The following is a 57671-nucleotide window of genomic DNA, read 5'->3' on the forward strand; positions in this document are numbered from 1 at the left end:
CTCCGGTTGCTCGCCGAGGACCTGCTGGACGAACTGGCCGACCTGCCCAGCAGGTTGACGGACCAGGAACCCACCGACCTGGCACGCATCAGATCCCTCTGCCCCAACTGGCCCACCCCACAAGCCACTTCCCCGCCCCTCTCGCCCCGCTCTCCCCGCCCGGCCCGCTTCCAGGCCGCCTGGCTGGGCCGCGCCGTCGGCTGCCTCCTCGGCAAACCGGTCGAGAAGCTCCCCCTCGACGCCATCCGCCAACTCGCCCGCGCCACCGGCAACTGGCCCCTGAACTCCTACTTCACCGCCCGGGGCGTCCCCGCCGAACTCCTCGCCGCCCACCCCTGGAACCGCCGCTCCGCCCCCACCTCCCTCGCCGAGAACATCGACGGCATGCCCGAGGACGACGACCTCAACTACCCCCTGTTGAACCTCCTGTTGCTACAGCGCCACGGCAAGGACTTCACCACCGCCGACGTGGCGAAGCTCTGGCTGGACGAACTCCCCGCAGGCCGCACCTTCACCGCCGAACGCATCGCCTACCGCAACCTCCTCACCGGCCTGGAACCCCCGCGAACGGCCCGCCACCGCAACCCGTTCCGCGAATGGATCGGCGCCCTGATCCGCGCCGACGTACACGGCTGGACCAACCCCGGAAACCCCGGCGCGGCAGCCGAACAGGCCCACCGCGACGCCACGTTGACCCACACCGCGAACGGCGTCTACGCGGCGATGTTCACGGCGGCCACCATCGCCACCGCGACCACCGGCACCCACGACATCCACACCTGCCTGCGCACCGGCCTAACGGTCGTACCGCCCGACTCCCGCCTGGCCAAAGCGATTCACCACGCCCTCCAACTGGCCCGGAAACACCGGGACTTCGACGAGGTCGTGGACGAACTCCACGCCACCTACTCCCCCACCCACCACTGGGTCCACGCGATCCCCAACACCGCCCTGATCGCCGCCGCCCTCACCCACGCGGACGGCGACTTCACCGGCTCCATCTGCCGTGCGGTGTCCGGGGGTTGGGACACCGACTCCAACGGCGCGACGGTCGGCAGCATCGCCGCCCTTCTCTCGGACACCCCGCTCCCCGACCGCTGGACGACCCCGCTCAAGAACCGACTCGCCACCTCCGTAGGCGACTTCAACGGCATCGGCTTCGACACCCTCGCCCGGCTCACCCATCAGGAGACCGCCCGCCCATGACCCACATCGCCGTGCTCGGCAGCACGAACATGGACCTCGTCGCCTACGTGGCGAAGGCCCCGCAGCGCGGAGAGACCGTGACGGGACGGGAGTTCCGCACGATCCCCGGCGGCAAGGGCGCCAACCAGGCGATCGCCGCGGCCCACGCGGGCGCGACGGACGTCACGATCGTCGGCGCGGTCGGCAACGACGCCTACGGTGCCCAACTCCGCGCCACCTTCGAACACTCCGGTGTCGACACCGACCATCTGCGCACCGTCGAGGGCCCGTCCGGCACCGCGCACATCGTCGTGGACGACGAGGGCGGCAACGCGATCGTCGTCATCCCCGCCGCCAACGGCACCGTCGACCACCTCGCCCCCGGCGACGAGGCCACGATCGCCACGGCCGACGCCCTGCTCCTCCAGCTGGAGATCCCCCTCGCCGCGGTGACCGCGGGCGCGGAGGCGGCCCGCCGCCACGGCGTCCGGACGATCCTCACGCCTTCGCCCGCCCAGCCACTGCCCGCCGAACTCCTCGCCGCCGTAGACCTGTTGGTCCCCAACGAGCACGAGGCCACCGCCCTCACCGGCCGCACCGACCCGCGCGAGGCGGCGGCGGCCCTGCTCGACCAGGTGCCCGAGGTGATCGTCACCCTGGGCGCTGCGGGCAGCCTCTACGCGGCCCGGGGCGCCGAACCGTTCACCGTGCCCGCGCCTCAAGTGACCGCGGTGGACTCGACCGGCGCGGGCGACACCTTCGTCGGCGCGCTGGCCGTGGCGCTCGCCGAGGGCCGCCCGATGCGGGACGCGCTGGCCTGGGCGGCAGCGGCTGCGGCCCTGTCCGTGCAGCGGCCGGGCGCGACGGCGTCGATGCCGTACCGCGCGGAGATCGAGAAGCAGTACGCCTCATGACCGACACGACGACCACAACTCCCCTGTCAGGGCTGCGCGTTCTCGACCTCGCGACGCTCTTCGCCGGCCCCCTCGCCGCCACCATGCTCGGCGACTTCGGCGCCGAGGTCATCAAGGTCGAGCACCCGGCCAAGCCCGACCCCTCCCGAGGCCACGGCCCGTCGAAGGACGGCATCGGCCTGTGGTGGAAGCTGCTCGGCCGCAACAAGCGCGCGATCACCCTCGACCTGTCGAAGCCGGGCGGGCGCGACATCCTCCTCCGGCTCGCCGCGACCGCCGACGTGATCATCGAGAACTTCCGCCCCGGCACCCTGGAGAAATGGGACCTCGGCTGGGCCGAACTCTCCGCCGCCAACCCGAAGTTGGTGCTCGCCCGGGTCACCGCCTTCGGCCAGTTCGGGCCCTACGCGCACCGCCCCGGCTTCGGCACCCTCGCCGAGGCGATGAGCGGTTTCGCCGCGATCACCGGCGAACCGGACGCGCCCCCGACGCTCCCGCCGTTCGGCCTCGCCGACTCGATCGCGGGCCTGGCGACGGCGTACGCGGTGATGACGGCGCTGGCCGCCCGCGACCGCACGGGCGAGGGCCAGGTCGTCGACATGGCGATCATCGAACCGATCCTCACCGCGCTGGGCCCGCAACCCCTCTGGTACGACCAGCTCGGCCACGTCCAGCCGCGCACCGGCAACCGCTCGCAGAACAACGCCCCGCGCAACACCTACCGTACGGCGGACGGCAGTTGGGTCGCCGTCTCCACCTCGGCCCAGTCGATCGCCGAGCGCGTGATGCGCCTGGTCGGCCGCCCGGAACTGATCGACGAGCCCTGGTTCGCGACGGGCGCGGAACGGGCCCAACACGCCGATGTCCTGGACGCGGCGGTCGGCGACTGGATCGCGCGGCGCACCCGCACCGAGGTCCTGGCCGCGTTCGAAAAGGCGGAGGCGGCGGTCGCCCCCATCCAGGACGTACGGGACGTGATGACGGACCCGCAGTACCAGGCCCTCGGCACGATCACCACCGTCGACGACCCCGAACTCGGCCCCCTCCGCATGCAGAACGTCCTCTTCCGCCTCTCCGCCACCCCCGGCGCGATCCGCTGGACCGGCCGCCCCCACGGCGCCGACACGGACACGGTCCTGACCGAACTCGGCCTGAGCGAAACCGAGTTGACCGCTCTCCGCCAGGCGGGCGCCCTGTGACCCCGCACCCCCTGACCTGGCTCTACGTCCCAGGCGACCGCCCCCCGGTCGTCGCCAAGGCCCTCGCCGCCGGCGCGGACGTGGTCGTCGTGGACCTGGAGGACGCGGTAGCCCCGGACCGCAAGGCCTACGCCCGCGCGGCCACGGCGGAGCTTCTCTCAGAACCCCAACTCAACGTCCACGTCCGCGTGAACGCCCTGGACACCCCCTGGGCGGCCGACGATCTCCGCACGCTCGCACCCCTCCCGGGCGTGTCCGGCCTACGGCTCCCGAAGGTCACGGCCGCCGAGGACGTCGTAGCCGTAGCGGAAAAGACCCGCGAACTCCCCCTGTACGCCCTCCTGGAGACGGCCCTCGGCATCGAGCGGGCCTTCTCCATCGCCGCCGCGCACTCCTCCGTGCACGGCATCGCGCTCGGCGAGGCGGATCTACGGGCCGACCTGGGCGTACGCGACGACGCGGGCCTGGACTGGTCCCGCTCCCGGGTGATTGTCGCCGCCCGGGCCGCGGGTCTGGCCCCGCCGCCCCAGTCCGTCCACCCGGACATCCGCGACCTGGAGGGCCTGGCGGCCTCCTGCGCACACGGACGGGCCCTCGGCTTCCTGGGCCGCGCGGCGATCCACCCCCGTCAACTCCCGGTCATCGAGAGCGCGTTCCTCCCGACGGACGAGGAGATCGAACAGGCCGAGACGATCGTCAAGGCGGCCATGCGGGAGGAGGGCGCCCAGGCCCTGCCCGACGGACGGTTCATCGACGCGGCGGTGGTCGCGGCGGCGCAGCGAACGCTCACGTTGGCGCGCCGCACCTGAGCACGATGAGGGCGCCCCGTGAAACACGGGGCGCCCTCATCGTCGTAGAACCGGCCGTCAGCCCTTCTTGGCCGACTCGGCCTCGTCTTTCTTCATGTCCACTTCGGTCTCTACGTCCGCTTCCTTGGCGTCCGCGTCTTCCTTCGGCTCGTCTTCCGAGGTCGCCGCGCTGTCGTCGCTGTCGGTGTCACCGCCGGAGGCCTCCGCGTCCGTCTCCGTGTCCGGCTCGACGATCTCCTCGCGGCCCGGGCGCTTCTTCGCCGAGATCACGAAGTACGTCACCGCGAGCAGGAAGACGATCATCGCGGTCCAGTCGTTCAACCGCAGGCCGAGGATGTGGTGGGCGTCGTCGACGCGCATGTACTCGATCCAGCCGCGGCCCACGCAGTAGGCGGCGACGTAGAGCGCGAACGCCCGGCCGTGGCCCAGCTTGAAGCGGCGGTCGGCCCAGATGACGAGGAAGGCGACGCCGACGCACCACAGGGACTCGTACAGGAAGGTCGGCTGGTAGTAGCCCGGGACGCGGCCGTCCGTCGAGGACGTGATGTGCAGTGCCCAGGGGAGGTGCGTCTCGCGGCCGTACAGCTCCTGGTTGAACCAGTTGCCCCAGCGGCCGATGGCCTGGGCCAGGGCGATGCCGGGGGCGAGGGCGTCGGCCCAGGCGGGCAGCGGGATGCCACGGCGGCGGCAGCCGATCCACGCACCCACCGCGCCGAGCGCGATCGCGCCCCAGATGCCGAGGCCGCCCTGCCACACCTTGAAGGCGTCCACCCAGTCGCGGCCCTCGCTGAAGTACAGCTCGTAGTCCGTGATCACGTGGTAGAGGCGACCGCCGACGAGGCCGAACGGCACGGCCCAGACAGCGATGTCGGCCACCGTCCCGACCTTGCCGCCGCGGGCGACCCAGCGTTTGTTGCCGAGCCAGACGGCGACGAAGACGCCGATGATGATGCAGAACGCGTAACCGCGCAGCGGAATGGGGCCGAGGTGGATGACCCCGCGCGACGGGCTGGGAATGTAGGCAAGTTCCATGGCAGGGTCGACGCTACCGTGCCGGACCGCGACCGCGGCAAGCGGCCCGGCTACGGCTCCATAACGGGCCGGTATGAAAACCGGCCCGCCCGCTTACCCCTCGCTACCCCTTGTTCGCCGCCTGGACCAGCTGCTTCAGCTTCGCCGGGGTCATCGTCTGGTCCGCGTAGATGTTCTTGCCGTCGAAGAGGACGGTCGGGGTGCCGGTGAATCCGCCGGCCTGGAACGCGGCGGCCGACTTCGTGACCCAGCTGTCGTGCGTACCGCTGTTGACGCACTTCTGGAAGGCGGGCGTGTCGAGGCCCTTCACCTTGCCCGCCAGCTCGATCAGCTTGGCGTTGCCGGCGTACGCGTCGTCCGTCTCCTTGGGCTGGTTCTCGTACAGCACGTCGTGGAAGTCGCGGAACTTTCCGGCGTCCTGGGCGCAGGCCGCCGCGTTGGCCGCGCGCTTGGAGCCGGTGCCGCCGAGGTTGCCGTCGATGATCGTGACCAGGTGGTACTGCACCTTGAGCTGCCCGGAGTCCGTCAGCTCGTGGAGTGTGGAGCGGTACGCCGTCTCGAAGGCCTGGCAGGCCGGGCAGCGGAAGTCCTCCCACACCGTGAGCGTCGGCTTGGCGGTGTCCTTGCCGACCTGGATCGCCAGGCTGTCCTTGCCGGTCGCCCCGGAGGGTGCCACGACCGGGCCCGCCTTACTGCTGCCGCTGTCGTCCTTGCCGTGGTTCGCGGCGAGGACGCCGACCACCGATGCAAGACCCAGCACGCAGACGACGCTCGCGGCCACGATCAGCGTGCGCCGCCGCCTCTCCGCGGTCTTCTGCTTCTCACGCTCGACCGCCAGCCGCTCGCGGGCGGTGCGCTTTCCGTCACGGTTCTTCTCGCTCACACCCGCAGAACGAACCGGGGAGGCGCAGCGCGCCTCCCCGGTCCCAGGTCCACCCATACGAGGGACGGTTGTTCCTTTACGCCGATGCGCTATGCCTGTCCGCGCACGCCCTTGGCCAGTTCACCGGCGAGCACGCGGACCGCCTCGACGCCGGCCGCGTCGTCCGGCGCGTCCAGCATCCCCTTGACGAAGGCCGAGCCGACGATCACGCCGTCCGCGAAGCGGGCCACCTCGGCGGCCTGCTGGGCGTTCGAGACGCCGAGTCCAACGCACACGGGCGTGTCGGTGGTGGCCCGGGTGCGCTCGACGAGGTCCTGCGCCTGCGCGCCCACGGACGCGCGGGTGCCGGTGACGCCCATGAGCGAGGCGGCGTAGACGAAGCCGGTGCCGACCTTGGTGATCTCGGCGAGGCGGGCGTCCTTGCTGCTCGGCGCGACCACGAAGACCGTGGCGAGCCCGTGCTTCTCGGCGTGCTCCCTCCACAGCCCCGCCTCCTGCACGGGCAGGTCGGGCAGGATGCACCCGGCGCCGCCCGCCTCGGCCAGCTCGGCGGTGAAACGCTCGACTCCGTAGCGGTCGATCGGGTTCCAGTACGTCATGACGAGTACGGGCTTGCCGGTCGCCGCGTGGGCCTCGCGGACCGTGCGCATGACGTCCGCGATCTTGACGCCGCCGCGCAGGGCGATGTCGTCCGCGGTCTGGATGACGGGGCCGTCGAGGACGGGGTCGCTGTGCGGAAGGCCCACCTCGACGATGTCCGCGCCGCCGTCGAAGGCCGCCTTGATCGCCTCGATACCGCCGTCCACGGTCGGGAACCCGGCCGGGAGATAGGCGATGAGCGCGGCCCGTCCCTCGGCCTTCGCGGCGGCGAGGGTGTCGCTCAACAGCCGGATGTTGCCGCTCACTTGGCGTCCCCCTCGATCTCCGCGACGTCGGCCGCGTTCGCCGCGACTTCGGCATCGGTCTCGTACAGGCCGAAGTACCGCGCGGCCGTGTCCATGTCCTTGTCGCCGCGCCCGGACAGGTTGACGACGATCAGCCCGTCCTTGCCCAGCTCCCTGCCGACCTCCAGCGCGCCCGCCAAGGCGTGGGCGCTCTCAATCGCCGGGATGATGCCCTCGGTGCGCGACAGCAGGCGCAGGGCCTGCATGGCGGCGTCGTCGGTGATCGCGCGGTACTCGCCGCGCCCGCTGTCCTTGAGGTAGGAGTGCTCGGGGCCGATGCCCGGGTAGTCCAGTCCGGCCGAGATCGAGTACGGCTCGGTGATCTGGCCCTCCTCGTCCTGGAGGACGTAGGACCGCGAACCGTGCAGGATCCCCGGCTCACCGGCGGTCAGCGTGGCCGCGTGCTCGCCGGTCTCGACGCCGTGCCCGGCGGGCTCGCAGCCGATGAGGCGTACGTCCGCGTCCGGGATGAAGGCGTGGAAGAGGCCGATGGCGTTCGAACCGCCGCCGACGCACGCGATCGCCGCGTCGGGGAGGCGCCCGGCGCGCTCCAGGATCTGGCGCCGGGCCTCGACACCAATGACCCGGTGGAAGTCGCGGACCATGGCCGGGAAGGGGTGCGGGCCGGCGACCGTACCGAAGAGGTAGTGCGTGCGGTCGACGTTGGCGACCCAGTCGCGGAACGCCTCGTTGATCGCGTCCTTGAGGGTGCGGCTGCCGGACTTCACGGCGATGACCTCGGCGCCGAGCATGCGCATCCGGGCCACGTTCAGCGCCTGGCGCCGGGTGTCGATCTCGCCCATGTAGATGGTGCATTCGAGACCGAACAGCGCGCACGCGGTGGCGGTCGCGACACCGTGCTGGCCGGCGCCGGTCTCCGCGATGACCCTGGTCTTGCCCATGCGCTTGGTGAGCAGGGCCTGGCCGAGGACGTTGTTGATCTTGTGCGAACCGGTGTGGTTCAGGTCCTCGCGCTTGAGGAAGATCCTCGCGCCACCCGCGTGCTCCGCGAAGCGGGGCACCTCGGTGAACGCGCTCGGCCTGCCGGTGTAGTTGAGGAGGAGGTCGTCCAGCTCGCGGGCGAACTCGGGGTCGTGCTTGGCCTTGTCGTACTCGACGGCCACCTCGTCCACGGCGGCGACGAGGGCCTCCGGGATGAACTTGCCGCCGAAGGCGCCGAAGTAGCCCTCGGCGCTGGGGATCTGGCCGTCGGGGTCTGGGATGAAGAACTCGCTGGGCATGCGGAAACCTCACGGTGAGTGTTTGTGGAGACACTAAGCGCCGTGGGGCGGGGGGTTGTTAGTTGGCTGCGGGCCGGCCGTGGCTGGTCGCGCCCGCGCGGCGGTAGCCGCAAATCAAATACAGCCCCGCGCCCCTGAAGGGGCGCCATCGCATGCCGTTTACCTGTCCAGGCTCGTCCCCGATGACGTAACGCACTCGCCGACCGTGAACCCGCCTCGCGGGCGCGCGGCAACCACGGGGCCGGCAGCCGCGCGCCAGGCGGGCGTACCGGTCCGTGGGTGTCAGTGAGAGCGTCATCGGAGGAGACCCTACCGGCCGATCAGCCGCGGCCGTGGCGGAGTGCGGGGTGCTCCCCCGCCGCCACCAGATCCGACACCGCCGATTTCGGGTCGCGGCCGGTGACCAGGGACTCGCCCACCAGGACCGCGTCGGCGCCCGCGTTGGCGTAGGCGATGAGGTCGTGGGGGCCGCGGACTCCGGACTCGGCGATCTTGACGATGTGGGCCGGGATCTCGGGGGCGACGCGCTCGAAGGTGCCGCGGTCGACCTCAAGGGTCTTGAGGTTGCGGGCGTTGACGCCGATGATCTTCGCGCCGGCGTCGACCGCTCGGTCGACCTCGTCCTCGTCGTGGACCTCGACGATCGGCGTGAGGCCGATCGACTCGGCGCGCTCGATGAGGGACTCCAGGGCCGGCTGGTCCAGGGCCGCGACGATCAGCAGGGCGAGGTCGGCGCCGTAGGCCCGGGCCTCCCAGAGCTGGTACGACGTGACGATGAAGTCCTTGCGGAGGACCGGGATGTCCACCCGCGCGCGGACGGCCTCCAGGTCGGCGAGGGAGCCGCCGAAGCGGCGCTGTTCGGTGAGGACGGAGATGACGGCGGCGCCGCCCGCCTCGTAGTCGGCGGCGAGGCCCGCCGGGTCGGCGATCGCGGCCAGCGCGCCCTTGGAGGGGCTGGAGCGCTTGACCTCGCAGATGACCTTGACGCCGTCACCGCGCAGGGCGGCGACACCGTCCTTGGCCGCGGGAGCCTTCGCCGCGCGCTCCTTGAGTTCGTCGAGGCTGACGCGCGCCTGCCGTTCCGCCAGGTCCGCACGGACTCCGTCGATGATCTCGTCGAGCACACTCACGCGAGCGGCCCCCTTCCGGACGGTGGAAAAGCCATGGTCACATCTACCTCGATGGTATCCGGAGGAAGGCGTAGCCCTCGCATCCGGTTGACGCCGGTCCCACTACCTGGACATGTGTCGGTTGATCAAGGGTGTAGCCAGCCACCGAACGGCAGGTTCCGGACAACCGTGAAGACCAGCACCAACGCGCCCAGACCCCACAGCTGGACCCTGCCGAGTTCGATCCGCGCGGGCCGGCCGCGCGCCGCACGGACCACCCAGACGGTCCATACGACCATGAAGGCCAGATAGCCCACTACGGCGATCGCGTTGTCCTGGAGCGCCGCCAGGAAGTCCCCGTGGATGAACTCGTGCGCGCTGCGCAGGCCGCCGCAGCCGGGGCAGTACAGGCCGGTGAAGCGGTACAGGGGGCAGACGGGGTAGTGGCCTGGCTGGTTCGGGTCGACCGTGCCGACGTAGGCGAAGGCTCCGGCGACGGTCGCGAGGACGGCGGCGGGCACGGCGACGCGGTTCAGTACGGAGGCGGTATCCGGGGCGGTACCGGGGGCGTGCGTCTTCGGCATGCGCTGGCTGTCGGCGTTCACGTCTCGCATTGTGCCCCCTGGCCCTTTCGTGCGGCACGCGCGCGTGAGGGGCGGTTCCCGGTGCTCCCGGGACCGCCCCTCCACGAAGTGGTGGCTGACAGCTACTGCCTACGGCTCAGCTGTCGGCGTGCGCCGTCTTGCCGAGCAGCTCGGTCAGGTCCTGGGGACGGTCCTTGGGCATGCCCATTCCCATCGCGCTCATGACCCAGCCGACGATGCCGCCGATGACCGCGATCGCCATACCGGCCCAGAAGCCGATCGGCTGTGCCATGACCATGAAGGCGCCGCCGACCAGGAATCCGATGAAGATGATGGTGGTACCGGTCCAGGCGGCCAAAGTGTGACCGTGGCTGTTGCCCGCCATGACGTGCTCCTCGTTGCTGTGTACGTGTGTGAGCAGACGCTCACGCTTCATTGTTCCGCACGCGCGCGGGTGCGGTGCTTCGGGGTGGGTGCACGCGCGCGTCGGCGGATCTCGGGAAAGGGCTATGCCCCGGTGGGGTCCTCACCGCGGTCCAGGGCTTTCCAGATGTCCTCGGGGCGGTCGGGGTCCACCACAGGAGCCCGCCGGGGGCGCGGCGTGCCGTTGCGTTCGTAGCGGCCCGACATCGCGGGCCAGCGGCGGCCGTAGAGAAGGGCGAGCAGGCCGGCCAGCAGGATCAGGCCGCCGCCGACCGCGGCGACGTAGGGCCAGGCGGTGTGGTCGAAGGCGTGGACGACGGACGAGGTGTCGCCGGAGGCCTGCGCGGCCTTGTCGTCGAGCGCGGAGCTGTCGGTGGCGCCGAGGAGGGCCGCGGCGACGATGCCCGCGCCGGAGAGCGCGAGAAGGGCGGAGACCGCGAAGCGGCCCGCCCTGCGGACGGCGAAGACGGCGACGAGCGCGGCGAGGCCCACTATGGCGAGCGCCGCGGGCACGCCCGTGACGTCGCTGCCCTTGGCGGACAGCGGGAACGCGTCGCCGGCCACCGTCGCGGTCCCCATCGACCAGCGCTGACGGGTGGCCAGCAGCGCCACGGCCGCGCCGAGCGCACCGCTCAGCAGGGCCACGGCAAGGCTGCGGCGGCCGGCGCGCGCGGCGGGGCCTTCGCCTTCGGAACGGGGGTGAGGAACAGCAGCAGTCACGTGCTCCACTATCGCTCGAACCCCGGGCGAACCGTCACCCGGGGTTCATATGACCCTCGTCCTATTGCCCGAGCCGGTTCGCCGTGTGCACGGCGCGGAGGACCGCCGCCGCCTTGTTGCGGCACTCCTGGTCCTCCATCTCGGGGTCCGAGTCGGCGACGATGCCGGCGCCCGCCTGGACGTAGGCGGTGCCGTCGCGGAGCAGGGCCGTACGGATGGCGATGGCGGTGTCGGAGTCGCCCGCGAAGTCGAGGTAGCCGACGCAGCCGCCGTACAACCCCCTTCTGGACGGCTCCAGTTCGTCGATGATCTGCATCGCGCGGGGCTTGGGCGCGCCCGAGAGGGTGCCGGCCGGGAAGCAGGCCGTGAGGACGTCGAAGGCGGTACGGCCGGGCGCCACGCGGCCGGTCACCGTCGAGACGATGTGCATCACGTGGGAGTACCGCTCGACGGACATGAAGTCGACGACCTCGACCGAGCCGGGCTCGCAGACCCTGCCCAAATCGTTACGCCCGAGGTCGACCAGCATGAGGTGTTCGGCGCGCTCCTTGGGGTCGGCGAGGAGTTCGTCGGCGAGGGCCTGGTCCTCCTGCGGGGTCGCGCCGCGGTGCCGGGTGCCGGCGATCGGGTGGACCATCGCGCGGCCGTCCTCGACCTTGACGAGGGCCTCCGGGGAGGAGCCGACGACGTCGAAGCCGTCGAAGCGGAACAGGTACATGTACGGCGACGGGTTGGTCGCCCGCAGCACCCGGTACACGTCCAACGCGCTTGCCGTGCACGGTGTTTCGAAGCGCTGGGAGGGGACGACCTGGAAGGCCTCGCCCGCGCGGATGCGCTCCTTGATGTCCTCGACGGCCACCTTGAAGTCGGGGCCGCCCCACAATGCGGTGTACTCGGGCAGCTCGGAGGGCGGGAGCTGGGCGGGCGGCTGGGCCACCGCGCGGGAGAGGTCCGCCTCCATGGCGTCGAGGCGGGCGATCGCGTCCGCGTAGGCCTCGTCGACGCCGGTGTCGAGGTCGTTGTGGTTGATCGCGTTGGCGATCAGCAGGACCGAGCCCTCCCAGTGGTCCATCACGGCGAGGTCGCTGGTGAGGAGCATGGTCAGCTCGGGGAGCTTGAGGTCGTCGCGCTCGCCGGGGCCGATCTTCTCCAGGCGGCGGACGATGTCGTAGCCGAGATAGCCGACCATGCCGCCGGTGAAGGGCGGCAGGCCCTCCTGGTGGGGCGTGTGCAGGGTCTCGATGGTCGCGCGCAGGGCGGCGAGCGGGTCGCCGTCGGCCGGGACGCCCACGGGCGGGGTGCCGAGCCAGTGGGCCTGCCCGTCGCGCGCGGTGAGCGTAGCCGCGCTGCGGACGCCGACGAACGAGTACCGGGACCAGGAGCGGCCGTTCTCCGCGGACTCCAGGAGGAAGGTGCCGGGGCGCTCCGCGGCCAGTTTGCGATAGAGGGCGACCGGGGTGTCACCGTCGGCGAGGAGCTTGCGGGTGACCGGGATGACGCGACGGTCGGTGGCCAGCTTGCGGAACGTCTCAAGGTCCATGGCGGCTGACCCTACTTTTCCACGGGGGCGGCACTGGAATCAGCGCCGTCCTTGAGGAGCACGTCCGCGTCGAAGCAGGTGCGGGCGCCGGTGTGGCAGGCGGCACCGACCTGGTCGACCTTCACGAGGACCGTGTCGGCGTCACAGTCCAGGGCGACGGACTTGACGTGCTGGAAGTGGCCGGAGGTGTCGCCCTTCACCCAGTACTCGCGGCGGCTGCGGGACCAGTACGTGCAGCGGCCCGTCGTCAGGGTGCGGTGCAGCGCCTCGTCGTCCATCCAGCCGAGCATGAGCACCTCACCGGTGTCGTACTGCTGGGCGATCGCGGGGACGAGCCCGTCGGCGCTGCGCTTGAGGCGGGCGGCGATCTCGGGATCGAGGCTGCTGGGCTGGGGCTTGCTGGTCATGGGGCCATTGTGCCGCGCCGCACTGACAGTCCTGGCCGGGCGTCCACTGTGCGGACCCTCCCGGCGGTCGTAGGCTGACGGCATGTCGACCTTCGCCAAGCGTGAACGACTTCTTCTCGCCGATCTCCTGGAGACCGCGGGCCCGGACGCCCCGACTCTCTGCGAGGGGTGGCAAACCCGTGACCTCGCCGCGCACGTGGTGGTGCGCGAGCGCCGCGCCGACGCCGCCGGCGGCATCATGATCAAGCAGCTCGCGCCGCGACTGGAGCGGGTGATGACGGAGTTCGCGGCGAAGCCGTACGAGGAGCTGATCCAGCTCATCCGTACGGGCCCGCCGCGCTTCTCGCCGTTCCAGCTCAAGCAGCTCGACGAGGCGTCCAACACGGTCGAGTTCTACGTCCACACGGAGGACGTACGGCGGGCACAGCCGGAGTGGACGCCGCGCGAGCTGGACCCGGTGTTCCAGGACGCCCTGTGGGCGCGGCTGGAGCGCATGGCCCGGCTGATGGGCCGCGGCGCGCCGACCGGGCTGGTGCTGCGCCGGCCCGACGGTCAGACGGCGGTCGCCCACAAGGGGGCGCCGGTCGTGACAGTGACCGGTGAGCCCTCGGAGCTGCTGCTGTTCGCGCACGGGCGGCAGAGCGTGGCCAAGGTGGAGCTGGACGGCGACGAGAACGCGATCGCCAAGCTCCAGGAGGCCAAGCAGCTGGGGATCTGAGCCCGCGGTTGTCAACACGGTCAACAGGCCGGGTCATCCGGGCAGTTCGGCCCGCCGCAGGTCGCGGACGCACAGCGCGATGGCCCCGCCAAGACCGCAGACCACCGCGCTGACCACGAACACCGGGCCCGTGTCCCACACGCCGATCGCCGCGGCCGACAGCGGCATGCTCAGCGGGGCGAACCCGAGGCTGACCAGGCCGGAGACGGCGGTGACCCGGCCCAGGTAGGCGGGGTCGGCCTGGGTCTGCAGCAGGGCGCCGCACACGGCTCCACTGAGACCGGCGAGCAGCCCGACGAGCAGCGCGACGCCGACGGCCGCGAGGACGCTCGGGACGAAGGCGAGAGCACCGATGGCGACGGAGCCCGCGACGATCGAGCAGCCGGCCAGCCACCCCGCGTGCGGCAGCCGGCCCCGCACGGTCAGCAGGAGGGCCGCCGCCCCTGCACCGACCCCGAAGCCGGAGAGCACCCAGCCCATGCCCGACGCGCCCCACCCGCGCTCGTCCGCCAGCAGCGTCAGGCCCACGTTGAGCGGGCCCACGAAACCGAGGTCCCCCAGCGCGATGGCCAGCATCAGCGGGGCGAGGACACGGTGGCCCCTGATGTAGCGCAGGCCGGCCCGGAGGTCGTCGACAGGGGATGCCGGGCGGGCGTCGGCTTTGTCAGGGGCGGGGGCGGTGGCGCCACGCGCTTCGGAGTCGGCCGCACTTACGGCACCTACGCCGGGCGCCGGGCCACGACCGCCCGCGGCAGCACCCGCATCGGCGGTGCCACCGAGCGCGTCGGCCTTGTCGTCCCTGGGCAGTTCCCGCATCCGTACGGAGATCAGCAGCGGCACCGACACCGCGATCAGCAGCCCGGCGAACGCGAACGCCGTCGCCGCGCCGCCGATCGCGACACCCAGGCCGCCGAGCGGACCGCCGACGACGTTGGCGAAGCGGATGGCGAGCCCCCGCATGCCCTGCACGCGCGCGAGTTGGTCGCGGCTCGTCACGCGCGCGGGGAGTGCGCCCACGGCCGGCATGAACACGGCGTCGACCGTTCCGAACATCACGGCGAGCAGCGCCAGCGGCCACAGTCCCGGGCTCGTCAGGAACAGCAGCGCGGCCACCGCCAGCACCGCCGCGCAGCGCACCGTGTCGCTCCCGATGACCACCCTGCGCGGCCCGAACCGGTCGGCGATCACTCCCCCGCCCAGCATCAACAGGGCCCGCGGCACGGCACTCACCGCCATCACGGCACCGGCCTGTGCGGGCGAACCCTGCTGTACGGCCGCCCAGGACAGGGCGATGTAGTACACGCTGTCGCCGACCATCGAGGACGTGTAGGCGGCGAGCCAGCGCAGGACGTTGGGGTCGCGGTGGGCGGCGCGGCCGGGGGCGTCGGCGGGGGCTATGAGGGTGCCGGTCACGGGAGGTCTTCCTCTCAGGCACGGAACGGGAAGCCGTACAGGTGGATGGCGACGTTCTCGCGGCCCTGGGTGTCGCCCGCCGTCTCGGCGGCTCGTCCCCTGGCCTGGTACTTGTTGATCAGGGTGTCCAACTCGCCCTGCAGTTCGGCGAGTTCGGACGCGTTCAGACGCGGGAGGTACTCGCCCTCGAAGCCGGCCGAGCGCCACTCGTCGGTCCAGGACTCGGACTCGTCGAGGTGGCGCCGGTAGAGGTCGACGCGCTGCTCCAGCAGGATGCGAGTGAGCGCGCCCTGGGCCGCGAGCTTCTCGGGGGCGTCCTTGACGTCCTCGTGCCGCACGGTCAGCCCCTCCGAGGCCGGCCGCCACCAGCGCTCCCGGCCGTCCTCGCCCTGCCGCTCGGCCTCCTCGATGAGCCCGTGCTCGGCGAGCTTGCGCAGGTGGTAACTGACCAGCGACACGGCCTCGTCGACCTGCTCGGCGAGCTGCGAGGCGGTCGCGGTACGGGCCATGTGCAGCGCCCGGTACAGCTTGATGCGCAGCGGGTGCGCGAACGCCTTGAGCGTCCCCAGATCGGTGATGGCACGGGTCTCTTTCGAGGTCATGCGTCCCACGCTAGATAGGAAAGAAAAGTTGCGCAACATATTTTGCGCAACTTAAATTTTGCATCTCCGCACAAGTAAGCCCCGACCGCCAGGCAGCCGGGGCTTACAGCGTGTCCAAGAAGGTCACCTCACCGGGTGACCCGCTTCCCGCAGCGCCTGCTTGACCTCGCCGATCCGCAGATCACCGAAGTGGAAGACGGAAGCCGCCAGCACCGCGTCCGCCCCCGCCGCCACCGCCGGCGGAAAGTCCGCGAGCTTGCCCGCGCCTCCGGAGGCGATGACCGGCACGGTCACGTGCTTGCGCACCGCCGCGATCATCTCCAGGTCGTAGCCGTCCTTCGTACCGTCCGCGTCCATCGAGTTGAGCAGGATCTCCCCCGCCCCCAACTCGGCCGCCCGGTGCGCCCATTCGACGGCGTCGATGCCGGTGCCCTTGCGGCCGCCGTGGGTGGTGACCTCGAAGGAACCCGACTCCGTACGGCGCGCGTCCACCGACAGCACCAGCACCTGCCGCCCGAACCGCTCCGCGATCTCCCGGATCAGCTCGGGGCGCGTGATCGCCGCCGTGTTGACGCCGACCTTGTCCGCGCCCGCCCGCAGCAGCTTGTCCACGTCCTCGGCCGTGCGGACGCCGCCGCCGACCGTGAGCGGGATGAAGACCTGCTCGGCGGTGCGGCGGACCACGTCGTACGTCGTCTCGCGGTTGCCGGAGGACGCGGTGATGTCCAGGAAGGTCAACTCGTCGGCGCCCTCGGCGTCGTAGACCTTGGCCATCTCGACGGGGTCGCCCGCGTCGCGCAGGTTCTGGAAGTTGACGCCCTTGACGACCCGGCCGTTGTCCACGTCCAGGCAGGGGATGACTCGTACGGCGAGGGTCATGACGAGGCCTCCCCGCCCTGCGCCACCGGATCCCGGAACGCCTCCACCTCGACCTCGACGACCAGGCTCGGGTCGACGAAGCCGGACACGATGATCATGGACGCGGCGGGCCGGATCGCGTCGAAGAGTTCCTTGTGTGCGCGGCCCACGTCCTCGACGTCCCGGGCGTGGGTGATGTACATACGGGTGCGCACCACATCGGCGGGGCCGAGACCCAGTTGCTCCAGCGCCGAGAACGCGACGTTGAACGCGTTGACCGTCTGCTCGTAGGGACCGCCCCCGGCGATCTCGCCGTCCACGATCGACGTGCACCCGGAGACCAGCACCAGGCCGTTGGGCAGCTGCACCGCGCGGGAGTAGCCGAAGGCGTCCTCCCAGGGGGCGCCGGTCGACACGCGTCGTAGTTCGGTCACCGGGCCACCGCCTCCAGAGCCTCTTCCAGGGTGAACGCCTTCGCGTACAGGGCCTTTCCGACGATGGAGCCCTCGACGCCGAGGGGGACCAGCTCGGAGATGGCCCGCAGGTCGTCCAGGGAGGACACGCCTCCGGAGGCCACGACCGGGCGGTCGGTCGCCGCGCAGACGTTGCGCAGCAGCTCCAGGTTGGGGCCCTGGAGGGTGCCGTCCTTGGCGATGTCGGTGACCACGTACCGGGCGCAGCCCTCGGAGTTGAGGCGGTCCAGCGTCTCGTAGAGGTCGCCGCCGTCGCGGGTCCAGCCGCGTCCGCGCAGGGTCGTGCCGCGTACGTCGAGGCCGACCGCGATCTTGTCGCCGTGCTCGGCGATGACCTTGGCGACCCACTCCGGGGTCTCCAGCGCGGCGGTGCCGAGGTTCACCCGGGTGCAGCCGGTGGCGAGGGCGGCGGCGAGGGTGTCGTCGTCGCGGATGCCGCCGGACAGCTCGACCTTGATGTCCATGGCGCCGGCGACCTCGGCGATGAGCTTGCGGTTGTCACCGGTGCCGAAGGCGGCGTCCAGGTCGACGAGGTGCAGCCACTCGGCGCCGGAGCTCTGCCAGGCGAGGGCGGCCTCCAGGGGGGAGCCGTAGGAGGTCTCGGTCCCGGACTCGCCGTGCACGAGGCGGACGGCCTGGCCGTCGCGGACGTCCACGGCGGGGAGGAGTTCGAGCCTTACTGAGGACTGGGAAGACATCAGAGGGTTCCGATCCAGTTGTTCAACAGCTGCGCTCCGGCGTCGCCGGACTTCTCGGGGTGGAACTGCGTGGCCCACAGGGCGCCGTTCTCCACGGCGGCCACGAAGGGCTTGCCGTGCGTCGACCAGGTCACCAGGGGGGCGCGCATCGCCGGGTTCACGACGTCGAGGGACCAGTCGTGGACGGCGTAGGAGTGCACGAAGTAGAAGCGCGCGTCCGCGTCGAGGCCCGCGAAGAGCTGGGAGCCCGCCGGGGTGTCCACGGTGTTCCAGCCCATGTGGGGCACGATCTCGGCCTGGAGCGGCTCGACGGAGCCGGGCCACTCGTCCAGGCCCTCGGTCTCCACGCCGTGCTCGATGCCGCGCGCGAACAGGATCTGCATGCCGACGCAGATGCCCATCACCGGGCGCCCGCCGGCCAGTCGGCGCCCGACGATCCAGTCGCCGCGCGCCTCCTTGAGGCCCTGCATGCAGGCGGCGAAGGCACCGACGCCGGGCACCAGCAGGCCGTCCGCGTTCATGGCCTTGTCGTAGTCACGCGTTATCTCGACCTCGGCACCCGTGCGCGCGAGGGCACGCTCGGCGGAACGGACGTTCCCGAAGCCGTAGTCGAAGACGACGACCTTCTTGGAAGCGTTCTTCGCCGCGCTCAACTCCACACCGCCAACCGCATGACCCCCGCGACCAGACACATCGCGGCGGCGATGGAGACCAGCACGATGAGCTGGCGCGGCATCTTCTGCTTGACGAAGGAGTAGACCCCGCCGAGGAGGAAGAGTCCGACGACGATCAGGAGGCTGGAGAGGCCGGTCACAGCGCGCCCTTCGTGGAGGGGAGGATGCCGGCCGCGCGCGGGTCGCGCTCGGAGGCGTAGCGCAGGGCGCGGGCGAGGGCCTTGAACTGGCACTCCACGATGTGGTGCGCGTTGCGCCCGTACGGCACGTGCACGTGCAGGGCGATCTGGGCCTGGGCGACGAAGGACTCCAGGATGTGCCGGGTCATCGTGGTGTCGTACTCGCCGATCATCGGCGCCATGTTCTCGGGCTCGGTGTGCACGAGGTACGGGCGGCCGGAAAGGTCGACGGTCACCTGGGCCAGGGACTCGTCCAGGGGAACCGTGCAGTTGCCGAAGCGGTAGATCCCCACCTTGTCGCCGAGCGCCTGCTTGAAGGCGGCGCCGAGGGCGAGGGCGGTGTCCTCGATGGTGTGGTGCGAGTCGATGTGCAGATCGCCCTCGGTCTTCACGGTGAGGTCGAACAGACCGTGCCGGCCGAGCTGGTCGAGCATGTGGTCGTAGAAGCCGACTCCTGTCGACACGTCGACCTTGCCGTGCCCGTCGAGATCGATCTCGACGAGGACCGACGTCTCCTTGGTCGTCCGCTCCACCCGTCCTACGCGGTTCATGTGCTCTGCTCCTTCGTCAACTCACGGACCGCGTCGAGGAACGCGTCGTTCTCATCGGGGGTTCCGGCGGAGACCCGCAGCCACCCCGGGATGCCGTTGTCCCGGACCAGGACGCCCTGGTCGAGGATCTTCTGCCAGGCGGTGTGCGAGTCCGCGAACCGCCCGAACTGCACGAAGTTCGCGTCGGACGGGACGACTTCACACCCGAGTGCACGCAACTCGCCCACCAGCCGGTCCCGTTCGGACTTCAGCTGCTCGACATATCCCAGCAGTGTGTCGGTGTGCTCCAGGGCGGCCAGCGCGGTCGCCTGGGTCACGGCCGACAAGTGGTAGGGCAGCCGTACGAGTTGGACGGCGTCGACGACGGCCGGGTGCGCGGCGAGATAGCCGAGGCGCAGGCCCGCCGCGCCGAACGCCTTCGACATCGTCCGCGAGACGACGAGATTCGGCCGACCTTCGAGCAGCGGCAGCAGCGAGTCGCCGTGGCTGAACTCGATGTACGCCTCGTCGACGATCACCATCGACGGCTTGGCGGCCTGCGCGGCCTCGTACAGCGCGAGCACCGTCTCGGGCGGAACGGCGTTGCCCGTGGGGTTGTTGGGGGTCGTGACGAACACGACGTCGGGCTTGTTCTCGGCGATCCAGCGCTCGGAGGCGGCGAGATCGATCGTGAAGTCCTCGTTGCGCGGGCCGGAGATCCAACCGGTCCCCGTGCCCCGCGCGATGAGCGCGTGCATCGAGTACGACGGCTCGAAGCCGATCGCCGTACGGCCGGGTCCGCCGAAGGTCTGGAGCAGTTGCTGGATGACCTCGTTCGAGCCGTTGGCCGCCCACACGTTCTCGACGCCGACCCGGTAACTGCCGGTCTTCGTCAGGTAGTTGGCCAGCTCGGTGCGCAACTCGACCGCGTCCCGGTCCGGGTAGCGGTTGAGGTCGCGGGCGGCCTCGCGGACACGCTCGGCGATCCGGTCGACCAGTGCCTCGGGCAACGGGTAGGGGTTCTCATTGGTGTTCAGCCGTACGGGGACGTCCAACTGGGGCGCGCCGTAAGGGGACTTGCCGCGCAGCTCGTCCCGTACGGGAAGATCGTCGATTCCGAAGCTCACTTGCCGGGCACCTTCCAACCACGCGACATTTGTTCGTCTCCGACAAACCTCGCCTTGACCGCCGCACCGTGCGCGGGCAGGTCCTCCGCCTCCGCCAGCGTCACCACGTGATGCGCTACGTCCGCCAGGGCGTCGCGCGTGTAGTCGACGATGTGGATGCCGCGCAGGAAGGACTGCACGGACAGGCCGGAGGAGTGGCAGGCGCAACCCCCGGTCGGCAGTACGTGGTTGGAGCCGGCCGCGTAGTCGCCCAACGACACAGGCGACCAGGGTCCGACGAAGATCGCGCCCGCGTTCCGCACCCGGTCGGCGACCGCGGCGGCATCCGCGGTCTGGATCTCCAGGTGCTCGGCGCCGTAGGCGTTGACGACCCTGAGCCCCTCGTCGATGCCGTCGACGAGGACGATCGCGGACTGCCGGCCGGCCAGCGCCGGGGCGACCCGGTCCTCGATGTGCTTGGTGGCCGCGACCTGCGGTTCGAGTTCCTTCTCGACGGCGTCCGCGAGCGTCACGGAGTCCGTGACCAGGACGGCGGCGGCGAGCGGGTCGTGCTCGGCCTGGCTGATCAGGTCGGCGGCGACGTGCACCGGGTCGGCGGTGTCGTCGGCGAGGACCGCGATCTCGGTCGGGCCGGCCTCGGTGTCGATGCCGATCTTGCCGGTGAAGTAGCGCTTGGCGGCGGCGACCCAGATGTTGCCGGGCCCGGTGACCATGTTGGCCGGGGCGCAGGACTCGGTGCCGTGGGCGAACATCGCGACGGCCTGGGCACCGCCGACGGCGTAGACCTCGTCGACGCCGAGCAGCGCGCAGGCGGCGAGGATCGTCGGGTGCGGCAGGCCGCCGAAGTCCGCCTGCGGCGGGGAGGCCAGCGCGACGGACTCGACGCCCGCCTCCTGTGCGGGCACCACGTTCATGATCACGGACGACGGGTAGACGGACCGCCCGCCGGGCGCGTAGAGCCCCACCCGGTCGACCGGCACCCACTTCTCGGTGACCGTGCCGCCGGGCACGACCTGGGTGGTGTGGGTCGTACGGCGCTGCTCGCGGTGGACGAGCCGGGCGCGCCGGATGGACTCCTCCAGGGCCGCGCGCACCGCCGGGTCGAGCTGCTCCAGCGCGTCGCTGAGCGCCTGCGCCGGAACCCGTACCGATTCCAGCCGCACGCCGTCGAACTTCTCGGCGAAGTCGATCAGCGCCGCGTCGCCCCGATGATGCACGGCCTCGCAGATCGGCCGCACCTTCTCCAGGGCGGCCGAGACGTCGAAGTCGGCTCGGGGCAGCAGGTCGCGCAGGGCGGGCCCTTCGGGGAGGGCGTCACCGCGCAGATCGATTCGGGAGATCACGAACCAATTCTCGCAGACCGGGATCGGGCCCTGCTCACGCATATCAATGGCTGATACAGAACGTGGCCGGAACCCTGAAGATCCCCCTCACGTCTAGTGTTCCGGGCGTCACGGAGCGGGCATGAACAGCTGTGCGAAACCCGTGAGTAGTTGAGAGGGATGAAAAAGCAGTGACCGAGGGTGTCGGGATCCGCGCGGGGGATGTCCCGGACGATGCGACCGCCGCCGAGGCCGGTATGTGGCAGGCCTTCCGCAACGGCAGCGTGTACGACCTGAGCAGCGGCGACAGTGTGGTCGACGATCCGCACGGCGGACATCCGTGGGGCCCAGAGCGGACCGTGCGGGCCAGGTTCGTGTGCTGGCTGCTCCTCGACGGCCCGCCCGCGCTGTCGGGCCGGGTGGCCTCCCTGAAACTCACCGGCGTGCAGATCAGCGGCGTCCTGGACCTGGCGGGCGGCACCGTCACGCCGTACGTCGAGCTGAAGGGCTGCCGTTTCGAGCGGGAGGTGCTGCTGCCGGAGGCCCGCTTCCAGACCGTGCGGCTGGTGAACTGCTCGGTGCCGCGGCTGGAGGCGGCGCGGGTGCACACGGAGGGTGACCTGCATCTGCCGCGCTGCCGCTTCCACAACGGCGTCCGGCTGACCGACGCGCACATCGGCACCGATCTGCTGCTGAACCAGGCGATCGTCTACCGGGACCGCACCGGCCGTTCGATCGCCGCCGACGGCATGACCGTAGGACAGGACCTGCAGGCCGAACTCCTCGAATCGCACGGTGAGTTGAGCCTGCGCAGCGCCAAGGTGGGCGTCTCGCTGAGCCTGCGCGGCGCCCGGCTGGCGAACCCGTACAGCCGACTCGCCCTGAACGCGCCCCAGTTGACCGTGGGCCGCACCCTGTACCTGACCCCGGCCGGTGTCGGCGGTCCCTGGCTGACCGGCACAACTCCCGCGCGCGGGACCCGCATTCAGCGTTTCGCGTGCCAGGGCGGGGTGCGGCTGGACGACGGGCGGTTCGGGGACGCGGTGGACCTGGAGCGGGCCCGGTTCACGTTCACGGACGACCAGGAGCTGTCGCTGCTGCGGATACAGGCGCCCGAGCTGCGTTTCCTCGGGGAGCGGCCGCAGCGCGGGAAGGTGGTGCTGTCGGGGGCGCGGGTGGTCAACCTGATCGACGCGGCGACCAGTTGGCCGGCTCCGGGCAACCTCCACATGGGCGGCTTCGTGTACGAGAACCTCGTACCGCAGGGCCCGTTCCCGCTGGACGCCCGCCTCGACTGGGTGGCGGCGGCGACCGCCGAGTACGCCCCGGAGCCGTACGAGCGGCTCGCGGCCGTGCTGCGCAACGCCGGTGAGGACGAGGACGCGCGTGAGGTGCTGCTCGCCAAGCAGCGGCGGCGCCGGGAGAGCCTGCCGGTCGCGGCCAAGGTGTGGGGGGTCGTGCAGGACTGGACGGTCGCCTACGGGTACCGGCCGGGCCGGGCCGCCGTATGGATGGCGGTGCTGTGGGCGGCCAGTTCGCTGGCCTTCGCGCACGCCGGCCACGCGCCGGTGAACGCGAACGGGCATCCGCCGTGGAGCCCCGCCCTGCTCGCGCTGGACCTGCTGCTGCCGGTGATCGACCTGGGGCAGGCGGGCCAGTGGCAGCTGCACGGCGGCTGGCAGTGGCTGTCGGTGGCGCTGATCCTGCTGGGGTGGATCCTGGCCACGACGGTCGCGGCGGGCGCCACACGGCTGCTCAGACGCGGCTAGAACCCTTCCTGCGGGGGCCCGCGCACAGCACTCGAACAGTTGAGCAACAGTCACCTTTTACCTGGGCTTGACCGAAGCGCGTACAACTTTCAGTCGGGTGGTCAAACGGTCTGGCGCACTCCGGATCGGCGGTCTTTCAATGGTCGGCACCATGGCTCTGCTGCGCGCGTTCATCCGCACCGCCCGGATGGCAAGGAACACCTCGCGGCTCGCCGCCGGGCTGCCGGCCGACGACGAGGTCCTCCTCGACGCGCCCGACGACCGGCTCGGCCCCGCGCTGGTCGCGGCCGGGCGCGGCGAGTACGGGCCGGCCTCCGAACTGCTGGCCGCCACCCGCGCCGCCGCCGCGTGGGAGGACCGCGACCGCCACACGCGCCGGCTCGCCGCGTTCGCCCGCAGCCGCCCCGAGTGGCTGGACGACTGGTGCGCGGCCGTCCCGCAGGACCCGGACGCGCTCCTCCTCGCGGCCCAGCTGGCGATGGACCGCGGCTGGGAGTCACCGGCCCGCGCCGAACTGCTCCGCGAACTGAGCCCGCTGATCACGGCGGCGGCCGAGGCCGCCCCGCTCGACCCGGTGCCGTGGCGCATCGCGCTGGACCAGGCACGGGGCACGAACGCCGGGCACGCCGAGTTCGAACGGCTGTGGGGCGAGGCGGTCCGCCGCTCCCCGCACCACTACGGCTGCCATGTGGCGGCCCTCCAGTACCTGTCGGCGGCCTGCTGCGCGCAGTGGGGCGACACCCCCCACACCGCCCGCTGCTCCCACCGCGAGTGCTTCGACTTCGCCGAACCGGCCGCCCAGGACGCCCTGCCGGGCTCACTCGTCCAGGCCCTGCCGGTACGCGCGGCCTTCGCCTGCCTGACCGACGGCTGCGCTCCTACGGTGCCCCGCGCCCGCCTGGACTCGGCGGCCGACCTGGCCATCGCCCTCTCGGCCAGGTACGCGGCGGCGGACCCGTGGCCCGCCGAGGTCCGCAACCTCCTCACCTACGTCCTCATCCGCCTCGAACGCTGGACGGACGCGCTGGACCAGCTCCGCCTGATCGGCCCGTACGCCACGTCGTTCCCCTGGGACCGGATCTCGGACGACCCGCTGGGCCAGTTCCTGGAAATCCGGGACGGCGTACGCATGGCGGTGGCCTCGGACGTCCCCCTAGGCGGCCCGGTTCCCCCCGCTCTGCGGGCGATTCCGACGCAGCCGTGGGCCTTCGAGGACGCCGCCGGGTATCCACGGAGTGAGCACGACGGACGTGCCCGCTCCGGGGACCATTAGGCTTTTGCGCCGTGACCACCGTCCGGCTGCCGCTCTTCCCCCTGAACTCGGTTCTGTTCCCGGGGCTCGTGCTTCCTCTGAACATTTTCGAGGAGCGCTATCGCGCCATGATGCGCGATCTGCTCAAGACCCCTGAGGAGGATTCGCGCCGATTCGCCGTCGTGGCCATCCGCGACGGCCACGAGGTGGCATCGACCGCCCCGGGCATGCCCGACCAGACGGCCGTGCCCGAACGCGGCCCCACGGCCGGCTTCGGCCCCGACCCGCTCAAGGCCTTCCACTCCGTGGGCTGCGTCGCCGACGCGGCCACCATCCGCGAGCGCGCCGACGGCACCTTCGAGGTACTGGCGACGGGCACGACCCGCATGCGACTGCTCTCCGTGGACGTCTCGGGCCCGTTCCTGACGGCCGAGCTGGAGGAGCTGCCCGAGGAGAAGGGCGACGAGGCGGGCGCGCTGGCCGAGGGCGTGCTACGCGCGTTCCGTCAGTACCAGAAGCGCCTGGCAGGCGCCCGCGAACGCACCCTGTCGACGGGCGAGGCCGAACTCCCCGACGAGCCGGCCGTCGTCTCCTACCTGGTAGCCGCCGCGATGATGCTCGACACGGCGACGAAACAACGCCTCCTCCAGGCCCCCGACACCGCCTCCCGCCTCCGCGACGAACTGAAACTCCTCCGCTCCGAGACGGCCATCATCCGCAACCTCCCGTCCCTCCCGGCATCGGACCTGACCCGAGGCCCGACAAGCCTGAACTGACCCCGGAAACCGGACAATTCAATGGCGAAGAAGCCAAGACAACAACAGTCGGGCAGCACCCCGGCGACAGTCGCCCTGACAGCCGCAGGGGTGCCGTACGACCTCCACGCCTACGACCACGACCCGTCCCACCCCTCCTACGGCGAGGAGGCGGCCGAGGCGATGGGCGTCTCCCCGGACCGGGTCTTCAAGACCCTGCTGGCTGACGTGGACGGCACGCTGACGGTCGCCGTAGTCCCGGTGGCAGGCCAGCTGGACCTGAAGGCGCTCGCCTCGGCGGTGGGCGGCAAACGCGCGACCATGGCCGACCCGACCCTCGCCGAACGCACCACGGGCTACGTCCGGGGCGGCATCTCCCCCCTGGGCCAACGCAAAAAACTCCGCACGGTCCTGGACGCCTCCGCCACCGCCCACCCCACGATCTGCGTCTCGGCCGGCCGCCGCGGCCTGGAGGTGGAACTCTCCCCCGAGGACCTGAAAACCCTCACGTCCGCGGTACTGGCCCCCATCGGCCGTGCGTAGCCTCTCGACGCCGTGCCCGTCCTCGGTTAAGCACGAGAGGCATGTCGAAGAAAACGCGGAAACGAAAGTGGCGCGTACGGAAACACAGGGCCAATCACGGACGCCGGCCGGCGTAGGGTCCGGTGCCTCTCGGCACAGGCCTGCCGCATCCAGCCCGTCCGGCGTTTGAGGACGAGGCCGTTCAGGCCGATGGGGGTCTGGGGGCGGAGCCCCCAGGGCGGGGCGGAAGGGGCGGCAGCCCCTGGGGACGGGACGGGTAGGGGCGGCGGGGGCGAAATCCCCTAGGCCAGCGGAGCCCCGTACCCATCCGTAGGCCCAACCCCCTGCTGCACATACCCCGGCTCAGGATCCCGGGGCCCGAACAACGCCGTCAGCCCCAGGTGAACGACCAGCGCGGCAACCGGCCAGGCCAGCAACGCCCCCTTCGCCCCCAACTTCAGCGGCGCGGAGAACGTGACCCCCTTGCCCACGGCCTTGGCGTGCGCGAGCACATCCTTGGTGGGCCCGAACCACATCCCCAGCCGCCAGGCGATGAAGGAAGCGAGCAGCCCGCCCAGGGTCAGCGCGGCGACCAGCGGCACTCCCCCACGCCGCCGCAGCAGAAAGACGACCAGCGCGCTCACGACCCCGAAAGCGACCGCGAGCAGAGTGAACGTTCCGTCCACCCCCACGGCCTGCTCGCCCTCGGAGTCCTTGAGGTAGACGACCCAGCTCTTGTCGACCACGTCCCCGACCAACGGAACATGCGGCGCCAGCCACCACCACAACACCCCGAGCAACAGCCCACCGACCGCCGAGGCGACCGTGACGACGACGGCCTCGATCAGCTCGGTCTTGATCCCGGGCCCGTCCTGGCCGTAGGACGCCTCCTGCGGAACGGCGGGCACGGGATACCCGGCACCCGGGTCGCTCGGGGAGTTCGGGTCACCCGGCGGCTGCCACGCATCGTGCGGGGAGGACTGGTCACGCGGCGGCGGAGGCGGAGTCAGCGGTGCGGTCACAGTGCCATCGTGCCAGGCCCGGCTGTGCGGCGCGTCACCGGACGGCAGCCCGGCGGTACGCCCAGGCGGCGACGGCCAGCGAAACGACCCCGACCCCGGCGCATACCGCGAGGTCACCGAGGACGAGCGCCCAGTCCGGATGCGCCCCGAACGTCTGCGCGAACGCCTCCACGCCGTAGGTGGACGGCACCAGGTCCCGCAGGAACCGCACCGCGTCCGGCATCCGATCGGCGGGCAGCACACCCAGCAACAACGCGGCGGACATGCCCAACTGCCCGAGCAGCGTGGCGAGTTCAGGGCGAGGCGCAAGCAGCCCGAGGGCCGCCCCGAGCCCGGCGAGCGCGGCCCCGGCGAGCGGGATCACCGCCGCCAGGATCCAGATGTTCCCCATCGGCAGCCCGAACAGCACGCACCCGAAGACAGCGGTGAGCGCGGTCCCGGGCACGGTGAAGGAGGCGTACGCCCCCGCCGCGCCCAGCACCACGGCCGCGGGCGGCACCGGCAGGGTGGCGTAGTGGTCGAGCCCGCCGCTGCCGCGCAGCTGCCCGAAGTACTGCGCGAGCAGGTTGAGCCCGACGTAGGCGACGACGAGCACGGACGAGCCGGCGACGACGAACTGGGCGTCGTGGCTCCCGCCGTCGACGACCCCGCGCATCATGATCAGGATGCCGACCGACTGGAAGGTCGCCACGAACAGCAGCGGGATCCGCGCGACCCGCGCCCGGGACAGCTGGGCCCGGTACACGGCGGCCATGGAGGGCCACAGCCGGGCCTTCGGCCCCAGCTCGGCCGCGCCCGAGGCGGTGGCCTCCGGCACGGCCAGGGGGCCACTCGGCAGAACATCGGCGGATACGACACTCACGTCGCGCTGCTCCTCTCGACGCCGGAAGCCGTTCTGTCCCATAGGGATACAAGGGACACAACGGCAGTCGCCCTGTCCCATACGGATACGACGGCCCGTGTACTCATGCCTTCACCAGCCCCTGCGCGATTCCGCCCAGTGCCAGATACACGTCCTCCAGGCTGGGCGTGGCCAGGGTGAAGTCGTCCAGGGCGGCGAACGCGGCCCCGCCGGTCACCGTGGCGACGGCCACCCGGGCCTCCTCCGGGGCCAGCCGCAGCGTCCACCGGCGGCCGGACTCTACGGCCCGGTCCCGCAGCGCGGCGACCTCCGGGACGTCCAGCGGCGGCTTCTCCCGCCACACCAGCTCGACCCGCACCTCGCCCGCGACCTGTTCCTTGAGCCCGGCGGGGGTGTCGCAGGCGATGACCTTGCCCTGGTCGAGGACGGCGACCCGGTCGAGGACGGTCTCGGCCTCGATGACGTTGTGGGTGACGAGCAGCACGGTGGTCCCGCGCTCGGCCCGGCGCCGGTCGACGGCGGACCACACGGCCCTGCGCGCCACCGGATCCATCCCGGTGGTCGGCTCGTCGAGCACCAGCAGCGACCGCTCCCCGACCAGCGCGGCGGCCACACACGCCAGCCGCCGCTGCCCACCGGACAGCTTCTTCAACGGCCGCCCGGCAATGGCCGTAAGCCCCAACTCGTCCAGTACGGCGTCCCGCTCGGCCCGTGCCTCGCGCAGGTCCAGGCCGCGCAGCCGGGCGGTGGTCTCGGCGGCGAGCGACACGGTGAGTTCGTCGAGCGCGGAGGACTCCTGGCCGAGGTAGGCGAGGATCCGCGCGGCCCGCTCCGGGTGGCGCACGATGTCGTGGCCGAGGATCTCGACGCTGCCGGCGTCGGGCCGCATGAGCCCGGTCAGCTGGCGTACGAGGGTGGACTTGCCGGCGCCGTTCGGCCCGAGGAGTCCGAAGATCTCGCCCCGGCGGATGTCGAGGGTCACGTCGTCGGTGGCCCGCACCTCGGGGGTTCCCGGCGCACCGCGTCGGCCGCGCACCGCCGGATAGGTCTTGCTGAGCCCGCGCACCGCGCACACGACATCATCACCGTGTCGAAGTGCCACTCCCGCGCGCGTACTCACGGGACGAGACTACGGGGTCCGGGAGCCCCGCCCGTTCGCGGGTCGGTCGAGAACGGCACAATCGCCGGTAAAGCCGTCCCGCCGCGAGGCCGCCCGGCCACCGGACCGGCCGGCTCCGCTCACTCTCCGGCAGAGGCGTGCTCGGCCGCCGTCCGTACGTCGATCTCGCGCCAGAAACCGGCCCGGATCGCGTACCGGTCGTGCTCGTCGATCTGGTCGTCCTTGTGCGCGAGGAGGCCGAACCGGGCGGCGTAGCGCAGCAGTTCGCCGTCGATGCGGTGCGGGACGCGCGGGTACATCCCGGACAGTTTCTGCAGGTGGGTGCCGTGGTCGCCGAGGCGGCCCATCCAGCGGCGGGCGAAGACCTGGCCCACCTCGTAGGGGTCGCCGCCGACCGTGGTGATGTCCTCCTCGCGGTCGGCCCAGCGCTGCTCGGCGGTGGTCAGCTGCGCCAGCGTCGGCATCGAGGCGACCTCGGGCGGCTCGGCGGCGCCGCCCGGCCGGTCGACCCACCCTTTGTCGGAGGACCAGCGCAGGGTCGCGCTCGCGGGCTGCTGCGCGGGCGCGGCGGCACCCGGGGCCTTCAGGCTCGCCAGGTCCTTCGGGGTGGGCACGCCCTTGTGCGCGGGCACCCGCTCCTGCGAACCGTTCTCCGAGCCGGCCTCGGCGGTCGCGTGCTCGCCCTCCTCCGGGGCCCGCTCGCGCGCCGCTCTCGGCGCGGATTCCGGCAGCGGCGCGGACAGGATCGCGGCGATCTCCGGCCGCGGCACGGGCGGCGGCGCGCACACCCCGCCGAGATCCTTCGCCCGTACGGCCTTGGTGATCCAGGTCCGGTCCAGCACCCGCCGCTCGTCGGCCTCGGCGACCAGGTCCTCGGACTGGTTGTAGTCCCCGTCCGCGGCCTGCACGGCCCAGAGGTGTACGGCGACGCCGTGCTCCTTGGCGGCCATCATGCCCGGCAGCAGGTCGCCGTCACCGGTGACGAGCACGACGTCGGAGCAGGCGCGGTTGCGGGCCAGCTCGGTCAGCTCGGCATGCATGGCGGCGTCGACGCCCTTCTGCGCCCAGCGGCCGTCGCTGCGGGTCAGGGCGCCGAGGCGGACGGTCACGCGGGGCATCACGCGCAGCCTGCGGTGCTCGGGCTGCGGGACGCGGTCGGGGGCGCCGTCGAACCAGTAGATGCGCAGCAGGGGTCGTTCCGTGTCGGACTCGGCTCGCTCGCGCAAACCCTGGATGAGGGCGGCGTGATCGACGGTGATCCTGGAACGCGAGGGCTCTCCGGCGAGGAGACTTGCTGCGGCCCCCAGCAGATACCCGGCGTCCACCAGGACGATGCAGCGGTCCACGCGACTCACCCTCTTCCCGGTCGGTTTGCTTCGGGCTTGCTTCGAGTCTGCCCGACCGCGCAGGGCTTAACGGCCCGAACTCGATCTTCGGCGTGGCGTTTGCGGACTCGACTCCTCTACCAACCCTGTCACAGACCGTAATTATCCGAAATGCGATCTCTATCAGCCTATGTGAATCTGATCCCGATCCTGGCCCCGAGATCCCTTCAGGAGGTAGATCACCATGGCCAAGAACAGGAAGAACAACCGCGATCAGCAGAAGTCCTCGGCACCCGAGCGCGGTTCGGAGGAGACCAGGTCGTCCTCAGCACAGGACCAGGCCGAACAGCGCATAACCCAGGCGACTCCGAGCGACATGGCCCGCAAGGGCCGGGAGAAGCGCTTCGGCCACAACTGATCTCCGTATACAGGGTTGTCGAGATCCAGGCATACACCGAGGGGCGCGTCCGTTGGCGGACGCGCCCCTCGGTCGTGCGGTCGCTCAGCCGGCCAGGCAGGCCGCGCCGAGCAGCACCTTCAAGTCGCCGAACAGCGCCGGGTCGGGCTTCACCCGGTGCTTGTCCAGGCGCAGGATCGTGGTCTTGGTCGGGCCCTGGAGCTTGATGCGGACCTCGCTGTCGCCCCGGTGGTGGCTGAGGATCTCGCCGAGCCTGCTGATCATCGGCGGCGTGACCCTGGTGGCCGGGATGGTGAGGATCACGGGCGCGTTGGTGCCCACGTTCGACACGTCCGGGACCTGCATCTCCATCGCGACCAGGCGCGGCACGTCCTCGCGCTTGTCGAGGCGGCCCTTGACGAACACGATGGTGTCCTCGACGAGTTGGGTCGACACCAGCTGGTAGGACGCCGGGAAGAACATGCACTCGATGGAGCCCGCGAGGTCCTCGACGGTGGCGATCGCCCAGGCGTTGCCCTGCTTGGTCATCTTGCGCTGGAGGCCCGAGATGATGCCGCCGATGGTGACGACCGCGCCGTCCGAGTGCTCACCTCCGGTGAGCTGGGCGATGCCCGCGTCGGCCTTGTCGGACAACACGTGCTCCAGGCCGAAGAGCGGGTGGTCGGAGACGTACAGACCGAGCATCTCCCGCTCCTGCGCGAGGAGATACGTCTTCTCCCACTCGTCGGTGGTGAACTCCACGTCGAGTCCGAAGCCGGGCTCGCTGGTGTCCTCCTCGCCCATGCCGCCGAAGAGGTCGAACTGCCCCTCGGCCTCCTTGCGCTTGACCGCCACCACGTTGTCGATCATCGGCTCGAAGTGCGCGGTGAGGCCCTTGCGGGTGTGCCCCAGGGTGTCGAACGCACCGGCCTTGATGAGGGATTCGGTGGTCCGCTTGTTGCAGGCGGCGGCCTCGACCTTGTCCAGGTAGTCGGGGAAGGAGCCGTACTTCCCCTTCGCCTTGCGGGACCTGATGATCGAGTCGACCACGTTCGTGCCGACGTTGCGCACGGCCTCCAGGCCGAAGAGGATCACGTCGTCGCCCTGGGCGGCGAAGTTGTGCACCGACTCGTTGACGTTCGGCGGGAGCACCTTGATCTTCATGCGGCGGCACTCGTTCAGGTAGATCGCGGACTTGTCCTTGTCGTCCTTGACCGAGGTGAGCAGCGCCGCCATGTACTCGGCCGGGTAGTTGGCCTTCAGGTAGGCGGTCCAGTACGAGACCAGGCCGTACGCGGCGGAGTGCGCCTTGTTGAAGGCGTAGCCGGCGAAGGGGACCAGGACGTCCCACAGGCCCTGGATCGCCTCGTCGCTGTAGCCGTTCTTCTGGGCGCCGGCCTGGAAGATGGTGAAGTTCTTCGCCAGTTCGTCGGCCTTCTTCTTGCCCATCACGCGGCGCAGGATGTCGGCCTCGCCGAGCGAGTAACCGGCGACGATCTGGGCGGCCTTCTGCACCTGCTCCTGGTACACGATCAGGCCGTAGGTCACCGCGAGGACCTCCTCAAGGGGCTCCTCCAGCTCCTTGTGGATCGGCGTGATCTCCTGCCGCTTGTTCTTGCGCTCGGCGTAGTTGATGTGCGAGTTCATGCCCATCGGGCCGGGCCGGTACAGGGCCGAGACGGCGGAGATGTCCTCGAAGTTGTCGGGCTGCATCTGGCGCAGCAGCGAACGCATCGGGCCGCCGTCGAACTGGAAGACGCCCAACGTGTCGCCGCGGCAGAGCAGTTCGAAGGTCTTGGGGTCGTCCAGCGGGAGGGCGAGCATCTCCAGGTCGATGCCCTTGTTGGACTTCACCATCTTGATGGCGTCGTCCATGATCGTGAGGTTGCGCAGGCCCAGGAAGTCCATCTTCAGCAGGCCGAGCGACTCGCACTGCGGGTAGTCCCACTGCGTGATGGTCACACCGTCGGTGTGGCGCACCCACACCGGTGCGTGGTCGACGATGGGCTCGCTGGACATGATGACGCCGGCCGCGTGCACGCCCATCTGCCGGACCAGGCCCTCGACGCCCTTGGCGGTGTCGATGACCTTCTTGACGTCCGGTTCGTTCTCGTACATCCCGCGGATCTCGCCCGCCTCGCCGTAGCGGGGGTGCTTGGGGTCGGTGATGCCGGAGAGGTCGATGCCCTTGCCGAGGACGTCGGCGGGCATCGCCTTGGTGAGCCGGTCGCCCATCGCGTACGGGTAGCCCAGCACGCGCGCGGAGTCCTTGATGGCGTTCTTGGCCTTGATCTTGCCGTAGGTGCCGATCATGGCGACCTTGTCGGCGCCGTACTTCTCCGTCACGTACCGGATCACCTCGACGCGCCGGCGCTCGTCGAAGTCGATGTCGACATCGGGCATGGAGACGCGCTCGGGGTTGAGGAACCGCTCGAAGATCAGGCCGTGCGGGATCGGGTCGAGGTCGGTGATGCCCATGGCGTACGCGACGATCGAGCCGGCCGCGGAACCACGGCCGGGGCCGACCGCGATGCCGTTGTTCTTCGCCCACATGATGAAGTCGGCGACCACGAGGAAGTAGCCCGGGAACCCCATCTGGATGATGACGTCCATCTCGTAGTCCGCCTGCTTCTGGCGGTCGTCGGGGATGCCGCCCGGGAAGCGGCGCTCCATCCCGCGGCGGACCTCCTCCTTGAACCAGGTGATCTCCGTGAAGCCGTCCGGGATGTCGAACTTCGGCATGAGGTTCTTCGCCTCGAACATGCCGGAGGTGTCGATCTGTTCGGCGACCAGGAGGGTGTTGCGGCAGCCCTCCTGCCAGGCGTCCGAGGAGTCCACGGCGTACATCTCGTCGGTGGACTTCAGGTAGTAGCCGGTGCCGTCGAAGCGGAAGCGGTCCGGGTCGGAGAGGTTCTTGCCGGTCTGGATGCAGAGCAGGGCGTCGTGCGCGACCGACTCGTGCGCGTACGTGTAGTGCGAGTCGTTCGTCACCAGGGGCGGGATGCCGAGCTTCTTGCCGATGTCCAACAGGCCGTCACGGACCCGGCGTTCGATCTCGATGCCGTGGTCCATCAGCTCCAGGAAGTAGCGGTCCTTGCCGAAGATGTCCTGGTACTCGGCGGCGGCTTTCAGCGCCTCTTCGGGCTGGCCCAGGCGCAGCCGGGTCTGCAGCTCGCCCGAGGGGCAGCCGGTGGAGGCGATGAGCCCCTCGGACCACTGGGAGATGGTCTCCTTGTCCATGCGCGGCCACTTCTGGAGCCAGCCCTCGGCGTACGCGTCCGAGGACAGCTTGAAGAGGTTGTGCAGACCCTTGCTGTTCGCCGCCCAGATCGTCTTGTGGGTGTAACCACCGGAACCGGACACGTCGTCGCGCTTCTGGTGCGGCTGGCCCCACTGGATCTTGCGCTTGTTGCGCCGGGACTCCGGGGCGACGTACGCCTCGATGCCGATGATCGGTGTGACGCCCGCCTTCTTCGCCGTGTGGAAGAAGTCGTAGGCCCCGTGCAGGTTGCCGTGGTCGGACATGGCGATATGGCTCATGCCCATCTCGTTGCACGCGTCGAACATGTCCTTCAGCCGCGCGGCACCGTCCAGCAACGAGTACTGGGTGTGGACGTGCAGGTGCGTGAACGGCGGCTTTGACACGGCTTGGCCTCCAGGGGAAACGATCGACAAAATGCGGCGGGCGGTCTGGGGGGACGAGACCGAATCCTATGCCTCGCCACTGACACACGGCGGGCACTCCCACGTACCTTCAAGCGTTGGAAAGTGACGACAGACCCGTCACATGTCACGCACCACCCGTACCAGGAGGCACAGAGCGATGTCGGTTCCGCAGCTCAACGACGAGCACCGCGGCGAGGAGATCCTTGCCGTCTTCGACACCGCCTTCGGCGAGCTCCTGGCCGCCGACCCGGCCGCGTTCCGCGTGAAGTTCCGCAAGATGGCAGCTTCGGCGTTCGCGTTCTACCGGGGCACGGCGTGCCTCTTCTACCACGACCTCGATGCCGAGAAGCGGGGCGGCCCGTACCTGGACGACCGCACCTCGCGCGTGTGGATCCACGGCGACCTGCACGCCGAGAACTTCGGCACGTACATGGACTCGAACGGCCGCCTGGTCTTCAACGTCAACGACTTCGACGAGGCCTACGTCGGCCCCTTCACCTGGGACCTCAAGCGCTTCGCCGCCTCCGTCGCGCTGATCGGGTACGCGAAGGCGCTCAGTGACGAGCAGATCACCGAGCTGGTGCAGGTCTACGCGGGCGCGTACCGCGAGCGGGTGCACGCGCTGGCGACCGGTGCGAAGAGCGACGAGGTGCCGCCGTTCACGCTGGACACGGCCGACGGCCCGCTGCTGGGCGCGCTGCGCACGGCCCGCTCGCTGACCCGCTTCGAGCTGCTGGACTCGATGACGGAGATCCGTGACTTCGAGCGCCGGTTCGCGCCGGGCGGCGGCTCCATCGAGCTGGACGCGGCGACCCGTTACAAGGTCCTCGCGGCCTTCGACGGCTACCTGGAGACGCTTCCCGAGTCCTCCCTGGACCACCCCGACTCCTACCGCGTCAAGGACGTCGTCGGCCGCCGGGGCATCGGCATCGGCTCGGCCGGGCTGCCGTCGTACAACATCCTTCTGGAGGGCAACAGCGACGCCCTGGAGAACGATGTGGTGATCTACATCAAGCAGGCCCAGACGCCGGCCGTCTCGCGGCACATCACGGACTCGGCGATCCGGGACTACTTCCAGCACGAGGGCCACCGCACGGTGATCTCCCAGCGCGCCCTCCAGGCGCACGCGGACCCGTGGCTGGGCTGGACGGAGCTGGGCGGGACCGGGCAGCTGGTCGCCGAGGTGTCGCCGTACGCGGTGGACCTGGACTGGAGCGACATCGACGACCCGGAGGAGATCGCCGCCGTCGTCGCCGACCTCGGGCGGGCCACGGCCACGATGCACGCGGCGGCCGACGACCAGTCCGGCGAGTCCCTGGTGCCGTTCTCCACGGAGCGGGCCATCGACGCGGCGATCGCGGCCGACGAGGACGGCTTCGCGGGCGTGCTCGTCGACTTCGCGCACAGCTACGGCGCACGCGCGCGTGCCGACCACCAGACCTTCGTCGACCTGTTCCGCAACGGCCGGATTCCGGGTCTGTAACCATCCGTACGCTCACAGGAACCCTTTAGGGGTCCCTTACCGGAGCACATGACAGACTCTCCTCCGCTATGGACATATCCGGGATCCAGCTCAGGGCCGTACGCGCGGCGCTGTTCACGGCACTGGTCGTGACGCTCAGCACCGCGTCGCACGTGCTGCTGTCCCGGGTTCCGCTTCCGCTCGGCACGGTGGCGGCGATCGCCGCCACCGTGTTCGTGATCGCCTACGCGCTCGCGGGCCGCGAGCGCGGCTTCGGCCGGATCGCCGCACTGCTGATCCCGCTGGAGCTGGCCGCCGACACGGTCTTCACCACCGGCCAGCACGCCTGCTACGGCAGGGCGGGCGGCCCGGTCGCCGGACCGCTGCGCGCGGTCGGCCTGGACGTGCTGTGCAGCGGCGGTGATGTGGGCACCTCGCTGGCCCGCGTGACCGGCGATCCCCATCAGGCGGCGGCACTGCTCGCGCACACCGACGCCACCGCCGCCTGGCTGCTGCTCGGCGCGCACATCGGCGTGGGCCTGCTGGCCGCCGCCTATCTGCGCCGCGGCGAGCGCGCCCTGTCCGAACTGCTGCGCGCGGCAACGGCGGTGGGCTTCCGCCCGCTGCTGCTGGCCGTCGCCGCGGTGTCGGCCCGACGCACCGCGCCGGTCCGCCGGCTGCCGCGCGCCACGCACTGCGTGGCCACCGCCCGTGAGCGGCTGCTGGTGCACTCCCTGGGACGGCGTGGACCGCCGTGCTCGGTCCTGCCCGCGGTCTGAACACCCCACAGGTACCTGAGCACACATCAGTCCCCCACACGTATTCCGCGTACGACGTGTACGCGTCCCATATGGAGATCACCAACATGAGCAAGCGGAACAGCGCGGCGGCCAAGACGCAGGCCCGTGAGCGGCTGCGCGCCGAGCGCGAGCGCCAGGCCAAGCGCGCCAAGGTCAAGCGGCAGATCATCGTCGCCGGTTCGGTCGTCGGCGTCCTCGCGATAGCCGGCGGCATCGGCTACGCCGTCGTGCAGAACAACAAGCCCAGTTACTGGGAGGGCCTGAAGGACGCCAAGGTCACCGCCCCGGCCAACACCTCGGGCACCAAGGGCACGACGGTCGTCATCGGCAAGTCCACCGCGAAGAAGACCCTCAAGGAGTACGAGGACCCGCGCTGCCCGGTCTGCGCCCAGTTCGAGCAGACCGTCGGCTCGACCGTCGTCCAGGACATCGACGCCGGCAAGTTCAAGATCCAGTACATCGGTGGCACGTTCATCGACAACAAGGACAACGGCGAGGGCTCGAAGAACGCGCTGAGCGCCCTGGGCGCCGCGCTGAACGTCAGCCCCACCGCGTTCCTGGACTACAAGACCGCGCTGTACTCGACGAAGTACCACCCCGACGAGACGACCGACAAGTTCAAGGACGACAGCTACCTCATCAAGGTCGCCAACACGGTCTCCGCGCTGAAGAACAACACGAAGTTCCAGACCGCCGTCAAGAAGGGCACCTACGACGCTTGGGCGATGGCCATGTCGAAGACCTTCGACGACAACAAGGACGGCGTGACGGGCACCCCGAGCTTCGTCATGAACGGCAAGATGCTGACCGCCGACACCCAGGGCAACGCGCCCATGACGGTGGCCGACTTCACCAGGGTGGTGGACGCGGCCCTGAAGGGCTGAACCAACGGCCGGCGGAAGAGCGGGCGAACTTTCACCAGTTCGCCCGCTCTTGTTAATACCAGTCAGTAACCTGTTCGCTCGTGACCAGTCGATACAGAGCACCCGAGAGCGTCAACTCGCCCTCCCCGCGCCGCCGTACGGTCGTCAAGGCCGCGGCCGCCACCGCCGTCCTGGCCGGCCCACTGATCGCCGCGCTGCCCGCCAGGGCCGCCACCGACACCCCCTCCTTCCTGCACGGGGTCGCCTCCGGGGACCCGCTCCCGGACGGCGTCCTGCTGTGGACCCGGGTGACGCCCACCGCCGAGGCGGTCCCCGGCTCCGGGCTCGGCCCGGACACCGAGGTGAGCTGGACCGTAGCCACCGACAAGGCGTTCACGAACGTCGTCTCCAGGGGCTCGCTCACCGCGACCGCAGCCTCCGACCACACCGTCAAGGCCGACATCCGCGGCCTGGCCCCGGCCACCGACTACTTCTTCCGCTTCTCGGCCGGCGGCACCGACTCCCCGGCGGCGCGCACCCGCACCGCGCCGGCGGCGGACGCCAACGTGACCGGCCTGCGCTTCGGCGTCGTCACCTGCGCCAACTGGGAGGCGGGCTACTTCTCGTCGTACCGCCATCTCGCGGCCCGCAACGACCTGGACGCGTGGCTGCATCTCGGGGACTACATCTACGAGTACAAGTCCGGCGAGTACGCGGCGCGCGGCACGGTCGTACGACAGCACGCGCCCCTGAACGAGATCATCACGCTCGCCGACTACCGCACCCGGCACGGCAAGTACAAGACCGACCCGGACCTCCAGGCGCTGCACACCAAAGCACCGGTCATAGCGATCTGGGACGACCACGAGTTCGCGGACAACGCCTGGTCCGGCGGCGCGGTCAACCACACCGAGGGCGCGGAGGGCACCTGGACGGCCCGTCAAGCGGCCGCGAAACAGGCGTACTTCGAGTGGATGCCGGTCCGCCCGGCGATCGCGGGCACCACCTACCGCCGCCTGCGCTTCGGCAAGCTGGCGGACCTCTCGCTCCTCGACCTGCGCTCCTTCCGTTCGCAGCAGGCGAGTTCGGGCAGCGGTTCGGTCGACGACCCGGACCGTACGATCACGGGACGCGCCCAACTCGACTGGCTGAAGGCCGGGTTGAAGGCGTCCGACACCAAGTGGCGGCTGGTCGGCAACTCGGTGATGATCGCGCCGTTCGTCGTCGGCGCGCTCTCCGCCGACCTGTTGAAGCCGCTCGCCAAGCTGCTGGACCTGCCGCAGGAGGGGCTCGCCGTCAACACCGACCAGTGGGACGGCTACACCGACGACCGCCGTGAACTCCTCGCGCATCTGCGCTCGAACGCGATCGGCAACACGGTCTTCCTCACCGGCGACATCCACATGTCCTGGGCCAACGACGTACCGGTGGACGCCGGCACGTACCCGCTCTCGCCCTCCGCGGCAACGGAGTTCGTGATCACGTCCGTGACCTCCGACAACCTCGACGACATCGTGAAGGTCCCCGAGGGCACGGTCTCCGCGCTCGCCGCACCGGTCATCCAGCTCGCCAACCGGCACGTCCACTGGGTCGACACGGACCGCCACGGCTACGGCGTCCTCGACATCACCGCCGACCGCGCGCAGATGGACTACTACGTCCTGTCCGACCGCACGTCGGCGACCGCGACCTCGTCCTGGGAGCGGTCGTACCGAACGCGCAGCGGCACGCAGAAGGTCGAGCGGACCTACAACCCCGTGTAGCCGAAAAACAGTTGGAGTGGCCCAGACGTTGATGTGTACATTGCATCGCGTCAAGATCAACCATGATTGGAGTCACATGGCCACCCCCCAAGGTGTTTTGACGAAGGCCGCAGTACTCACAGCCGCCCTGGCTTTCGCCGGGCTCACGTCGACGTCCGCTCAGGCCCTGGAGAACACGGCCGCGGCGGCGCCGGCGTTCGTGAACCTGGTCACGGCCGAGAGCTCTCCCATATATGCCCAGCCCACGTCCTCGTCGACGCGGTACCGCACGGAGCCGGCGGGCACGACCCTGCGGATCCAGTGCTCGACCACCAACACCCCTTCGGGGGCGATGTGGTACAGGCTCTACGACGCCCAGCCGACGTCCTGGGTCTGGTCCGGTCACTTCATGTCGCTGGTCAACCCGCCCAAGAAGTGCTGACCCGGTAGGCAGCCGCTACAGGCTGTCGAGGAAGCCGAGGGCCACCCGCCAGGTGGCCTCGGCGGCCTCCTCGTCGTAGTCCGGGAGGTCGGGGTCGGTGTACAGATGGCCGGCCCCGGCGTACCGGTAGATCTCGACGTCGGCGCCCGCCCTGCCCATCTGGAGGTACCAGGAGCTGAGCCAGTCGTCGGTCTCGAACTGGTCGGGCTCGGCGACGTGCAGCTGCACCGGCAGATCGTCGACGGAGGCGTTGGCCACGATGTCCGAGGTGCCGTGCAGGAGGAGCAGGCCGCGGGCCTTCTCGTCGCCGAGGGCGAGGGTCTGCGCGACGGAGGCGCCGAGCGAGAACCCCGCGTAGACGAGGCCGCGCTCCGAATAAGGGGCGGCGGCGAGCACGGCCCGCTTCAGCACCTCGTCCTTCCCGATCCCGTCGTTGAAGGCCATGCCCTCCTCGACCGTCTCGAACGTATGCCCCTCGAAGAGGTCCGGGGTCCACACCTCGTGGCCCGCCGCGCGCAGCCGCTCGGCGGCGCCCTGCACCGCCGGCCGGAGACCGTACGTGGAGTGGAAGAGCATGATGTTCATGAAGCCATCGTGCCAGTACGGTCGGACACATGGAGAACGTACTGCGCCCGCTGATCGTCATCGGCGGCTCCGTCGTCCTCACGCTGCTCATCGGCTGGGTCACCGACCTGCTGCTGCGCAAAGCGGACGCCCGGCACGACGACACCACCCTGTGGGGCCTGCTGCGCCGCGGCCGGGTGCCCTACCAGCTGGTGCTCTGCGCGGCCCTGCTCAGAGCCTCCTACGACCAGGCACAACTGCTGGAGGAACACCGGATCGGCATCGGCCAGACCCTGACCCTGGTGCTGATCGGCGCCACCGCGTGGCTGATGATCCGGGTCGCGGCGGCGATCGTGGAGTCGTCGTACGCGCGCTACGCCCGCGCCTCCCGCGACGCTGCCCGGGTCCGCCGGGTCCGGACCCAGGTGACGCTGATCACGCGGGTGGTGGCCGCGATCGTCGGCGTGGTGGCGGTCGCCGCGATGCTGCTGACGTTCCCCGCGATGCGCGCGGCCGGCGCGTCCCTGCTGGCCTCGGCGGGCGTCCTCGGCATCGTCGCCGGTGTCGCTGCCCAGTCAACGCTCGCCAACCTCTTCGCGGGTCTGCAGATCGCCTTCGGTGACATGGTCCGCATCGGCGACACGGTGGTCGTGGACGGCGAGTGGGGCACGATCGAGGAGATCACCCTGACCTTCCTGACGGTCCGCACCTGGGACGAACGCCGGATCACCATGCCGGTCTCGTACTTCACGTCCAAGCCCTTCGAGAACTGGTCCCGCGGCACCCCCCAGATGACCGGCATCGTCTACTTCCAGGTAGACCACTCGGCCCCGGTGGACGCGATGCGCACCCAGCTCCGCGAAATCCTGCGCGCCTGCCCCGCCTGGGACGGCCGCAGCTACGGCCTCGTCGTCACGGACACCACCCCCAACACGATGGAGGTCCGCGCCCTGGTCACGGCCAAGGACGCGGACGACATCTGGACGGTACGGGTCACCGTCCGCGAACAGATGATCCGCTGGCTGTACGTGGAGCATCCGTACGCCCTCCCCCGCGTCAACACGGCGGACGCGGCACCGATCCCGGGGGAGGATCCGTCACCGAACGGCGGGGGTGGGGTTGGGGGCGCAGGGCGTGCGGCGCATGAGCCTCCGGGGGGTAACCGGGGGTGAGGGTCGGGCGGGGCGGGGCGTGCCGCTCGGCTGAGGGCCACGGCCGAATCGCCCACCCACGCCCACCCGTTCACCGCCGGTTGAGGGGTGGGCGTTTGCCGCTGGGGTGCGGCGCCGCCGGCGGCGGACCGTGGGTAAGGGCGGCTGGCCGGTTCCCGTGCCGGGCGAGTACCCCCTCACCTACGAACGACAGAGCCAGACCGGGTCCGGGCGACTCCGGCCCCTCAACGCCCATGCTGGGCAACGCCGTTGGACTGACCGACCCGCGAAGCGACCGGCGACCGGCTACGACCGAGCACCGCGAGCTGGCTACGCCTGAGCAACTCCGGGCACCCCAACACCCTTGCCCAGCACCACCATTGGCCCGAACACCCAGCGAGGCATCCGATCCCCGACAGCCAGAGCAACCAGCCGGCCCAAACTCGCAACGCCCATGCCCGGCGAGAAACCTCCCCCAACCCGAACGCCCAAGCCCTACCCCGAGGCCAGTGCCGGGTGCCTCAATCCCCGCGCCCGGCAACGCCGTTAACCCGGCCAACCAGGGAGGCAACCCAGGACCCAGCCGTCGGCGAGACCAGCCGCCCCAAGGCCGCACAGCAACCATGCCGGGCGAGAACCCCTCCCTCACCCATGAACGACACAGACGGAACCAGGGCCGGCGAGTCCCGACGCCTCAACACCCACGCTGGGCAAGGCCGTTGGTCTGAGCAACCCGCGAAACGACTGAGACCCGGCTACGACTGAGCAACTCCGCTCCTCTCAACGCCCCCGCTCAGCCCCGCCATTGACCTGAATCACCTGCGAAGTCACATGCCCAGCAGCCGGGGACGCGAGCCAGTGCAAGGTCGCGGCGACATCCCCTGGCGTACCGGCCCGACCGGTCGACGTGTCGTTGATGAGCCGTTCACGCCGGGCGGGATCGATCGGCGGCCCGAAGAACTCGGTGTCCTCGATGTACCCGGGCGCGACCACGTTCACGGTGATGCCGCGCGGGCCGAGATCCCGGGCCAGGTCATAGGCGTACGGATGCAACGCCGCCTTGGCCCCGCCGTACGCCCCGCTCCCCGAACCCCGGTACGCGGCGATGGAACTGACGAACAGCACCCGCCCGCCCGGCTCCGCGAGCCGTGGCTTCAGCGCCTCGGTGAGCAGCGCGGCGCTCAGGGTGTTGATGCGGAAGTTGACGGTCCAGTCGTGCGCGACACGGTCCAGCGGATCACCGCTCGCGCTCCCCGGTTCCAACGCCCCGGTACCGCCCGCGCCGTGCACCAGCACATCCACGGTCCCGAACTCCTCGGCGACGAACCGCCCGACCCCGCGCACCACTTCGGGCTCACTCAGGTCCCCGGCGTACGTCAACGCCCCCGGCACCCCGGCCTTCTCCAACACCTCGCGCCGACGCCCGAGGAGCAACACCCGATCCCCGTCACCCGCGAAGGCGTGCGCCGCCGCGAGCCCAATTCCCGTACCGCCACCACTGATTACAACGTTGCGAGCCATGACGCGAGCCTACAAACAGGGCGAGAGCAAACACGAACCAATTCAAACGGCGCCCCACCGACAACGCTCAACCCGCAGCCGCCGACGACGCCCCGCCCCCACGGCAAACGCCCACCTTCCAGCCCACGGCGAACGGGCAGTGCGCGGGCGGGCAAACACTTCAACCCGCAGCCGCCAACGACGCTCGCCCCCACCCCAAACGCCCACCCTCCAGCCCACGGCGAACGGGCAGTGCGCGGGCGGGCAAACACTTCAACCCGCAGCCGCCAACGACGCTCGCCCCCACCCCAAACGCCCACCCTCCAGCCCACGGCGAACGGGCAGTGCGCGGGCGGGCAAACACTTCAACCCGCAGCCGCCAACGACGCTCGCCCCCCACCCCAAACGCCCACCCTCCAGCCCACGGCGAACGGGCAGTGTGCGCGGGCGGGCAACGCTCACCTCAAGCTACGCACATCCAAATGCCGAAGCACCCGGTCCACGATCTCCGGATCCGCCCCCGGCTCACTCCGCGCCGCCAGCACCTCATGCCGAGCCGCGCTCATCATCTCCCCCTGGATCCGCCGCATCCGCTTCACCCGCTTGACCCGCTTCTCGTACGCCTCCCGCCGCTCCCCGTCCCCCACCTCGGGAGAGATCCGCACCCCGATGTCGAACGCCCGCCGCAACAACTGCTCGGACACCTCCTCCGGCAGTTCCTCGACATCCTCGATCTCCCGCAGCCGCCGCTTCGCGGCCTTCGCCGCCCGCACCGCCAGCTCCTTCTCGAACGCCTTCTCGCTGTCGGTGTCGGCCCGCACCCCGAGCCGCTTCACCAGCCACGGCAAGGTGAGCCCCTGAAGCACCAGCGTCGCCATGATCACCCCGAACGCGATGAACACGATCTCGTCCCGGTCCGGGAACGCCGACCCGTCGTCCATGGTCAGCGGAATCGCCAGCGCCAGGGCCACGGACGCCACCCCGCGCATCCCGGCCCACCACATGATCACGGTCTCCCGCCAGGACGTCGGGATCTCCTCGTCGTAGTCCCGCTTGGCGTGCAGCCGTTTCGTCAGCCAGGTCGCCGGCAGCAACCACGCCAGTCGTACGACGACCACGACCCCGACGATCGCCGCGGCCCAGCCGAGCATCTCGCCCCACCGCCCGGACGCCGTACGGATCGCGTTGTGCAGTTCGAGCCCGATGAGCCCGAACGCGACCCCGGTGACCAACGTGTCCACGACATCCCACACGGTCGCCCCGGCGAGCCGGGTCAACACGTCATCGGCACCCAGGGAGTACTCCGCCAGGAACAGCGCGGTGGTGAGCACGGCGAGCACCCCGGAACCGTGCAGTTCGTCGGCCAGGACGTACGAGGCGTACGGCACCAGGAGGGTCAGCCCGATCTGCAGGGTGGCGTCGTCGAGCGCCGACATCAGCTTGTTCGTGGCCCATCCCAGGGTCACTCCGACCGCTACGGCGACGACGGCGGACAGCACGAAGTCGAGCCCGGCGCGCCAGAACTCGAAGCTCCCGCTGACGGCCGCGGCGATCGCGACGTGGTAGAGCACGATGGCCGTCACGTCGTTGAAGAGACCCTCGCCCTCCAGGATCGACACCAGCCGGCGCGGCAGCCCGAGCTGTCCCGCGACGGCGGTCGCGGCGACCGGGTCGGGCGGCGCCACCAGCGCACCGAGCGCCACGGCGGCCGCGATCGGCAGCCCCGGCACGATCGCGCTCGCGACGGCGGCCACGGCGAGGGTGGTGACGAAGACCAGCGCCACGGCCAGCAGGAAGATGGGCCGGATGTTGGCCGTGAACTGCCGCCAGGAGGTGCGCCGTACGGCCGCGTACAGCAGCGGTGGCAGCAGCAGGGGCAGGATCAGGTCGGGCGGGACGTTCACGTTCGGCACGAAGTCGGCCACCGCGAGGACTATCCCGAGGAGGGTCATGAGCACCGGCGCCGGCAGACCGAACCGGTCCCCCAGCGGGACGCTCACCACGGCCCCGAGCAACAGGACGAAAAGCAGGGCCAATTGATCCACGGTCAGGGCTCCGGCGGGATCTCGACGTTCACACAGCGGACGCCCCAGCCTGCCACGCCGCCCGCCCGACCAGCTCTTTCGACGCCCTCAGGTTGTGGAGCCGGTCACAGGGCGCGCCGCATCGCCCGGTGCGGAATGCCCGCGTCCGGGAACTCCGGACCGTACGCCTCGTAGCCGAGCCGTTCGTAGAACCCCAGCGCATGGGTCTGCGCGTGCAGATCCACGGCGGCCAGCCCACGCGCGCGTGCCGCGTCCTCGATGGCCCGCACCAGCGCGACCCCGACCCCGAGCCCCCGAGCCTCCTTGGTGACGGCCAGCCGCCCCAGGGACCCCACGGCCGGATCCCCGCCGGTCTTCGCCGCGGCCACCTCGCCGTACAACAACCGCCCGGTCCCGAGCGGCACCCCGTCCTCACGCACGGCCAGCACATGCGTCGCTACGGCGTCGTAGTCGTCGTACTCGATCTCCTGGGGCACGCCCTGCTCGACGACGAAGACGTCCTTGCGCACCGCGAAGCAGGCCTCACGGTCGGCCGGGTCCTCGGCGACGCGCACCGCACAGGGCGTCGGACTCATGCGTACGTCTCCTCGCGCACCAGGTCCAGGGCCTGCTGGAGGTCGTCCGGGTAGCCGCTCTCGAACTCGACCCACTGGCCGTCGGCGGGGTGCTCGAAGCCGAGCCGGACGGCGTGCAGCCACTGCCGGGTCAGGCGCAGCCGCTTGGAGAGCGTCGGGTCGGCGCCGTAGGTCAGGTCGCCGACGCACGGGTGGCGGTGGGCGGCCATGTGCACGCGGATCTGGTGGGTGCGGCCGGTCTCCAGCTTCACGTCGAGCAGGGAGGCCGCGCGGAACGCCTCGATGAGGTCGTAGTGCGTGACGGACGGCTTGCCCTCGGCGGTGACCGCCCACTTGTAGTCGTGGTTCGGGTGGCGGCCGATGGGGGCGTCGATGGTGCCGCTGGTCGGGTCGGGGTGGCCCTGGACCAGCGCGTGGTAGCGCTTGTCGACCGTGCGCTCCTTGAACTGGCGCTTCAGGGAGGTGTACGCCCGCTCCGACTTGGCGACGACCATCAGGCCGGACGTGCCGACGTCGAGGCGGTGGACGATGCCCTGGCGCTCGGCGGCACCGGACGTCGAGATGCGGTACCCGGCGGCGGCCAGCCCGCCGATGACCGTCGTCCCGGTCCAGCCGGGGCTGGGGTGGGCGGCGACGCCGACCGGCTTGACGATCACGATCACGTCATCGTCGTCGTAGACGATCTCCATGCCCTCGACGGGCTCGGCGACGATCTGCACGGGCGCGGCCGCCTGCGGCATCTCGACCTCCAGCCAGGCCCCGCCGTGCACCCGCTCGGACTTCCCGACCACCGAGCCGTCGACCGTGACCTTCCCCGACGCGGCCAGCTCGGCGGCCTTCGTGCGGGAGAAGCCGAACATGCGGGAGATGGCGGCGTCGACACGCTCGCCCTCCAGGCCGTCGGGCACGGGCAGGTTTCGGATCTCGGGAACTGTGCTCACCCGGTCGAGTATGCCGGACGGGTCCGACACCGCCTTACCCGAGCCGGAGCGCTCAGGCCTCGCGGACCCGCCGTCGGCCCTCGCGGATCCGCGCTCAGTCCTTGTGGACGGTGCCGTCCGGGTCGAGACCGCGGAAGGAGAGCAGCACAATCAGGATGCCGCCGCACACGATCGCCGAGTCGGCGAGGTTGAACACGGCGAAGCCCTTGGGTGCGATGAAGTCGACGACCTCGCCCTGGAAGATGCCGGGCGAGCGGAAGATCCGGTCGGTGAGGTTGCCGAGCGCACCGCCGAGCAGCAGCCCTAGCGCGATGGCCCACGGCAGGCTGTAGAGCTTGCGGGCCAGCCGGGCGATCACCACGATCACGGCGGCCGCGATCATCGTGAAGATGACCGTGAAGGCCGCGCCGAACCCGAAGGCGGCGCCCGGGTTGCGGATCGCGTGGAACTCCAGCCAGTCCCCGAAGACCTCGATCGGCGCGTGGTGCTCCAGCTTGGCGACCACGAGCAGTTTGCTGACCAGGTCGAGGGCGTACGCGAAGGCGGCCACCACGAACAGGACGGCGATCCGGCGCCTGCCCCTGGGGGGCGACGCGCTGTCACCCTGCTCCGGCTCTGCCCCCGCCGCCTCTGGGGTATCCGGCGTACCGATGATGCGCTCCGCCTCTGCCACGTGAGTCCCTCGACCTAGGTGCCTAACTCAGGATGAGGGTACGGCACACCTGTCGGGGGCTTCAGTACCGGCGTTCCTGCTTCTGCTTGCACTCGACGCAGAGGGTGGCCCGGGGGAAGGCCTGCATGCGGGCCTTGCCGATCGGGTTGCCGCAGTTCTCGCACAGGCCGTAGGTGCCCGCGTCCAGCTTCCCCAGGGCGCGCTCGGTCTGGATCAGCATCTCGCGCGCGTTGGCGGCGAGCGCCATCTCGCTCTCGCGCGTGATGTTCTTCGTGCCGGTGTCGGCGTCGTCGTCGCCCGCGCCGTCCCCGGAGTCCCGCATCAGACCGGCGAGGGCCTGCTCGGTGGACGTGATCTCCTCGCTGAGCCGCGCGGCCTCGGACTGCAGCTCGGTACGGGCCTCCTCGACCTCCTCGGGCGTCCAGGGGGCCTCGCCGGGGCGCACCGCGAGCTCGCCGGGCACCGCCGCGACCCGCGCCTTCGGAACGGCCCTCTTCGCCGCCGTGGCCGTGCCAGGAGTCTTCTTCGCAACCACCGTCGTGGCTCCCGTCTGCTCCGCGGCCTGCGCCGCGCCCGCCTTTGCCTTCTTGGCCGCGCTCTTCTTCGTGCCGGTCGCGCTCTTCGTACCGGTCGTGGTCGTGCGATTCGTGCCCGTGGTGCTCTCCGTGGAACCGCTTTTCGCGCCGCCGATGCTCTTCGTAGGGCTGCTCTTCGCCGATGTGCTCTCAGGGGCGGTCTTCTTCACGGCCGCTTTCTTCACGGCCGTCTTCTTCGTGTCCGTAGCCTTCGGGACGGCCGTCGCCTTCGTAGCGGTCGTCTTCCTGGTGACCGTCTTCGTAGCGGTCGTCCTCGTAGCGGCCGTCCTCGTAGCCGTGGCCTTCGTAACCGCCGCCTTCTTCGCCGCCGTGGATTTCGCGGCGCTCTTCTTGGCCACCGTCTCCTCGGCCACTGTCTCCTTGGCCACCGCCTTCTTGACGGCCCCCGGTCTCTCGGTCCCCTCCCCCGTCCCTTCCCCGGTCGCCTTCTTCGAAGAAGGCGCCTTCGTAGCGACCGCCTTCTTCGCCGCGGTCTTCTTCGTTGCGGTCTTCTTCGCCACCATGGCCGCGGCCCCTTCACATTTTGTGATCACGCACGCGAATCGTGCTGGGACGATAAATCGACTTGAGTCCCGCGGCAACGGGGCACGCCGCCCGATTCGTCCACCCCCCTGGCCCCGCGCGGCAAGCCTTCATGCGTTGTGCCCAGCTCCCCGCCGGGTAATCCGCCGAGTCCGACACGCCGAACATCGAACGCGTGTTCAGCGCCATTCGAGTCATGAAACGTGTTCGCAAGCCTCCCGCTGCGGCCCCCGCAAAACCGGTCGGCCGCTGTCCGTGCGGCGCCGTACACTGGCCGGAGCGAGAAGCGTGGATGGGGACGAGTAGCGGCGTACGCAGCCCAGAGCGACCCGGGGACGGTGGAAGCCCGGGGGCGAGCGCGACGTGAAGATCACCCCGGAGCCGCCGGAAGAAAGCCGCAGCCCACCAGCCGCGGCCGGTAGACCCGGTATCGCGACCCCAATGAGGGGGCTCACTGGTGTGCAAGGTGCACCGGGGAGCCAAGGAGGGTGGTACCGCGGGAGCGCGCCGCACACGGCGTACGGAAAGTCGTAGCTCTCGTCCCTCCGGACGGAAGGCAAGAAGTCCGCCGGAGGAAGCTCGCTGATGACAACGCCGACGTACCGCCAGGTGCCCGCCCAGGTCGACCTGCCCGCGCTGGAGCACGCCGTGCTCGACTTCTGGCGCGAGCAGAAGATCTTCGCCAAGACCCTGGACCAGTCCGAGGGGCGCCCCGAGTGGGTGTTCTACGAGGGCCCGCCCACGGCCAACGGCATGCCGGGCGCCCACCACATCGAGGCGCGCGTCTTCAAGGACGTCTTCCCCCGCTTCCGCACCATGCGCGGCTACCACGTGGCCCGCAAGGCCGGCTGGGACTGCCACGGCCTCCCGGTGGAGCTGGCGGTCGAGAAGGAGCTGGGCTTCACCGACAAGCAGGACATCGAGGCGTACGGCATCGCCGAGTTCAACGCCAAGTGCCGCGAGTCCGTGACCCGGCACACCGACGCCTTCGAGGCGCTCACGACCCGCATGGGGTACTGGACGGACCTCGAAAACCCGTACCGCACGATGGACCCCGAGTACATCGAGTCGGTCTGGTGGTCCCTCAAGGAGATCTTCGACAAGGGCCTGCTGGTCCAGGACTACCGCGTCGCCCCCTGGTGCCCGCGCGACCAGACGGGCCTCTCGGACCACGAGCTGGCGCAGGGCTACGAGACGGTCGTCGACCCCTCCGTGTACGTCCGTTTCCCGCTCACCTCCGGTCCGCTGGCCGGCCGTGCCGCACTCCTGGTGTGGACGACGACCCCCTGGACGCTGGTGTCCAACACGGCCGTCGCCGCCCACCCCGAGGTCACCTACGTCGTCGCGACGAACGGCGAGGAGCAGCTCGTCGTCGCCGAGCCGCTGCTCGCCAAGGCCCTCGGCGAGGGCTGGGAGACCACCGGCGAGTCCTTCACCGGCGCCGAGATGGAGCGCTGGACGTATCAACGTCCGTTCGAGCTCGTGGAGTTCCCCGAGCCCGCCCACTACGTGGTGAACGCGGAGTACGTGACCGTCGAGGACGGTACGGGCCTGGTCCACCAGTCCCCCGCCTTCGGTGAGGAGGACCTCAAGGTCTGCCGCGCGTACGGCCTGCCGGTCGTGAACCCGGTCCGCCCGAACGGCACCTTCGCCGAGGACGTCCCGCTCGTAGGCGGTGTCTTCTTCAAGAAGGCCGACGAAAAGCTCACCGAGGACCTCAAGGACCGCGGCCTGCTCTTCAAGCACGTGCCGTACGAGCACAGTTACCCGCACTGCTGGCGCTGCCACACCGCGCTGCTCTACTACGCGCAGCCCTCCTGGTACATCCGCACCACCGCCGTCAAGGACCGCCTCCTCCAGGAGAACGAGAACACCAACTGGTTCCCGGACACGGTCAAGCACGGCCGCTACGGCGACTGGCTGAACAACAACATCGACTGGGCGCTGTCCCGCAGCCGCTACTGGGGCACCCCGCTCCCGATCTGGCGCTGCGAGGACAACCACCTCACGGTGGTGGGCTCCCGCGCGGAGCTGACCGAGCTGACGGGCACCGACCAGTCGGGCCTGGACCCGCACCGCCCGTTCATCGACGCGGTCACCTTCGCCTGCCCCCAGTGCGGCGGGAGCGCCACGCGCGTGCCCGAGGTCATCGACGCCTGGTACGACTCGGGTTCGATGCCGTTCGCGCAGTGGGGCTACCCGCACAAGAACAAGGAACTCTTCGAGTCCCACTACCCGGCGCAGTTCATCAGCGAGGCCATCGACCAGACCCGCGGCTGGTTCTACACGCTGATGGCGATCGGCACCCTGGTCTTCGACAAGTCGTCGTACGAGAACGTCGTCTGCCTCGGCCACATCCTCGCCGAGGACGGCCGCAAGATGTCCAAGCACCTGGGCAACACCCTGGACCCGATCCCGCTGATGGACCGTCACGGCGCCGACGCGGTGCGCTGGTTCATGGCCGCCGGCGGCTCCCCGTGGGCGGCACGCCGCGTGGGCCACGGCACCATCCAGGAGGTCGTCCGCAAGACCCTCCTGACGTACTGGAACACGGTCGCCTTCCAGGCCCTGTACGCGCGCACGTCCGACTGGGCGCCCAGCGCGGCGGACCCGGCCCCGGCCGACCGCCCGGTCCTGGACCGCTGGCTCCTGTCCGAACTCCACGCCCTCACCGACCAGGTGACACAGGCTCTGGAGTCCTACGACACCCAGCGCGCCGGCAAACTCCTCTCGGCGTTCGTCGACGACCTGTCCAACTGGTACGTCCGCCGCTCCCGCCGCCGCTTCTGGCAGGGCGACAAGGCCGCGCTGCGCACCCTGCACGAGGTCGTCCAGACGGTCACCCAGCTGATGGCCCCGCTGACCCCGTTCATCACCGAGCGGGTCTGGCAGGACCTCATCGTCCCGGTGACCCCCGGCGCACCCGAGTCCGTCCACCTGTCCACGTGGCCGGAGGCGGACCTCTCCGTCATCGACCCCGAGCTGTCCAAGCAGATGGTCCTCGTACGCCGCCTGGTGGAGCTGGGCCGGGCCACGCGCGCGGAGTCGGGCGTCAAGACGCGCCAGCCGCTGTCCCGCGCGCTGATCGCGGCCACGGGCTTCGCCGCCCTGGACCGCGAGCTGCACGCCCAGATCACCGAGGAGCTGAACGTCGAGGGACTCGCCTCGCTGAGCGAGGTCGGCGGCTCGCTGGTCGACACCACGGCCAAGGCCAACTTCCGCGCCCTGGGCAAGCGCTTCGGCAAGCGCGTCCAGGACGTCGCCAAGGCCGTGGCGAACGCGGACGCTGCCGCACTGTCCCTGGCGCTGCGCGAGGGCACGGCGTCCGTCGAGGTGGGCGGCGAGACCATCACGCTGGCCCCGGATGAGGTGATCATCACAGAGACCCCGCGCGAGGGCTGGTCCGTGGCCTCCGACTCGGGTGCGACGGTCGCCCTCGACCTGGAGATCACCGAGGAACTCCGTCAGGCAGGCCTGGCCCGTGACGCGATCCGCCTGATCCAGGAGTCCCGCAAGAACAGCGGCCTGGACGTCGCCGACCGGATCGCCCTGCGCTGGACCTCGACCGACCCGGCCGTCATCGCCGCCCTGTCCGAGCACGCGGCCCTGATCGCCGACGAGGTCCTCGCCACGGACTTCGCCCAGGGCGAGGCCGACGACACCTACGGCACCCCGTTCACCGACGAGGGCCTGTCCCTGGTCTTCCGCCTGCACAAGGCGTAGGCACCACCGGCACGGGAAAGGGCCCGGCCTCCTTCGTGGAGGCCGGGCCCTTTCTCACGCCCAACGGTCAACTCACCTGATCCACCGGCCAACTCACGTGTCCAGACGGTCAACTCACGTGATCCAGCGCTCAACCCGCGTAAAAAGGGCGGGGCCCCGGATCGAAATCCGGGGCCCCGCCCTGAACGCTGCCGACGCCGAAGGCGTACTAAAGGCCGGTCAGTTGTCGTCCTCGTCGATCAGGAACCCGCGCATCGGCGAGGGAGCCTGGCCCATCGGCGACGGGCCCTGCGGCCGGACCGGCGCCATCGGCTGGGTCATGGCCGGGGACATCTGCTGCTGGCCGCCGTAGGACGGACCGGGGGGCGGCGGGCCGCCCATGCCCTGGTTGCCGCCGTACGACGGGGCGCTGGCGCCTGCCGGGGCCATGGAAGGCGCCGGGGACGGCGGAAGCGACGCGGTCGCCGGAGTGCGCGGCGGGGCCAGCGAGTCGTCGGCCTGGGTCTCCAACTGACGCAGCTGGGACTCCAGGTAGGACTTCAGACGCGTGCGGTACTCGCGCTCGAAGCCGCGCAGGTCCTCGACCTTGCGCTCCAGCGTGGCGCGGGCGGACTCCAGGGAGCCCATCGCGACGCGGTGCTTCTCCTGCGCGTCCCGCTCCAGGGCGTCGGCCTTGGCACGGGCGTCACGCTCAAGACCCTCGGCGCGCGAACGGGCCTCGCCGACGATCTTGTTGGCCTCGGAACGGGCCTCGGCGATCGCCTGGTCGGCGGTCTGCTGGGCCAGCGAGAGGACACGGGCGGCGCTGTCGCCACCGGGGCCCTGCTGCGGCATGCCGCCACCCATGGGACCGCCCATGGGGCCGCCCATCTGCTGCTGCATGGGGGGCTGGCCGCCCATCTGACCCTGCATCGGGCCCTGGCCCATCTGCTGCATCTGACCCTGCATCGGGCCCTGGCCCATCGGACCGCCCATGGGGCCCTGTCCCATCGGACCCTGACCCTGCGGGCCACCCTGACCCTGGCCACCGGGGCCTGCGGGCAACTGCGGGGCACCGCTCGGCAGCTGGGGCGGGCCTCCCATGGGGCCGCCCATCTGCTGCTGCGGCGGGCCCGATATGCCGGCGGGCACCGGGCCGCCCGGACCGCGCATGCCTTGCGGGGGCATGCCCTGCTGGGGCATCCCCTGCTGCTGCATGCCGCCTTGCTGCATGCCGCCTTGTTGCATGCCACCTTGCTGCATGCCGCCCTGCTGCTGGTCCTGTTCGGGGGGCTTGCGCATGTTCTGTTGGTTCTGGGCCGCGGCGCGCGTGGCCGCGGCCAACTTGGCGCGCAGGTCCTCGTTCTCGCGGAGCAGGCGCGTCAGTTCGGCTTCGACCTCGTCGAGGAAGGCATCGACCTCGTCCTCGTCATAGCCTTCTCGGAGGCGGACGGTCGTGAACTGCTTGTTCCGCACGTCCTCGGGGGTCAACGGCATCTCTTCACCTCAACGTAGTCATCGGCAGTCGGCAAGACCGTATCGTCCACTGTCACCTCGCGAGATTGCCCACGATAGAGATCAAGATGTAGACGATGATCATCAGGACGAAGAAGGACAGGTCGAGCGCCACGCCTCCGAGACGCAACGGCGGGATGAACCGCCGCAGAAGCTTCAACGGTGGATCGGTGACAGTGTAGGCGGCCTCCAGAACGACCACCATCGCCTTGCCGGGTTGCCATGAGCGGGCGAACTGGAAGACGTAGTCCATGACCAACCGGAAGATGAGCACGATGAGGAACACCATCAGCGCGATGTAGATCACCTGCGCGAACACGCTCATGGTCTGTCTTTCCCTCTCCCCTGTTCCGTGCTTTCTAGCGGCTGTCTGTCTCAGCTCTGATTGAAGAACCCGCCCTCTGCGATGCGGGCCTTGTCCTCCGCCGTGACATCGACGTTAGCAGGCGACAACAGGAACACCTTCTGCGTCACCCGCTCGATGCTGCCGTGAAGACCAAACACCAAACCGGCCGCAAAGTCGACAAGTCGCTTGGCGTCTGTGTCATCCATCTCAGTCAGATTCATGATCACCGGGGTGCCCTCACGGAAGTGTTCCCCGATGGTACGGGCCTCGTTGTAGGTCCGGGGGTGAAGTGTGGTGATCCGGTAAGGCTCTCGTTCCGACACGACCTTGGGCATGATCACCGGTGCGTTCTTCTCCAGGGACTGGCGTTCTTGTGTGATGGATGCCACGGGCGCGATACGCGCCGGACGCCCTGATTCCGCACCCAGTGAAGCGGAATGGGACACCGGTTCGCGAGGGGCCGGAGGCTGCACCACTCGTACCGGTTCGTCCCTTTGAGACTGATGAGGGGTGTGCGACTGGTGCGACGGCTCGTGCCGTCGACGGTCCCGCTCGGGCTCCGGGTCCAGTTCGGGTTCGAAGTCGTCATCGGGGTCGAAACCCCGGCCGTCGTACCCATCGTCCTCCACGAGGCCGAGGTAGACCGCCATCTTGCGCATCGCGCCGGCCATGCTCTGAGTCCTCCGCTCTGTGGTGGATCGGCTGACGAACTGCCAAGTGCCCGCGATCCACGAGGTCGTTACGCCCACCTTCGGCGGTAATGACCATATTTTCTGCTGTGGTCCGACTTCCTGGCGACGTTACCCGAGCCTGGGGCGCACGCCGAGTACCGCAGTGCCGACGCGCACATGTGTCGCTCCGGCTGCCACGGCCTGTTCGAGGTCCGCACTCATCCCTGCCGACACCATGTTCGCAGCAGGATGGGCTCGGCGCAGGTCAGTCGACAAATCCATCAACCGCCCGAACGCCTCCAGTTGGCGTCCCGCGTACTCACCGGTGAGCGGGGCGACGGTCATCAGCCCGTCGAGCCGCAACCCCGGAGCCCCGGCGACGAGATCGGCCAACTCCCCGATCCCGCCCGGTCCGACGCCGCCCCGCTCGCCCCGCCCGCTCACTCCCGCGTCGAGTGCGACCTGGATGAGACAGCCCAGTTGGCGCCCGGACCGCTCGGCCTCCTTCGACAGCGCGGTGACGAGCCGGGACCGGTCGGCCGACTGCACGACGTCGGCGTAACCGGCCACGGATCGCACCTTGTTGGTCTGCAACTGACCGACGAAGTGCCAACTCAGCGGCAGATCCGCGCATGCGGCGGCCTTCGGGGCGGCGTCCTGGTCCCGGTTCTCGGCGACATGACGCACACCGAGTTCCGCCAACATCCGCACGTCACTTGCCGGATAGGTCTTGGTGACCACGATCAGGGTCACTTCTTCACGCTTGCGCCCGGCCGCCGTACAGGCGGCGGCGATGCGCTCCTCGACTTTCGCCAGATTCACGGCGAGTTCTTGCCCACGGTCCGTCATGTCCGATCAGTCCAGCCAGACATAGCTCGCCAGGCGCCCCGTCGTACGGTCGCGGCGGTACGAGAAGTGGTCGTCGGATTCACGGGTGCACACCGGCGACTGCTCCCGGTCGCGCACCCCGAGCCGGTCGAGCTGCGCGTGCGCTCCGGCGGTCACGTCGACCGCGGGAGTGCCCCAACTCGTCTCGGCGTACGCCGCCGGTTCCACGGCGGCGACGTCGGCGCGCATGTCCGCGGGCACTTCGTAGCACCGGCCGCAGACGGCGGGCCCGGTGCGGGCGACGATCCGGGCGGGATCGGCGCCGAGTTCGACCATGGCCGCCACGGCGGCGGGGACGACCCCGGCGACCATGCCCGGGCGTCCGGCGTGGGCCGCGCCCGCGATCCCGGCGACCGGGTCGGCGAGCAGGACCGGCGTGCAGTCGGCGGTCAGCACGGCGAGGGCGAGGCCGCGCCGGGCGGTGACGACCGCGTCGACGGAGGGGATGTCCGAGGCGCCCCAGGGCTCCTCGACGACCGCCACGTCCGCGCCGTGCACCTGGTTCATCCAGACCACCAGCGCCGGGTCCAACCCCAGTGACTTGGCGGCCAGTTCGCGATTGGTACGGACCGCTTCGGGGTCGTCGCCGACCGCGCCGCCGAGGTTGAGCTCCTCGTACGGAACGGCGCTCACCCCGCCCCACCTGTCGGTGAAGGCGAAGTGCGCGCCGCTCACGGTGTCGAACTGTCCTATCACTTCAGGAAGTCCGGTACGTCCAGCTCCTCGGCGGCGCTGTCCGAGTAGGTCCGCGACGGCGGGACCGGCGGGGCGACCGGGTGGTCGGCGACCGGCTCCGGGGCGGACTCCGGCTCCTCCTTGGGCTTGACGCTGCCGAGCGAGCCGAAGGACGGACGGCTCTCCTGCCGTACCGGGGTCGGCTCGTCGCGGCGGGCCGAGGATGAACTCGTGCCCGTCTCGCGGCGGGTCGGCGGCTGGCCGCCGTCGAAGCCGGCCGCGATGACCGTGACCCGGACCTCGTCGCCGAGGGCGTCGTCGATGACCGCGCCGAAGATGATGTTGGCCTCGGGGTGGGCGGCCTCGCTGACCAGTTGGGCCGCTTCGTTGATCTCGAACAGGCCGAGGTCGGAGCCACCGGAGATGGAGAGCAGGACGCCGCGGGCGCCGTCGATGGAGGCTTCCAGGAGCGGCGAGGAGATCGCCATCTCGGCCGCCGCCACCGCGCGGTCGTCGCCGCGGGCCGAGCCGATGCCCATGAGGGCCGAACCGGCCTCGGACATCACGGACTTGACGTCGGCGAAGTCGAGGTTGATCAGGCCGGGGGTGGTGATGAGATCGGTGATGCCCTGCACGCCGGAGAGCAGGACCTGGTCCGCCGACTTGAAGGCGTCGAGGACCGAGACCTGGCGGTCCGAGATGGACAGCAGCCGGTCGTTCGGGATGACGATGAGGGTGTCGACCTCTTCGCGGAGTTCGGCGATGCCGTCCTCCGCCTGGTTCGCCCGGCGCCGTCCCTCGAAGGTGAACGGGCGGGTGACCACGCCGATGGTGAGGGCGCCCAGGGTGCGCGCGATGTTGGCCACGACGGGCGCGCCGCCGGTGCCGGTGCCGCCACCCTCTCCGGCCGTCACGAAGACCATGTCGGCCCCCTTGAGGACCTCCTCGATCTCCTCGCGGTGATCCTCGGCGGCCTTGCGGCCGACGGCCGGGTTGGCGCCGGCGCCGAGTCCGCGGGTGAGTTCGCGGCCGACGTCGAGTTTGACGTCGGCGTCGCTCATCAACAGCGCCTGCGCGTCGGTGTTGATGGCGATGAACTCGACGCCCTTGAGACCGACCTCGATCATCCGGTTGATGGCATTGACACCACCGCCGCCGACACCGATGACCTTGATGACTGCGAGGTAGTTCTGCGGTGCTGCCACGTCGAAGGCCTCTCGCCTCGAATTACGTCGCCGTCGCCGTGCGGTTCCGCGCGGGACGGCAGATGCCGAATGGGACGGTCCGTAGCGCCGACCCGAACCCTAACGTTGAAGTTTAGGGTTACCAGTGTGTCCGTTCCTTGAAGTCTTCTGAACAGGACACTAAGTCGACAAGTGGCGCACGTTCAACGAACACGCCGAACCTCCCGTTTTTCTTTTCACCCTATGTGATCAGCCGTAGCGCTGCCCAACCAGGGTGCTGGCCTGCGCGAATGTGCGTCAACTCCCGGCTGACGCAGGGGCGGTGGGAACGCTTACGTCGAAGTGCCGGGCGCCGGAAGCTGCTTTCATGAGAGCGGTGAGCGTACGCGCCTTCGCCGCGCCCTTGTCGCCACTTCCCCAAGAGACCGTCCGGCCGCCGCTCAACTCCAGTGAGATGTCGTCGTAGGAACGGACCTTGACGACCTGGGTGACCCGTGCGACCGCGGCCGGAATGTCACCCGCGACCTTCACCGCCTCGCG

General features: G+C 70.3%; 57 protein-coding genes (2 of these 57 cut by a window edge). 17 read left to right on the plus strand and 40 right to left on the minus strand.

Annotated elements, in window-relative coordinates; translation table 11 throughout:
• The 4 genes in view from OG407_RS15140 to OG407_RS15155 are tightly spaced (each overlapping or abutting the next) and all read left to right on the plus strand, a layout consistent with a single transcriptional unit that may run on beyond the window.
• Positions 1–1206, plus strand: the 3' portion of a protein-coding gene (locus OG407_RS15140) for an ADP-ribosylglycohydrolase family protein (RefSeq protein WP_405858424.1). Its footprint begins 168 nt before the window's first position; the window shows 1206 of its 1374 coding nt (coding positions 169–1374); its start codon lies beyond the left edge, outside the window; its stop codon occupies positions 1204–1206.
• Positions 1203–2099, plus strand: coding sequence for a ribokinase (rbsK, locus tag OG407_RS15145; protein ID WP_405858426.1), 897 nt, complete (start codon positions 1203–1205; stop codon positions 2097–2099). The genes OG407_RS15140 and rbsK overlap by 4 nt, the downstream gene beginning before the upstream one ends.
• Complete coding sequence (locus OG407_RS15150) at positions 2096–3298, plus strand: CaiB/BaiF CoA transferase family protein (protein ID WP_405858428.1); 1203 nt, start codon at positions 2096–2098, stop codon at positions 3296–3298. The genes rbsK and OG407_RS15150 overlap by 4 nt, the downstream gene beginning before the upstream one ends.
• Positions 3295–4107 carry an HpcH/HpaI aldolase/citrate lyase family protein gene (locus OG407_RS15155; RefSeq protein ID WP_405858429.1) on the plus strand — a complete coding sequence of 271 codons (813 nt, stop codon included), beginning with the start codon at positions 3295–3297 and terminating at the stop codon, positions 4105–4107. The genes OG407_RS15150 and OG407_RS15155 overlap by 4 nt, the downstream gene beginning before the upstream one ends.
• Positions 4108–4164: 57 nt before the next feature.
• On the opposite strand, the gene lgt is transcribed toward OG407_RS15155, so the two are convergent.
• From lgt to hisI, 11 genes are all read right to left on the minus strand, one after another.
• Positions 4165–5139, minus strand: a complete 975-nt coding sequence (gene lgt / locus OG407_RS15160; RefSeq protein ID WP_405858431.1) for a prolipoprotein diacylglyceryl transferase — start codon at positions 5137–5139, stop codon at positions 4165–4167.
• 103 nt (positions 5140–5242) lie between these two features.
• Complete coding sequence (locus tag OG407_RS15165; RefSeq protein ID WP_405858432.1) at positions 5243–6022, minus strand: DsbA family protein; 780 nt, start codon at positions 6020–6022, stop codon at positions 5243–5245.
• 89 nt (positions 6023–6111) lie between these two features.
• The gene (trpA, locus tag OG407_RS15170; protein WP_405858433.1) at positions 6112–6927 is read right to left on the minus strand and encodes a tryptophan synthase subunit alpha; all 816 of its coding nucleotides are present in this window, start codon (positions 6925–6927) and stop codon (positions 6112–6114) included.
• Entirely contained in the window at positions 6924–8207 is a 1284-nt protein-coding gene (gene trpB, locus OG407_RS15175; RefSeq protein WP_405858435.1) for a tryptophan synthase subunit beta, read from the minus strand. Before trpB ends, trpA begins: the two co-directional genes overlap by 4 nt.
• 58 nt (positions 8208–8265) lie before the next feature.
• Positions 8266–8505, minus strand: a complete 240-nt coding sequence (trpM, locus tag OG407_RS15180) for a tryptophan biosynthesis modulator TrpM (protein WP_405858437.1) — start codon at positions 8503–8505, stop codon at positions 8266–8268.
• 22 nt (positions 8506–8527) lie between these two features.
• Positions 8528–9337, minus strand: a complete 810-nt coding sequence (gene trpC, locus OG407_RS15185) for an indole-3-glycerol phosphate synthase TrpC (protein ID WP_352183724.1) — start codon at positions 9335–9337, stop codon at positions 8528–8530.
• Positions 9338–9462: 125 nt separating this feature from the next.
• Positions 9463–9930 (minus strand): DUF2752 domain-containing protein, encoded by a 468-nt coding sequence (locus tag OG407_RS15190; RefSeq protein WP_405858439.1) that lies wholly within the window; start codon positions 9928–9930, stop codon positions 9463–9465.
• A 106-nt stretch (positions 9931–10036) separates the two neighbouring features.
• Positions 10037–10285, minus strand: a complete 249-nt coding sequence (locus tag OG407_RS15195; RefSeq protein WP_403595375.1) for an HGxxPAAW family protein — start codon at positions 10283–10285, stop codon at positions 10037–10039.
• 122 nt (positions 10286–10407) lie between these two features.
• Positions 10408–11052 carry a TIGR02234 family membrane protein gene (locus OG407_RS15200; RefSeq protein WP_403595371.1) on the minus strand — a complete coding sequence of 215 codons (645 nt, stop codon included), beginning with the start codon at positions 11050–11052 and terminating at the stop codon, positions 10408–10410.
• 52 nt (positions 11053–11104) lie between these two features.
• Positions 11105–12583, minus strand: coding sequence for an anthranilate synthase component I (locus OG407_RS15205; protein ID WP_403595369.1), 1479 nt, complete (start codon positions 12581–12583; stop codon positions 11105–11107).
• 11 nt (positions 12584–12594) lie between these two features.
• A complete protein-coding gene (hisI, locus tag OG407_RS15210; protein WP_405858442.1) occupies positions 12595–12990 on the minus strand; it encodes a phosphoribosyl-AMP cyclohydrolase in 396 nt (131 codons plus the stop codon).
• 82 nt (positions 12991–13072) lie between these two features.
• On the opposite strand from hisI, the gene OG407_RS15215 reads away from it, so the two are divergent.
• Entirely contained in the window at positions 13073–13708 is a 636-nt protein-coding gene (locus OG407_RS15215; protein WP_328683922.1) for a TIGR03085 family metal-binding protein, read from the plus strand.
• A 33-nt stretch (positions 13709–13741) separates the two neighbouring features.
• On the opposite strand, the gene OG407_RS15220 is transcribed toward OG407_RS15215, so the two are convergent.
• The 10 genes from OG407_RS15220 to hisD all read right to left on the minus strand — a co-directional run bounded on the left by OG407_RS15220 (position 13742) and on the right by hisD (position 21605).
• Complete coding sequence (locus OG407_RS15220; RefSeq protein ID WP_405858444.1) at positions 13742–15121, minus strand: MFS transporter; 1380 nt, start codon at positions 15119–15121, stop codon at positions 13742–13744.
• A 14-nt stretch (positions 15122–15135) separates the two neighbouring features.
• Positions 15136–15723, minus strand: a complete 588-nt coding sequence (locus OG407_RS15225) for an ArsR/SmtB family transcription factor (RefSeq protein WP_405858446.1) — start codon at positions 15721–15723, stop codon at positions 15136–15138.
• A 123-nt stretch (positions 15724–15846) separates the two neighbouring features.
• The gene (gene hisF, locus OG407_RS15230; RefSeq protein ID WP_365307692.1) at positions 15847–16602 is read right to left on the minus strand and encodes an imidazole glycerol phosphate synthase subunit HisF; all 756 of its coding nucleotides are present in this window, start codon (positions 16600–16602) and stop codon (positions 15847–15849) included.
• Positions 16599–17015, minus strand: coding sequence for a RidA family protein (locus OG407_RS15235; RefSeq protein ID WP_405858448.1), 417 nt, complete (start codon positions 17013–17015; stop codon positions 16599–16601). The genes hisF and OG407_RS15235 overlap by 4 nt, the downstream gene beginning before the upstream one ends.
• Complete coding sequence (priA, locus tag OG407_RS15240) at positions 17012–17752, minus strand: bifunctional 1-(5-phosphoribosyl)-5-((5-phosphoribosylamino)methylideneamino)imidazole-4-carboxamide isomerase/phosphoribosylanthranilate isomerase PriA (RefSeq protein ID WP_403595352.1); 741 nt, start codon at positions 17750–17752, stop codon at positions 17012–17014. The genes OG407_RS15235 and priA overlap by 4 nt, the downstream gene beginning before the upstream one ends.
• Positions 17752–18411, minus strand: a complete 660-nt coding sequence (gene hisH / locus OG407_RS15245; RefSeq protein WP_405858451.1) for an imidazole glycerol phosphate synthase subunit HisH — start codon at positions 18409–18411, stop codon at positions 17752–17754. Before hisH ends, priA begins: the two co-directional genes overlap by 1 nt.
• Positions 18402–18566, minus strand: coding sequence for a hypothetical protein (locus OG407_RS15250; RefSeq protein ID WP_365307693.1), 165 nt, complete (start codon positions 18564–18566; stop codon positions 18402–18404). The genes hisH and OG407_RS15250 overlap by 10 nt, the downstream gene beginning before the upstream one ends.
• Complete coding sequence (hisB, locus tag OG407_RS15255) at positions 18563–19156, minus strand: imidazoleglycerol-phosphate dehydratase HisB (protein ID WP_043675308.1); 594 nt, start codon at positions 19154–19156, stop codon at positions 18563–18565. Before hisB ends, OG407_RS15250 begins: the two co-directional genes overlap by 4 nt.
• Complete coding sequence (locus tag OG407_RS15260) at positions 19153–20262, minus strand: histidinol-phosphate transaminase (RefSeq protein ID WP_405858453.1); 1110 nt, start codon at positions 20260–20262, stop codon at positions 19153–19155. The genes hisB and OG407_RS15260 overlap by 4 nt, the downstream gene beginning before the upstream one ends.
• Positions 20259–21605 (minus strand): histidinol dehydrogenase, encoded by a 1347-nt coding sequence (hisD, locus tag OG407_RS15265; protein WP_405858455.1) that lies wholly within the window; start codon positions 21603–21605, stop codon positions 20259–20261. Before hisD ends, OG407_RS15260 begins: the two co-directional genes overlap by 4 nt.
• 170 nt (positions 21606–21775) lie before the next feature.
• On the opposite strand from hisD, the gene OG407_RS15270 reads away from it, so the two are divergent.
• From OG407_RS15270 to ybaK, 4 genes are all read left to right on the plus strand, one after another.
• Positions 21776–23353: an oxidoreductase gene (locus tag OG407_RS15270; RefSeq protein ID WP_405858457.1), complete on the plus strand. Its 1578-nt coding sequence runs from the start codon at positions 21776–21778 to the stop codon at positions 23351–23353.
• Between the two features lie 151 nt (positions 23354–23504).
• Positions 23505–24626 (plus strand): hypothetical protein, encoded by a 1122-nt coding sequence (locus tag OG407_RS15275; RefSeq protein WP_405858459.1) that lies wholly within the window; start codon positions 23505–23507, stop codon positions 24624–24626.
• An 11-nt stretch (positions 24627–24637) separates the two neighbouring features.
• Positions 24638–25381, plus strand: coding sequence for an LON peptidase substrate-binding domain-containing protein (locus OG407_RS15280; RefSeq protein ID WP_405858461.1), 744 nt, complete (start codon positions 24638–24640; stop codon positions 25379–25381).
• A gap of 21 nt (positions 25382–25402) precedes the next feature.
• Positions 25403–25903 carry a Cys-tRNA(Pro) deacylase gene (gene ybaK, locus OG407_RS15285; RefSeq protein ID WP_405858463.1) on the plus strand — a complete coding sequence of 167 codons (501 nt, stop codon included), beginning with the start codon at positions 25403–25405 and terminating at the stop codon, positions 25901–25903.
• Between the two features lie 281 nt (positions 25904–26184).
• Here the strand turns inward: ybaK and OG407_RS15290 are convergent, their stop codons facing one another.
• The 4 genes from OG407_RS15290 to OG407_RS15305 form a co-directional block, all read right to left on the minus strand.
• Positions 26185–26904: a DUF2567 domain-containing protein gene (locus tag OG407_RS15290; RefSeq protein WP_403595334.1), complete on the minus strand. Its 720-nt coding sequence runs from the start codon at positions 26902–26904 to the stop codon at positions 26185–26187.
• Positions 26905–26938: 34 nt separating this feature from the next.
• A complete protein-coding gene (locus tag OG407_RS15295) occupies positions 26939–27766 on the minus strand; it encodes an ABC transporter permease (protein WP_328683907.1) in 828 nt (275 codons plus the stop codon).
• Positions 27767–27869: 103 nt separating this feature from the next.
• The gene (locus OG407_RS15300; protein ID WP_403595636.1) at positions 27870–28841 is read right to left on the minus strand and encodes an ABC transporter ATP-binding protein; all 972 of its coding nucleotides are present in this window, start codon (positions 28839–28841) and stop codon (positions 27870–27872) included.
• A 164-nt stretch (positions 28842–29005) separates the two neighbouring features.
• Positions 29006–30232, minus strand: coding sequence for an NYN domain-containing protein (locus OG407_RS15305; RefSeq protein ID WP_405858466.1), 1227 nt, complete (start codon positions 30230–30232; stop codon positions 29006–29008).
• Between the two features lie 223 nt (positions 30233–30455).
• On the opposite strand from OG407_RS15305, the gene OG407_RS15310 reads away from it, so the two are divergent.
• Complete coding sequence (locus OG407_RS15310) at positions 30456–30629, plus strand: hypothetical protein (protein ID WP_328683905.1); 174 nt, start codon at positions 30456–30458, stop codon at positions 30627–30629.
• A gap of 84 nt (positions 30630–30713) precedes the next feature.
• Here OG407_RS15310 and dnaE read toward each other — a convergent pair whose 3' ends face one another.
• The gene (dnaE, locus tag OG407_RS15315) at positions 30714–34253 is read right to left on the minus strand and encodes a DNA polymerase III subunit alpha (protein WP_403595328.1); all 3540 of its coding nucleotides are present in this window, start codon (positions 34251–34253) and stop codon (positions 30714–30716) included.
• A gap of 178 nt (positions 34254–34431) precedes the next feature.
• On the opposite strand from dnaE, the gene OG407_RS15320 reads away from it, so the two are divergent.
• The 5 genes from OG407_RS15320 to OG407_RS15340 all read left to right on the plus strand — a co-directional run bounded on the left by OG407_RS15320 (position 34432) and on the right by OG407_RS15340 (position 39583).
• A complete protein-coding gene (locus OG407_RS15320) occupies positions 34432–35757 on the plus strand; it encodes a DUF2252 domain-containing protein (protein ID WP_327404754.1) in 1326 nt (441 codons plus the stop codon).
• A 68-nt stretch (positions 35758–35825) separates the two neighbouring features.
• Complete coding sequence (locus OG407_RS15325) at positions 35826–36515, plus strand: hypothetical protein (protein WP_405858469.1); 690 nt, start codon at positions 35826–35828, stop codon at positions 36513–36515.
• Positions 36516–36601: 86 nt separating this feature from the next.
• On the plus strand, positions 36602–37420 hold the full coding sequence (locus OG407_RS15330; protein WP_403595322.1) for a DsbA family protein: 819 nt from the start codon (positions 36602–36604) through the stop codon (positions 37418–37420).
• An 80-nt stretch (positions 37421–37500) separates the two neighbouring features.
• Positions 37501–39162: an alkaline phosphatase D family protein gene (locus tag OG407_RS15335; protein ID WP_405858471.1), complete on the plus strand. Its 1662-nt coding sequence runs from the start codon at positions 37501–37503 to the stop codon at positions 39160–39162.
• A 97-nt stretch (positions 39163–39259) separates the two neighbouring features.
• Positions 39260–39583, plus strand: a complete 324-nt coding sequence (locus tag OG407_RS15340; protein ID WP_405858473.1) for a hypothetical protein — start codon at positions 39260–39262, stop codon at positions 39581–39583.
• A gap of 15 nt (positions 39584–39598) precedes the next feature.
• Here the strand turns inward: OG407_RS15340 and OG407_RS15345 are convergent, their stop codons facing one another.
• Complete coding sequence (locus OG407_RS15345; protein WP_405858475.1) at positions 39599–40168, minus strand: dienelactone hydrolase family protein; 570 nt, start codon at positions 40166–40168, stop codon at positions 39599–39601.
• A gap of 29 nt (positions 40169–40197) precedes the next feature.
• Here OG407_RS15345 and OG407_RS15350 point away from each other — a divergent pair, with 29 nt between their 5' ends.
• Positions 40198–41319 (plus strand): mechanosensitive ion channel family protein, encoded by a 1122-nt coding sequence (locus tag OG407_RS15350; RefSeq protein WP_405858477.1) that lies wholly within the window; start codon positions 40198–40200, stop codon positions 41317–41319.
• A 759-nt stretch (positions 41320–42078) separates the two neighbouring features.
• Here OG407_RS15350 and OG407_RS15355 read toward each other — a convergent pair.
• The 6 genes from OG407_RS15355 to OG407_RS15380 form a co-directional block, all read right to left on the minus strand.
• Positions 42079–42819, minus strand: a complete 741-nt coding sequence (locus tag OG407_RS15355; RefSeq protein WP_405858478.1) for an SDR family NAD(P)-dependent oxidoreductase — start codon at positions 42817–42819, stop codon at positions 42079–42081.
• A 437-nt stretch (positions 42820–43256) separates the two neighbouring features.
• On the minus strand, positions 43257–44843 hold the full coding sequence (locus OG407_RS15360) for a Na+/H+ antiporter (RefSeq protein ID WP_405858480.1): 1587 nt from the start codon (positions 44841–44843) through the stop codon (positions 43257–43259).
• 104 nt (positions 44844–44947) lie between these two features.
• Entirely contained in the window at positions 44948–45418 is a 471-nt protein-coding gene (locus OG407_RS15365; protein WP_405858482.1) for a GNAT family N-acetyltransferase, read from the minus strand.
• Positions 45415–46359 carry an RluA family pseudouridine synthase gene (locus OG407_RS15370; protein ID WP_403595302.1) on the minus strand — a complete coding sequence of 315 codons (945 nt, stop codon included), beginning with the start codon at positions 46357–46359 and terminating at the stop codon, positions 45415–45417. The genes OG407_RS15365 and OG407_RS15370 overlap by 4 nt, the downstream gene beginning before the upstream one ends.
• A 94-nt stretch (positions 46360–46453) precedes the next feature.
• Positions 46454–47032, minus strand: coding sequence for a signal peptidase II (lspA, locus tag OG407_RS15375; protein ID WP_405858484.1), 579 nt, complete (start codon positions 47030–47032; stop codon positions 46454–46456).
• Between the two features lie 61 nt (positions 47033–47093).
• Complete coding sequence (locus OG407_RS15380) at positions 47094–48131, minus strand: TraR/DksA family transcriptional regulator (protein WP_405858486.1); 1038 nt, start codon at positions 48129–48131, stop codon at positions 47094–47096.
• 604 nt (positions 48132–48735) lie between these two features.
• On the opposite strand from OG407_RS15380, the gene ileS reads away from it, so the two are divergent.
• Positions 48736–51873 (plus strand): isoleucine--tRNA ligase, encoded by a 3138-nt coding sequence (gene ileS / locus OG407_RS15385; RefSeq protein ID WP_405858488.1) that lies wholly within the window; start codon positions 48736–48738, stop codon positions 51871–51873.
• A gap of 219 nt (positions 51874–52092) precedes the next feature.
• Here the strand turns inward: ileS and OG407_RS15390 are convergent, their stop codons facing one another.
• From OG407_RS15390 to OG407_RS15420, 7 genes are all read right to left on the minus strand, one after another.
• On the minus strand, positions 52093–53349 hold the full coding sequence (locus OG407_RS15390) for a DivIVA domain-containing protein (RefSeq protein ID WP_405858490.1): 1257 nt from the start codon (positions 53347–53349) through the stop codon (positions 52093–52095).
• Between the two features lie 52 nt (positions 53350–53401).
• Positions 53402–53692 (minus strand): YggT family protein, encoded by a 291-nt coding sequence (locus tag OG407_RS15395; protein WP_019062316.1) that lies wholly within the window; start codon positions 53690–53692, stop codon positions 53402–53404.
• Between the two features lie 50 nt (positions 53693–53742).
• On the minus strand, positions 53743–54384 hold the full coding sequence (locus OG407_RS15400; RefSeq protein ID WP_033284465.1) for a cell division protein SepF: 642 nt from the start codon (positions 54382–54384) through the stop codon (positions 53743–53745).
• A gap of 129 nt (positions 54385–54513) precedes the next feature.
• Positions 54514–55233, minus strand: coding sequence for a YggS family pyridoxal phosphate-dependent enzyme (locus tag OG407_RS15405; RefSeq protein WP_405858492.1), 720 nt, complete (start codon positions 55231–55233; stop codon positions 54514–54516).
• A gap of 6 nt (positions 55234–55239) precedes the next feature.
• Positions 55240–55968, minus strand: coding sequence for a peptidoglycan editing factor PgeF (gene pgeF / locus OG407_RS15410; RefSeq protein ID WP_405858494.1), 729 nt, complete (start codon positions 55966–55968; stop codon positions 55240–55242).
• The gene (gene ftsZ / locus OG407_RS15415; protein ID WP_403595283.1) at positions 55965–57152 is read right to left on the minus strand and encodes a cell division protein FtsZ; all 1188 of its coding nucleotides are present in this window, start codon (positions 57150–57152) and stop codon (positions 55965–55967) included. Before ftsZ ends, pgeF begins: the two co-directional genes overlap by 4 nt.
• 276 nt (positions 57153–57428) lie before the next feature.
• On the minus strand, positions 57429–57671 hold the final stretch of the coding sequence (locus OG407_RS15420; protein ID WP_405858496.1) for a cell division protein FtsQ/DivIB. The gene runs 552 nt beyond the window's last position; only the last 243 of its 795 coding nucleotides appear in the window; its start codon lies off the right edge, out of view — the gene reads right to left on this strand; its stop codon occupies positions 57429–57431.

Source organism: Streptomyces sp. NBC_01515 (assembly GCF_045040345.1).
GTDB lineage: Bacteria > Actinomycetota > Actinomycetes > Streptomycetales > Streptomycetaceae > Streptomyces.

Bases quoted from the DNA above. Each gene is read 5' to 3' on its own strand.
- rbsK (WP_405858426.1), top strand. From the start codon at position 1,203: ATGACCCACATCGCCGTGCTCGGCAGCACGAACATGGACCTCGTCGCC.
- OG407_RS15150 (WP_405858428.1), top strand. From the start codon at position 2,096: ATGACCGACACGACGACCACAACTCCCCTGTCAGGGCTGCGCGTTCTC.
- lgt (WP_405858431.1), bottom strand. From the start codon at position 5,139: ATGGAACTTGCCTACATTCCCAGCCCGTCGCGCGGGGTCATCCACCTC.
- trpB (WP_405858435.1), bottom strand. From the start codon at position 8,207: ATGCCCAGCGAGTTCTTCATCCCAGACCCCGACGGCCAGATCCCCAGC.
- trpM (WP_405858437.1), bottom strand. From the start codon at position 8,505: ATGACGCTCTCACTGACACCCACGGACCGGTACGCCCGCCTGGCGCGC.
- OG407_RS15190 (WP_405858439.1), bottom strand. From the start codon at position 9,930: ATGCGAGACGTGAACGCCGACAGCCAGCGCATGCCGAAGACGCACGCC.
- OG407_RS15195 (WP_403595375.1), bottom strand. From the start codon at position 10,285: ATGGCGGGCAACAGCCACGGTCACACTTTGGCCGCCTGGACCGGTACC.
- OG407_RS15205 (WP_403595369.1), bottom strand. From the start codon at position 12,583: ATGGACCTTGAGACGTTCCGCAAGCTGGCCACCGACCGTCGCGTCATC.
- hisI (WP_405858442.1), bottom strand. From the start codon at position 12,990: ATGACCAGCAAGCCCCAGCCCAGCAGCCTCGATCCCGAGATCGCCGCC.
- OG407_RS15215 (WP_328683922.1), top strand. From the start codon at position 13,073: ATGTCGACCTTCGCCAAGCGTGAACGACTTCTTCTCGCCGATCTCCTG.
- OG407_RS15225 (WP_405858446.1), bottom strand. From the start codon at position 15,723: ATGACCTCGAAAGAGACCCGTGCCATCACCGATCTGGGGACGCTCAAG.
- hisF (WP_365307692.1), bottom strand. From the start codon at position 16,602: ATGACCCTCGCCGTACGAGTCATCCCCTGCCTGGACGTGGACAACGGC.
- priA (WP_403595352.1), bottom strand. From the start codon at position 17,752: ATGTCTTCCCAGTCCTCAGTAAGGCTCGAACTCCTCCCCGCCGTGGAC.
- hisB (WP_043675308.1), bottom strand. From the start codon at position 19,156: ATGAACCGCGTAGGACGGGTGGAGCGGACGACCAAGGAGACGTCGGTC.
- OG407_RS15275 (WP_405858459.1), top strand. From the start codon at position 23,505: ATGGCTCTGCTGCGCGCGTTCATCCGCACCGCCCGGATGGCAAGGAAC.
- ybaK (WP_405858463.1), top strand. From the start codon at position 25,403: ATGGCGAAGAAGCCAAGACAACAACAGTCGGGCAGCACCCCGGCGACA.
- OG407_RS15310 (WP_328683905.1), top strand. From the start codon at position 30,456: ATGGCCAAGAACAGGAAGAACAACCGCGATCAGCAGAAGTCCTCGGCA.
- OG407_RS15320 (WP_327404754.1), top strand. From the start codon at position 34,432: ATGTCGGTTCCGCAGCTCAACGACGAGCACCGCGGCGAGGAGATCCTT.
- OG407_RS15325 (WP_405858469.1), top strand. From the start codon at position 35,826: ATGGACATATCCGGGATCCAGCTCAGGGCCGTACGCGCGGCGCTGTTC.
- OG407_RS15330 (WP_403595322.1), top strand. From the start codon at position 36,602: ATGAGCAAGCGGAACAGCGCGGCGGCCAAGACGCAGGCCCGTGAGCGG.
- OG407_RS15345 (WP_405858475.1), bottom strand. From the start codon at position 40,168: ATGAACATCATGCTCTTCCACTCCACGTACGGTCTCCGGCCGGCGGTG.
- OG407_RS15350 (WP_405858477.1), top strand. From the start codon at position 40,198: ATGGAGAACGTACTGCGCCCGCTGATCGTCATCGGCGGCTCCGTCGTC.
- OG407_RS15355 (WP_405858478.1), bottom strand. From the start codon at position 42,819: ATGGCTCGCAACGTTGTAATCAGTGGTGGCGGTACGGGAATTGGGCTC.
- OG407_RS15365 (WP_405858482.1), bottom strand. From the start codon at position 45,418: ATGAGTCCGACGCCCTGTGCGGTGCGCGTCGCCGAGGACCCGGCCGAC.
- OG407_RS15380 (WP_405858486.1), bottom strand. From the start codon at position 48,131: ATGGTGGCGAAGAAGACCGCAACGAAGAAGACCGCGGCGAAGAAGGCG.
- ileS (WP_405858488.1), top strand. From the start codon at position 48,736: ATGACAACGCCGACGTACCGCCAGGTGCCCGCCCAGGTCGACCTGCCC.
- OG407_RS15390 (WP_405858490.1), bottom strand. From the start codon at position 53,349: ATGCCGTTGACCCCCGAGGACGTGCGGAACAAGCAGTTCACGACCGTC.
- OG407_RS15395 (WP_019062316.1), bottom strand. From the start codon at position 53,692: ATGAGCGTGTTCGCGCAGGTGATCTACATCGCGCTGATGGTGTTCCTC.
- OG407_RS15400 (WP_033284465.1), bottom strand. From the start codon at position 54,384: ATGGCCGGCGCGATGCGCAAGATGGCGGTCTACCTCGGCCTCGTGGAG.
- OG407_RS15405 (WP_405858492.1), bottom strand. From the start codon at position 55,233: ATGACGGACCGTGGGCAAGAACTCGCCGTGAATCTGGCGAAAGTCGAG.